Origin of the sequence: Streptomyces sp. 1222.5 (assembly GCF_900105245.1) — a bacterium.
Taxonomy (GTDB): domain Bacteria; phylum Actinomycetota; class Actinomycetes; order Streptomycetales; family Streptomycetaceae; genus Streptomyces; species Streptomyces albidocamelliae.
Genome location: NZ_FNSZ01000001.1, coordinates 5622435 through 5679219 on the forward strand (window position 1 = coordinate 5622435; position 56785 = coordinate 5679219).

Sequence of the window (56785 nt, forward strand, 5' to 3'; positions counted from 1 at the left end):
ACGTTGCCCTGGTGGTCGTAGACCTGCTCCACGATCAGCCGGCCGCTCAGCGGTTCATGGGCGAGCACCCCCCACCCCGAACCCTGGGTGGTGGCGGCGGCCTTGGACAGCTGTGCCTTGAAGGCGGCGAACGAGCCGAAGGACTCCCTGATCGCCTCGGCCAGCTCACCCACGCCGTCGGCCGCGAGGGGCTCGCCGCCGCCCTCCTTGGGACCGGTCATGTTCTGCCAGTAGATGCTGTGCAGGATGTGCCCGGAGAGGTGGAAGGCCAGGTTCTTCTCCAGCCCGTTGATCGAGCCCCACGTCTCCCTGTCCCGCGCCTCGGCGAGCTGCTCCAGCGTGTCGTTGGCGCCCTTCACATAGGCCGCGTGGTGCTTGTCGTGGTGCAGCTCGATGATCTCGGGGCTGATCACGGGCGCGAGCGCCGCGTAGTCGTAGGGCAGGTCGGGCAGCGTGTAGACGGGCATGGGGGACCCCCTCGGGAACCTTATTGCAAATAACTTGCAGGTACACGCTAGCAACAACTGCGTTGGGGCAACAGAAAGGCCCCCACGTGTCGCACGTGGGGGCCTCGCCGGCGTGGCCGGGACGCGGGGTCAGCGGACGGCGCGGGCCCGCTGCCAGCCGTAGCCGGCCGCCGCCAGCGCCAGGGTCATGGCGCCCGTGGAGTAGAGCTGCACCCGGGTGTCGGGCTGGCGGGCCATGAGGACGAAGATCGCGACCATGCCCGCGAGCGCCACCCAGGTGAGGTACGGGAACGCCCACATCCGCACGACCAGCCTCTCCGGCGCCTCCCGCTCGATCCGGCGGCGGAGCAGCAGCTGGGAGACCGCGATGAAGATCCAGACGACCAGGATCACCGCGCCGATCATGTTCAGCAGCCACTTGAAGACGTCGTCCGGCCGCCAGTAGCTGAGCAGCACACAGACGAAGCCCAGCACGCAGGAGACGAGCACCGCGATCCGCGGGACCCCGCCGGACAGCCTCCCCAGCGCCCGCGGACCCTGTCCGCGCTGCACCAGGGAGTAGGCGATGCGCGAGGAGCCGTAGATGTTGGCGTTCATCGCGGACAGCAGGGCCACCAGCACGACCACGTTCATCAGCTGGCCGGCGCCGGGAATCCCCAGGTGGTCGAGGGCGGCGACGTACGGGCCCTTCGCCACGACCTCCTCGGAGTCCCACGGGACCAGGGTCACGACGACCGCCATGGAGCCGATGTAGAACAGCGCGATGCGCCACATCGCCGTACGGACGGCGGACGCCACGCCCTTGACCGGGTCCTCGGACTCGGCCGCGGCGATGGTGACCGTCTCCAGGCCGCCGTACGCGAAGACCGACGCGAGCAGGCCGATGATCAGGCCGTTGCTGCCGTGCGGGAGGAAGTCCGTCAGGTTCGAGGCGCCCGGGGCGTCCGTGCCCGGCAGCACACCGGCGATGGCCAGCACGCCGAGGACCAGGAAGAGGCTGATCGCGCCGACCTTCAGCGCGGCGAACCAGAACTCGAACTCGCCGAAGTTCTTCACGGCGGCCAGGTTCGTCCCGCAGAACACCACCATGAACAGCGCGACCCACAGCCACTCCGGGGTGCCGGGCAGCCAGCCGGAGACGATGTGCGCGGCGCCGATGCCCTCCAGGCCGACGGCCGTGCACAGCAGGATCCAGAAGGACCAGCCGGCGGCGAAGCCGGCCCAGGGGCCGATCGCCCGCTCGGCGTGTGCCGAGAAGGACCCGGAGGACGGGTAGGCGGCCGACATCTCGCCGAGCATCCGCATCACCAGCATCACCAGGAGGCCGGAGACCGTGTAGGCGATCACGATGGACGGTCCGGCGGCGGCGATGCCCGCTCCGGATCCGACGAACAGGCCCGCGCCGATCACCCCGCCGAGGGCGATCATCGACAGATGGCGCTGCTTGAGGCCGTGGGAGAGGGAGGCGCCCTCCCGCTGCTGCGGGGGCGTCCCGGTCTTCGTACTGCTGGGCATGGGCGCGGCTCGTCCAGTGCTCTAGGAGGGCAAAAGTGCCCACAGTCTGGGCGGCCCGTCCGCTCACGCGAAGGGGCCGCCCAGTATCCGGACACCTGCCGTACGCAGCGTGGACGGCCGGTTACGCGGCGACGGCCACCGGCGTGTAGTGGGACGCGTCCCCCTCGATCGAGTAGCTCTCCTTGCCCTCGATGCCCACCGGGACGTCACCGGCGACGGTCACCCGGTGCAGACGGCGCGGCCGGCCGTCGTAGTTGTCGATGGCGTAGTGCTGGGTGATGCGGTTGTCGAAGAGGACGAGCTGGTTCTCCGACCAGCGGTGGCGCAGCACGTTCTCCGGCCGGGTGACGTACGCCTGCAACAGGTCGAGGACCTTGCGGGACTCGCCCACCGACAGGCCGGCGATCCGCTGCGCGAACCCGCCGATGAACAGTCCCCGCTCGCCGGTCAGCGGGTGGACGCGCACCACCGGGTGGGCGGTGCGGTACTTGATGGACGTGAACTGCGCCCGCTGGGCCGCCTTGTCCTCGTCGACGTCCTCGTCCGGCACCGCGTAGTCGTAGTCGTTGGTGTGCTCCGCCCACAGGGTGTCGGCGAGGCGCCGCAGCGGCTCCGGCAGGTCGCGGTAGGCGGCCGCCGCGTTCGCGATCAGGGTCTCGCCGCCGTACGGCGGGACGGTGATCGAGCGCAGGGTGCTGGCCTGCGGCGGGTTGAGGACGAAGGTGACGTCGGTGTGCCAGTGGTTGGCGCGGCCCCGCTCGCTGTCGACCGGCAGCACGTTCGGGGCGTCGTCGACCGCGCCGACCGTCGGGTGCGCGGTGGTCAGGTCGCCGAAGTGGCGGGCGAAGGCCTGCTGGCCGGCGTCGTCCAGGGTGCCGGCGTCGAAGACGAGCGCCTTGTGCACGTTCAGGGCCTCGCGGATCGCGGCGACCTCCTCCGGGGCGAGCGGCGCGGAGACGTCGACGCCGGAGACCTGCGCGCCGATGCGTGCGGTGACCTTGGTGATCTCGATTGACATGCGGGTTCCTCTCGTGCGGATCAGGCGAACGCGGGGGTCAGGTACTGGTTGGCGGGGCGGGGCAGGCCGTAGCGCTCCCGCAGGGTCCGGCGGGGGCCGTACCCGGTGCGCAGCAGGCCGCGGGCGCGCAGGAGCGGTACGACGTGCTCGACGAAGGCGTCCAGGCCGGAGGGCAGTACGGCGGGCATGATGTTGAAGCCGTCGGCGGCTCCCCGGGTGAACCAGGTCTCGATCTTGTCGGCGACCTGTTCGGGCGTCCCGGCGAAGGTGAGGTGGCCGCGTCCGCCGCCGAGCCGGCCGATCAGCTGTCGTACAGTGAGCCGCTCGCGCCGGGCCAGCTCCACGACGAGCGTGTAGCGGCTCTTGGCGCCCTCGACGGCGGACTCGGGCGGCAGGTCGGCGGGCAGCGGGGCGTCCAGCTCCAGGGAACCGGGCTCCAGTTGCAGCAGGCTCTCCAGCCGGCCCACCCCGTGGTCGTACACGATGTGGTCCTCCAGCAGCTGCTCGGCCGCCCGCGCCTCGGCCTGCGTGGACCCGAGCACGGGGACGATGCCGGGCAGCACCTTGATGTGTCCGGGGTCGCGTCCGGCCTGCGCGGTACGGGACTTGAGGTCGGCGTAGAAGGCCTGCGCGTCGGCGAGGGTCTGCTGCGCGGTGAACACCGCTTCCGCGTACCGGGCGGCGAACGCCTTGCCGTCCTCGGAGGAGCCGGCCTGCACCAGCAGCGGGTAACCCTGCGGGGAGCGGGGCACGTTGAGGGCGCCCGCGACGCTGAAGTACGTGCCCCGGTGCCGGGGCGGGTGGATCTTGCCGTCGTCGCCCCAGACACCGGCCGCCTTGTCGGCGACGATCGCGTCGTCCTCCCAGCTGTCCCACAGTTTCAGGGACACGTCCAGGAATTCGGCGGCGCGGGCGTACCGCTCGGCGTGCGCGGGCTCGGCGTCCAGACCGAAGTTGCGGGCCGCCTCGGCGCCGGCGGTGGTGACGATGTTCCAGCCGGCCCGGCCGCCGCTGATGATGTCCAGCGAGGCGAACCTGCGGGCCAGGTTGTAGGGGGAGTTGTAGGAGGTCGAGGCGGTGGCGATCAGCCCGATGTGCTCGGTGGCCGCGGCCAGCGCGGTCAGCAGGGTGAGCGGTTCCAGGGCGCCGGCCGGCCGCTGGGCGAGGTTGTTCCACAGCTGGGGGCCGTCGGCGAGGAAGAGCGAGTCGAAGGCGCCGCGCTCGGCGATCCGGGCGAGGTGCACGTAGTGCGCGAGGTCGGTGTGGGCGTACGGGTCGCTCTCCGGGAGCCGCCACGAGGCCTCGTGATGGCCGGTGTTCATCAGGAACGCGTTGAGATGGAGTTGCCGGGTCATGGGCGTCCTTCGCTACGGACGGGTGCGGGGAAGTGGTGACGGCGCCGACGTGAGCCGGCCGGCGGACCGGCACGGCCGGGTACGGGAGCCGGTGCGGAAGAGGGAGCGGGGCCGCCGGTCAGCCGGCGTCCTCCGTGACGCCCAGCGCGGCGAGCAGCCGCGACCGGTACTCGTCGCGCGAGCGCCCGTGGTCGATGGCCAGGTCGAGGCCGATCCGGCCCTTCTCCAGGACGAGGACGCGGTCGGCGAGCACGATCGCCTCGTCCACGTCGTGGGTGACGAGCAGCACGGACGGCCGGTGGCGCTTCCACAGTTCGCGCAGCAGGTGGTGCATCCGGATCCGGGTGAGCGCGTCGAGCGCGCCGAACGGCTCGTCGGCGAGCAGCAGTTCGGGCTCGCGGACCAGGGAGCGGGCGAGCGCGGCACGCTGCGCCTCGCCGCCGGACAGTTCGCCCGGCCAGGCCCGCTCACGGCCGCCCAGTCCGACCTCCGTCAGCGCCGCCCTGCCGCGTTCCTCGGCGTCCTTGCCGTCGAGCCCCAGGAGGACGTTCGCCAGCACCCGGCGCCAGGGCAGCAGCCGGGAGTCCTGGAACACCACCGACACCCGCTCGGGCGCGGTGAGCCGCCCGTCGCCGACGACCCCGTGGTCCAGGCCGGCGATCGCCCGCAGCAGGGTGGACTTGCCCGAGCCGCTGTGCCCGAGCAGGGCCGTGAACTGTCCGGCGGGCAGATCGAGGTCGATGCCGTCGAGGACGGTGCGGCCCCCGAAGGAGCGGGTCAGGCCCTGGATCCGGACGGTGGGCCGGGTCAGCTGCTCAGTGTGCGGCGCCACGACAGCACCCTCCGTTCGACGAGACGGACCGCGCTGTCGGAGATCAGGCCGAAGACGCCGTAGATCAGCAGGCCGACCAGGATGACGTCGGTCTGGCCGTAGTTCTGAGCCTGGAACATCATGTAGCCCAGGCCGCTGGTGGCGTTGATCTGCTCCAGGACCACCAGCCCCAGCCAGGAGCCGGTCACGCCGAGCCGGAGTCCCACGAAGAAGCCGGGCAGCGCGCCGGGGATCACGACCTGGCGGACGAAGGCGAGCCTCGACAGGCCCTGTGCCTCGGCGAGTTCGACGAAGCGGCTGTCGATGCCGGACAGCGCGGCATGCGTGTTCAGGTAGATCGGGATGTAGACGACGATCGCGATGATGGCGATCTTGAAGGTCTCCCCGATGCCCAGCCAGAGGATGAACAGCGGGATCAGACCGAGGGTGGGGATCGCCCGGTTGAGCTGGACGGTTCCGTCGATCAGCGCCTCACCGGTCCGGCTGAGGCCGGAGGCCAGCGCGAGCAGCACGCCCGCGGTCAGGCCGATGGCGAAGCCGTACGCGGCGCGTTCCAGGGAGGTCAGCACATCCGTGGGCAGCGTGCCGTCCGTCCACAGGTGCCCGGCGGTTCTCAGCACTGTCCAGGGCGCCGGGATCGCCCCCGTGTCCAGGGTCCCGGCGGCCGAGGCCGCGGCCCACAGGGCGAACAGCAGCAGCGGGCCGGAGAGCCGGGTGGCGGGCAGCCGCCGGCCGGGGGACAGGCGCCTGCGCCGGCGCACCTGGGGGAGTTCGGCGGCTTCGGGCGCCGCCACGGCGGTCGTCGTCGTGGTCACGGCGCTCACCTCCGGTACTCCGCCGGTACGGCCCTGGCGGCGAGGGACTCGAAGCGGTGGTCGAACAGGGAGGAGACGTCGAACTTCTTCACGAACCCGCCCTCGGCGAGCAGGTCGGCGGTCTCCTGCTCCCACTTGATCGCCTCGTCCCAGCTGGGCGGGAACAGCGGCTTGTTGGCGAGCTCGGTGATGGACTTCGCCTGCTCCGGGGTCAGGTTCTGCGTCTTGACGTAGAACTCCTCGTTCCACGCGTCCGGGTGTTCGTACTGCCACACCTGGCCCTTGGCCCACGCGGGGATGTAGGCGGCGATCGCGGCGGCCTTCGCCGGATCGTTCAGCACCGACTGCGGCGCCCACAGCAGGTTGAGCAGGTCGACGACGTCGGTCTCGATGGTGCGGGCGCCCTTGCCCCGGTACTGCTTCAGATACGCGGGCGCCTGGCTGTTGGCGAGCGGGGCCACGTCCACCTGGCCGGACTGCAGGGCGGTCAGGAACTGGTTGCTGGTCAGCGGGACCAGCTTCACCTCGTCGTACTCCAGGCCCGCCTGCTTCAGCGCCCGCAGCAGTACGACACCCTGGGCCTGCCCCTGCGAGAAGGCGAGCCTCCTGCCCTTGAAGTCCCGCACCGTGCGGATGTCGCTGCCGGGCTTGGTGGCGAAGAGGTAGTTGGGCCTGCGGGTGAGGTCGATCGCCACGATCTTCGCGTCGAAGCCCTGGTAGTGCGCCTGTATCGGCGGGATGCCCGCGTTGTTGGAGAGGTCCAGGGACTTGGCGCGGAAGGCGTTGATGACGTCGGGTCCCGCGCCGATGTTCACCCAGCTGGACACCGTGAACGGCAGTCTGGGCAACTTGGCCAGCCGGAACTGTAGTTGCTGCACGTCCTGGTACGAGGCGATCCTCAGGCTGGTGCCGGCCGGCACCTTGTCGGCCAGCGGCTCGGTCGCCGCCCCCTTGGCGGCGGCGGACGCGTCGCCCTTGGCGCATCCGCTGAGTCCCGCGGCGGCGGCGGACGCGCCGAGCAGGGAAGTGAGAAACACACGACGGTGCATGGGAGGACTCCCGGGAGGAAAAGAGCGGAAAGGCAGGAGGAATTCCGGGAAAGACGAGCCGGAAGAAGAGAACTCACGCAGCGGGAAACACGCGCTTCATGCGCGGCAATGTGTCAGCAACAGAGGGTGCGACAGCTGGTGAGAGGGCTCATGACCAGCATGTTCCTTTCCCGGTGCGAGGCCTGTCAACATTCCGAGTTTCTGAATTAAATAGCCTCAGGTGACGCGCTCAGCGGGTCCCGGAACAGCACGTCGAGCATCACTGATCCGCCTGCCGTGGCGAGCACGGAGTCCGGGAAACTCGTCGGGAGCACGGCGGCCGAACGGGCCGTACCGGCCGCGTCCCGCAGCGCGCCGAGGCAGTCCTCGAAGTGGATGACCCCGACCTCGGTGACGACGACCGTCTCCGGGTTGAGCACGTCCAGCAGCAGCCCGGCCGCCCGCCCCGTCGCACGGGCCCGGTCCACCAGCAGCCGCCGCGCCACCGCGTCCCCGCCCGCCGCCGCGGCCACCACGTGCATCGGGTTGTCCGAGCCGGTCACCCCGGCCGCCCGGGCCCGCCGGCACAGCGTCCGCTCGCTCAACTCCGCCTGGAGGCAGCCGGTACGGCCGCACGCGCAGGGCTCGTCGCCGCCCGGCACCGGCAGATGGGCGATCGCCCCGGCCGCCGAACGCGGCCCGTGGTGCACCTCGTCGTTGGTCGCGAAGGCCGCGTCGACCATGTTGCCCACGAACAGGTGCAGCACGCTGCGGCTGCCCCGGGCCCGCCCGAACAGCCGCTCCGCGTTCACCAACGCCCGTGCGTGGCCGTCCACATGGACCGGCAGGCCGGTGCGGGCGCCGAGCAGGTCCCGCACCGGCACCTCCCGCCAGCCCAGCAGCTCGTGCTCGACGACGGAGCCGGTCTCCCGGTCCACCCAGCCGCCGACCGCCACCCCGACACCCAGCGGGTGACGCCCCGGCACCCGCGCGAGCAGCTCCGCGAGCCCGTCGGCGGCCCGCGCCAGCACCGGGCCCGGATCGGTCCGTCCGTGCTGCAGCTCCCGCCGCGCCACCACCCGGCCACGCAGGTCCAGCAACGTGACCGTGGTGTACGGCACCGCCACGTGCACGCCGGCGACCAGGAACCGGGAGTCGTCCAGGTCGACGGGCACGTGGGGCCGGCCGACCCCGTTCGAGCGGCGGGGCGCGGCCGATTCCCGGATCAGGCCCAGTCCGGCGAGCCGGGCGCAGTGCTCGGTCACGGACGCCGGGGACAGCCCGGTCAGCCGGGCGACGGTGCTGCGCGCCACCGGACCGTGCTCCAGCACGGAACGCAGTACGAGGCTGGCACTGGTGCGCCGCCGGTCGGGGTCGGCGGCACGTGGAACGGGGGAATCAAGGGTGGATACGGCGCTGCTGGGCATGGAGGACCGTCCTCGGGACCGGGGCCGACACATCTCGGAGTAGCGGAGAAGGCGAGGCGTGCCGGGAAGCCCGCCCCTACCCCGGGCGGCGACAGGTGGCCGTGCCCTGGCGTCGCAGGTCGACATAGCGACGCGACGTGAAGTACCGGGCCTGGGCAACCATGCGGTCGAAGCTAGCAAAGGGCCCCCGCGCTGCCCAGACGGCGACCGACGGGCGAGACGGTTCCCGGACGGCGTTTGGTGGGATTCCACAGTCGGTGGCCGGCGCGGGGGAGTGAGCGGAACGTCGCTGCCTCAGTGACCGGTGTCACGCCCGACCGCGTGTAGGAGGCACGGTTTGTGCGAAGGTCACGAAGGCGCCGTTACTCGCTTTGTCGAGCGCCGACGGTGATCACCTCGCGGGCGCTGGGATAGCGTCACGATGTCCCGACGTGTCCACACCATCCCGCGGAGTCCCCATGAGCACCGCCACCGCCACCGCCCGTCCCGGTGCAGTCCTCGCCGACCTGCTGCCGGCGTCCCGTGTCCGCGACGCCGCCCTCGTGCTCGGCGGCGCCGTGCTCACCGGCCTCGCGGCCCAGCTCTCGCTGCCGGTGCCCGGGTCCCCGGTGCCGGTGACCGGCCAGACCTTCGCCGCGCTGCTCGTCGGCGCCTCCCTCGGCGCCCGCCGCGGCTTCCTCTCGCTCGCCCTGTACGCGGTCGCCGGTGTGGCCGGTGTGCCGTGGTTCGCCGGGGGCACCTCCGGCGGGGGCGCCGTCTCCTTCGGTTACATCCTCGGCATGCTGCTCGCCTCCGCGGTCGTCGGTGCCCTGGCCCGGCGCGGCGCCGACCGCTCCCCGCTGCGCACGGCGGGCACGATGATCCTCGGCGAGGCGATCATCTACGCCGTGGGCGTGCCCTACCTGGCCCTGGCCGCCCACCTGTCCGCTTCCCAGGCGATCGCGGCCGGCCTCACCCCGTTCCTGCTCGGTGACGCCCTCAAGGCCCTCCTGGCCATGGGCGTGCTGCCGACGGCCTGGAAGTTCGCGGACAAGCGCTGACGCGGCAGTCATCACGGAAGAGGCTCGCCGGCCCCGGCGAGCCTCTTCGGCGTTCGGGGTCCGCGCGGCCGCCCACCGAGACGGCTACGTCGTCCGGCACGGCCTGCGCCGGGGGCGCCTGTGGCGGTAGGCCGGGGCGGGCGAGCGCCTTGCCGGCGGGGCTGACCTGCACGACGTCCATCGGCTCGACTTGCGGACGCCTGGGGCCCCGGTCCGGTGCGCTCGCGGGGGCATTCCTTGGGTCGCCGTCCCGAGCGTTCCGGTCCCCGCTTCGCGGCGGGGGGCCTGTCGCGTCAGGGCGCGGGCTGGGCGAGAGTCCCGCCGCCCGGAGGGCTGAGCCGCCCGACGCGTATCGGCTCCGCGTGCGGACCGGTCGGACGCCGGAGCTGGTGCGACCCGGGGCCCTCCTTCGGTCGCCGTCCCGAGCGTTCCGTCCCCGGCGCGGGCACGCGGTCCGGCACGGCCTGCTTCCGGTCCCCGCTTCGCGGCGGGGGGCCTGTCGCGTCAGGGCGCGGGCTGGGCGAGAGTCCCGCCGCCTGGAGGGCTGAGCCGCCCGACGCGTATCGGCTCCGCGTGCGGACCGGTCGGACGCCGGAGCTGGTGCGACCCGGGGCCCTCCTTCGGTCGCCGTCCCGAGCGTTCCGTCCCCGGCGCGGGCACGCGGTCCGGCACGGCCTGCTTCCGGTCCCCGCTTCGCGGCGGGGGGCCTGTCGCGTCAGGGCGCGGGCTGGGCGAGAGTCCCGCCGCCCGGAGGGCTGAGCCGCCCGACGCGTATCGGCTCCGCTCGCGGACGCCCAGGGCGCCGCGCCGGTGCAGCCCAGGGGCACTTCTCCGGTCGCTCGCCCGAGCGGTCACCTGGGCTGGGTGCCGGCCCTTCGGCGCGACTACGGCGTCCGGCACGGCCTGCATCCGGTCCCCGTCCCGAGGGCGGACGCCCGACCCGCACGACGCGCGTCGGCTCCGCCCGCGGACGCCTGGGCTCCGGGGTCCGGTGCGACCCGGGGGCACAGGGTCCGTCGGCCCCGGGGCCGACGCGGGACGCACGAGGGCCGCATGACCCGACACTTCTGTCAGGTCATGCGGCCCGGTGCCACGGGGGAGTGGGTCAGCCGACGGACACCTTGTCGGCCGGGGCCTCGACCGCGGGGTCCGGGCGCTTCGCCGAGACCGTCTGCTTGATCACCGCGATCACCACCACGACCGCGGCGACCAGCAGGGACAGCAGCACCGTCTCGCGGCCGTCGTGCTCGGTGTCGAACAGCATGTAGACGAGGACGAACACGATCATCGCGGCCGTCGCCCAGGTCAGGTACGGGTACAGCCACATCTTCACGACGAGCTTCTCCGGCGCCTCACGCTGGATGATCTTGCGCATCCGCAGCTGCGAGAAACAGATGACCAGCCACACGAACAGGGCGACCGCACCGCTGGAGTTCAGCAGGAAGAGGAAGACGCTGTCCGGGTACTGGTAGTTGAAGAAGACCGCCACGAAGCCGAAGACCACCGAGGACAGGATCGCGGCCATCGGAACACCGCGGGAGGTGGTACGGGCGAACGCCTTCGGGGCGTCACCGCGCTGGCCGAGCGAGAAGGCCATCCGGGAGGCCGTGTAGAGGCCCGAGTTGAGGCAGGACAGCACCGAGGTCAGCACGATGACGTTCATGACCTCGCCGGCGTGGGCGATGCCGAGGGAGTTCAGCGCGGCGACGTAGGAGCCGTCCTTCGCGATGGACGGGTCGTTCCACGGCAGCAGCGTGACCACGACGAGGATCGAGCCCAGGTAGAAGACGCCGATCCGCCAGATGATGCTGTTGGTGGACTTGGTGACCGCGCGCTGCGGGTCCTCGGACTCACCGGCCGCCAGGGTGGCGATCTCGCTGCCCATGAAGGAGAAGACGACCAGCAGCACACCGGTGAGGATCGCGCCAGGCCCGTGCGGCAGGAAGCCGCCCTCGCCGGTCAGGTTGGAGAAGCTCGCCTTGTCGGCGTGGACGCCCGGCAGCACGCCGAACACCGCGAGCAGACCGATGACGACGAACGCGCCGATCGCCACGACCTTGATGCCGGCGAACCAGAACTCGAACTCGCCGTAGGAGCCGACCGAGACCAGGTTGGTGGCGGTCAGGACGATCATCACGATCAGGGCCCAGCCCCACTGCGGGACGGCCGGTACCCAGCCCTCGAGGATCTTCGCGCCGGCGGTCGCCTCGACGGCGAGCACGACGACCCAGAAGAACCAGTAGAGCCAGCCGATGGAGAAGCCTGCCCAGCGGCCGAGCGCGCGGTCGGCGTGGGCCGAGAAGGAGCCGGAGGTGGGGTTCGCGGCGGACATCTCGCCGAGCATCCGCATCACGAGGACGACGAGCGTGCCGACGAGGGCGTACGACAGGAGAATGCCGGGGCCGGCGGTGGCGATACCTGAGCTGGAGCCGACGAAGAGTCCGGCACCGATCACGCCGCCGATGGCGATCATCGTCAGGTGACGGTTCTTGAGACCTGCTTGAAGTCCGGAACCAGGGGTCATGGGACGGATTTCCTTTGCGCCGGTGGAGCGATTCCCGTCCGAGGGGGGTGCCGTTGTGCGGCTGCGAACGGGACCTCGCACGAGCGGTGTACGAGGCGGTCCAGTGAATCCGAGGTATATGGATTCGGGAACCTCTGAATCCAGATTGTTACTTGAGGTTCCCTTGAGCTTCTATGGTTTGGCTCACATCCGTCGGCGCCGACACCCGGAGCTGCTGCCCGGATAGGGGCGTGTCACACTCGTCCCATGCGCGTGTATCTCGGCTCCGACCATGCGGGCTACGAACTCAAGAACCACCTCGTCGAGTGGCTCAAGGCGGCGGGGCACGAGCCCGTCGACTGCGGGCCCCACATCTACGACGCCCAGGACGACTACCCGCCCTTCTGCCTGCGTGCCGCGGAGCAGGCGGCCGCGGACGCGGACGGCCTCGGCATCGTGATCGGCGGCTCGGGCAACGGCGAGCAGATCGCCGCCAACAAGGTGAAGGGCGTGCGGGCGGCCCTGGCCTGGAGCGAGGAGACCGCGGCGCTCGGCCGTCAGCACAACAACGCCAACGTGGTGGCCGTGGGTGCGCGTATGCACAGCACGGAGGAGGCGACCAAGTTCATCGAGGTCTTCCTCAACACCCCGTTCTCGGGTGACGAGCGCCACATCCGCCGGATCGACATGCTGTCGGCCTACGAGACGACCGGTGACCTGCCCCCGGTCCCGGCTCACCACCCGCAGCAGGACTGAGCCTTCCCTCGGGGTCCGGCGACACCGGGCCCCGAGGAGCGGAAAGGAACGGGCGACCGTGCCAGAGGGGCACACGATCCACCGGCTGGCGCACGACTACGCCGCCCGGTTCTCGGGCACGGCCCCGCGCGTCACCAGCCCCCAGGGCAAGTTCTCCGACGCAGCCGACCTGCTGGACGGGGCCGAGCTCACCGCCACCGAGGCGCACGGCAAGCACCTGTTCCTGCGGTTCCGGGACGCCGACTGGGTCCACATCCACCTCGGCCTCTTCGGCAAGGTCGGCTTCGGCGACGCCCCGGCGCCCCCGCCGGCCGACACCGTCCGGCTCCGCCTCGCGAACGACACCGCGTACGTCGACCTGCGCGGCCCCACGACCTGCGCGCTGATCACGGACGCCGAGAAGCGGGCCGTGCACGACCGGCTCGGCCCCGACCCGCTGCGCGAGGACGCCGACCCGGGCGCCGCCTACCGCAGGATCTCCCGCAGCCGTACCACCATCGCCGCGCTGCTCATGGACCAGAAGGTCGTCGCCGGCGTCGGCAACGTCTACCGCGCCGAGGTCCTCTTCCGGCACGGCGTGGACCCCTACCGCGCCGGCCGGGACATCACCCCGGCCGAGTGGGACGCCCTGTGGGCCGACCTCGTCGAGCTGATGCGCGAGGGCGTGCGGAACAACCGGATCGACACCGTCCGCCCGGAGCACACGCCGCAGGCCATGGGCCGCCCGCCCCGCGTGGACGACCACGGCGGCGAGGTGTACGTCTACCGCCGCGCCAGCCGGCCCTGCCACATCTGCGCCACCGAGGTCCGCACCGCCGGCCTCGCCGCCCGCAATCTCTTCTGGTGCCCCACCTGCCAGAAACCGTGACCGCACCCCGGCGGCCCGCCGGGCGCGGAGACGGGCTGCCGAAGACCCCGACCGTACGCCGGCAGCACCGGCCGCCGGCCTCGCCGGGTCAGAAGCCGTGGGAGATCCAGGGGGCCACCGGTGAGCCGAAGGCCACCGACGCCTCCGTCAGCGCCCCCGGGCGCAGCTCCCGCACCCGTCCGGCCGCCGCCAGCGACAGCAGCGTCACCCCGCCGAGATAGGCCGCGCCCAACTCCCGTACGGACAGGGCGAGATCGGCGGCGTCGTCCGTACGCTCGCAGGACGCGCCCTTGGCGTCCCCGGTCAGCCGCCAACGCCCCGTGTTCCAGGGGCAGAAGGCGTCCTCCACCTCGAGGACGACGTCGACCGGAGCCTGGTAGGTCCGCACCGCCAGGGCCGCGTCCACGTCCACGAGGCGGACGTATCCCGCGTCCCGCAGCCGCGGCAGGCAGCGGCGGATGTCGGAGACCAGGTGCTGCCAGGCCTCGTCGACCGGCCGGCCCCGCACCGCCAGCGTCGTCATCAGGTCGATGCCGAACAGGAACCGCCACAGCGCGGCCTCGCTCGCCGGGTCGAGCGCGGCCAGCTCCTCCAGCGTCACCGTGCCGTCGTGCCCGCTCGGGCCCCAGCCCAACTTGGTGCGGAAGCGGGCGTACCCGGTGACCTCGCCGTCCCGTTCGGCCACCACGCACTGCAGTGCCGACGCCCCCTCGCGCTCGCTCTCCGGGTCGAGCAGCCCGGCGCGCTCCCAGCCGGGCATGCGGGCCAGCATGCCGGGGCGCCGGGGCACCAGTGCCGCGTACACCGCCTCGCACTCCGGCAGCACGTCGGCGGGCGGCGCGTAGCGCACCCGCACCTCGTCGGTGCCCTCGGGCAGCGCCAGGGTGACCCGGCCGGTGTCGATCTCCGCGCCGACCTGACAGGTCGCCGCGCCGTACCCGAAGCGGCCGTAGATCGCGGGCTCGGAGGCGAACAGGGCGGCCAGCGGCTCGCCCTTGGCGCGCGCGTCGTCCAGCAGCCGCCGCATCATCGACGTCAGCACCCCGCGCCGCCGGTGCGTCGCGGCCACGCTCACCATGGTCACGCCGGCGGTCGGCACCGCCGCCCCGCCCGGCACCGTCATCCGGAAGCTGAAGGCCCCTGACGTGCCGACGATCGCGTCCCCGTCCCGGACGACCAGCGAGCGGTCGAACTCGGTGAGCGATTTGTCCAGCTCGCGCTCCTCGGCCGAGGAAGGCCCGCCGCCGAACGCACGGACCAGGTGCTCCCACCACTGGTCGAAGTCCTCGGGGCGCAGCGTCGTCAACTCGGTCCCACGGTCATTCCCCATGAGCCATGCCTACCAGGGCATTGCGGGACGAGCCAGCGAATTTCTCCCGGTCGGCGCCGCGAGGGCCGCGCGTGCCGTTCACTGTGAGGACGCACCACGAAACAGGGCCTCGCGCGGGGGACAAGTGGGACCTCCCGTGCCAAGCAGCCGGTCCGATGGATAGGGTCCCGAACTAATGGCAGCAGGACGAGAGCGGCGCGCTAAGGCCGAGACGTTCACGGCCCGGTGGCGTATGCAGTGGCACCGGGCCCGGGTCGGCCTGCGCAGAAGCGCCGTGGACTACTTCCGCGGCGACGGTTCCGACTGGATCGCGTTCGCCGGACTGCTGCTCGCCGTGCCCGTCCTCGCGGCCATGACCCTCGCCGACTCGGTGTGGTGCTCCCCGGCCACGCTGGTCCTGCCGATCGTCGCGGGCGGCCTGCTGCTGCGCCCGGCGAGCCTGCTCGGCCTGTACGCGGCGGCGGCCTCCGCCCTGATCGTGGAGTCGGTACGGCTCGGCCCCTACACCGAGGGGCCCTCCCGGGTCACTCCCGGTGTGGTCCTGGTGGTCGCCGCGTGCGGCTTCTTCGGGCTGCTGACCGCGCAGTTCCGCAGCCGGGTCGGCGTGCCGTGGCGGCGCGGCGGCACCATGCTGTTCGACCTGCGCGAGCGGATCCGGGTGCAGAGCAAGCTGCCGAAGCTGCCGCAGGGCTGGCACCACGAGATGGCGCTGCGTCCGGCTGGCGGCCAGTCCTTCTCGGGCGACTTCGTCGTCGCGGCCCGTACGAACGGCGGCCGCACCCTGGAGGTCGTGCTGACGGACGTGTCCGGCAAGGGCATGGACGCCGCCTCGCGCTCCCTGCTGCTGTCCGGCGCCTTCGGCGGCCTCCTCGGCTCCCTCCCGCCGCACGCCTTCCTGCCGGCCGCCAACGGCTACCTGCTCCGCCAGGAGTGGGACGAGGGCTTCGCCACCTCCATCCACCTGGTCCTCGACCTCGACTCCGGGGACTACGAGTTGTACTCCGCGGGCCATCCACCGGGCCTCCAGCTGAGCGCGGGCAGCGGCCGCTGGGAGGAGAAGGCGGCCGAGGGACCCCTGCTGGGGGTGTACGACGGCGCCCAGTTCGACCCCGTGAAGGGCTCGCTGCGCCCGGGTGACGTGCTGATGCTGTTCACGGACGGCCTGGTGGAGACGTCCGACCGCGACATCGTGGAGGGCATCGACCGGCTCACCGGCGAGGCCGACCGCTATGTCGCCGGCGGCTTCCACGGCGCCGCCTGGCACCTCATCGAGGCGGTGGCCAAGGACGTCAACGACGATCGCGCCCTGCTGCTGATCTGCCGCCAGCACGCGACGAACGGCCGCTGAGCGCCGGGGGAGACACTGGGGCCATGACACAGCTCTCCCCGGCCGAGGTCGAGGCCGTCGCGCGTGCCGCCCACGAGGGACAGACCGACAAGGCGGGACGGCCGTACGCCGAACACCTCGCGGCCGTCGCGGAGGGCGTCCGGGCCCGCGGCGGCGACCGGGACCAGATCGCGGCGGCCTGGCTGCACGACTCCGTCGAGGACGACGCGCTCAGCCGCCAGTGGCTGGCGGAGGCGGCCCTCACCCCGCGCACCAAGGCCATCGTGGACGCCCTGACCAAGCGGCCGGGCGAGGAGCCGGAGGAGTACGCCCGCCGCATCCTCGCCACCCCGGGCGCGCTGCTGGTGAAGGAGTCCGACCTGGCGCACAACGCCGACCCGGAGCGGCTGGCCGTGCTGCCGGAGCCGACCCGGAGACGACTGACCGGGAAGTACACGCGGATGCGTGCGCTTCTCGGTCTCGTTCAGGGGTGAGCCGGTGAGCAGCCGGGCGGCCCCGGGGCGGCTGCCCGGCGGAGGTCGGTCCGGGCGCGGCCCGTCCGGGCGCTAGGCGCCGACCTTCTCCCGCTCCCGCCCGCGCTCCTTCTCCTTCTTGTGCCGCTCACGGGCCAGTTCCGCCGCGTCCTGCTTGAACGCCCACTCCATCTTCGGCTCCATCGCGAACCGGAAGGCGCGCTGCACCGGCTTGGTGCACAGCAGGGTGACGGCGGTGCCGGCGAGGAGGGTCACCAGGATCTCCCCGGCCGGGTGGTGCAGCCAGGGGTGTTCGAACAGGCCCCGGTAGTCCGCGAACTTCGTCAGGAAGCCGTGCAGCAGGTAGCCGTAGAGGGTGCCCGCGCCGAGGGCGGTGAACCACATCCTCCGGCCCGGCACCCAGGAGAAGAAGCAGGCCGTCAGCAGCAGCGAGCAGCCCATCAGCGCCAGCGTCATCACCGGGCCGCACCACCACGGGGCACCGAGTTCCTGCGCGGCGTCACGGTGGTAGAACCACGAGGCGTTCATGCGCGGTGCCGCCCACCAGCCGACCACGAGCGCCACCGCGAGCACCGGCACCGAGGCGATGCGCACGGAGCGGCGGCGCACCAGCTTGAAGTGCTCGGGCTTCATGCACAGGCCCAGCACGAAGTACGGCAGGAACTGCAGGACGCGCTGGAGGTCGAGGTCGTCGCCGATGTCCGGGCTGACGCTCGCCAGCATGGCGAGGCCGACGGCGAGGGGCAGCGGCCAGCGGACCAGCTTCCAGATGGGTGTGGTCAGCCGCCACACGAACAGGGCGACCAGGAACCAGGTGAGATACCAGGGGTCGAGCAGGGTGATGGGCTCGTGGGAGCCCTCGTCGACGAGGTTCTTGAAGAGCGGGTACGCCGTCTCGAAGAGGATGTAGGGCACCGCGACACCGGTGATCAGCCGCTTCAGCCGGTCCGGCCGCATGTCGAAACTGCGCGAGAAGAAGCCGGAGATGATGATGAACGCCGGCATGTGGACCGTGTACACGATGGTGTACAGCGTCTCCACGACCCGGCTGTCGCCCTTGAGCGGTTCCCACGAGTGCCCCATCGCGACGAGCACGATGGCCAGATACTTGGCGTTGTCGAAGAACGCGTCGCGTTGTTTGCCGGGTCTGTCCGCCTTCGCCTGCCCTTTCTGCGCACTCATCGGGGTGCGCGGTCCGGGCACTCCGTCCACCGGCGACTGTGCCGGGGGGAGCGGCCTGCGGTTCTGGCCGGGGGACGAGGCGGCTTCAAACATCTCAGGCACCCTAGCGTCGGCTGTGGGATTTCGTAAAACTCCCGCAGTCATTCCTGGTTATCGCCTTCGGGTACCCCCTGATTTACAGAACTTGCCACCCCTGTCGACGTGATGGTGCCCACACGGGGGTCGCCAGTTCACCCTCGATGTCCCGATTCATCCAGACTAAATGGGGCATACGGCGTCTCGGCATCATCAATTCGAATTACCTGCGCACGAGATGTGTGGAGACGGAAACGAAGTCACGCAATTCCCGGGGCGGTCATCTGCGGGAGCTCCGTCGAATTACTGCGCGGCGCACGGTGTGTGCCGGGTCGTCAGCCGACGTTGTGTCACGGGTCGCATACGGACGCCTGGTTGGTGGCACGATGGTTCTGGCGGGGGTGCGGCGGCCGTACCTCCGGGCCGGGAGAGCGGACCGACCGAGGGTGTGATCAGTGTGGCCATTTCACTGTCCGTGGTGCTGCTGTTGGCGATCATCCTGGTGGTGCTGATCCGAGGGGGGAACATCAAGGCCGGCCCCGCGATCGTCGCGATCCTCTTCGGCTTCTTCCTCGCGTCGACCGGCATGGCGCCGTCCATCAGCCGGTTCCTGAATTCGATAGCGGACTCCATCAACTTGATCAAGTTCTGAGTCGGCCCGGGGTGCCCGCGGGAGCGCGGGGCGCGGGGCCGGGCGCTCAGGGCGGCGAGGGGGCGCGGGCGTCGACCCGTCGCGCCCCGGGGCGGCCGCGTTCCCGGCCCGGGGCGGGTGCGCACGGAGCGTGACCGCACGGGTACGGAAAACACTCAGGGCCGGGCCGAGGAGAAATCCTCGGCCCGGCCCTGAGTCGTACAGAGCGGGCGACGGGAATCGAACCCGCGTAGCTAGTTTGGAAGACTAGGGCTCTACCATTGAGCTACGCCCGCAGGAGCGCGCCGCAGGTCCGTGACCGCGGCACTGCAGGCATCGTAGCGGGTCGTCCGGCGTCGAGGCCAACGAGTAGCGACACGCGGATCCCGCGCGCGCCGCCTGGAAGAATGCGGCGGCCCCGGCGGGCCCGGGCATGTACCCTACGTCTCGCACCAGACGGGGTGTGGCGCAGCTTGGTAGCGCGTCCGCTTTGGGAGCGGAAGGCCGTGGGTTCAAATCCCGCCACCCCGACCATTGCCTCGCGTACGTCGCGAAGATCGCCTTTTGGGGTGCTGACCGGCTGCGGTTACTATGCAAGCTGCGCGCCCGTGTGTCCCGGCCCACTCGGCCTACGAACTCCTCCGGGCGGCGAAATCCGCCGGACCAGTCTGGCTCCGGCAGAAACCAAGAAGTCAGCCACAAGGAGACCGAACCGTGAAGAGCGCCGTGGAGACCCTGAACCCGACCCGGGTTCGGCTCACTGTCGAGGTGCCCTTCGAGGAGCTCAAGGACAGCCTCGACGCGGCGTACAAGAAGATCAACCAGCAGGTCACGGTGAAGGGCTTCCGCAAGGGCAAGATCCCGGCCCGCGTCATCGACCAGCGGTTCGGCCGCGGTGCGGTCCTGGAGGAGGCGGTCAACGACGCGCTTCCGAAGTTCTACACCGAGGCGGTCAACGAGGCCGAGCTGAGCCCGCTGGGCCAGCCCGAGGTCGACATCACGGAGCTGAAGGACGGCGAGACGCTGAACTTCACCGCCGAGGTCGACGTGCGCCCCGCCCTGGAGATCCCGGACTACTCGGGCATCGAGGTCGAGGTCGACGCCGTCGAGGTCACCGACGAGGACGTGGAGAAGTCGGTCGAGCAGCTGCGCGAGCGCTTCGCCTCCACCTCCCCGGTCGAGCGTGCGGCCGAGGACGGCGACGTCGTCACCATCGACCTGCAGGCCAAGGTCGACGGCGAGGTCCTGGAGGACGGCATCGCCGAGGGTGTCTCGTACACCATCGGTTCCGGTGAGCTGCTCGACGGCATCGACGACGCCGTGAAGGGCCTGGAGGCCGGTGGCGAGGCCACCTTCACCTCCGAGCTCAAGGGCGGCTCCGCCGCGGGCAAGGAGGCCGAGGTCGCCGTCAAGGTGTCCCAGGTCGCCGCCCGCGAACTGCCCGCGCTGGACGACGAGTTCGCGCAGCTCGCCTCCGAGTTCGACACGCTGGACGAGCTCCGTGCCGACAGCCGCAAGCGCCTCGCGAACATGAAGCAGTTCGACCAGGCCACCCAGGCCCAGGAGCGCGTCCTGGAGAAGCTCCTCGAGCTGGTCGAGGTCCCGGTCCCCGAGAAGCTGCTCGAGGACGAGGTCAACACCCGCAAGCACAACCTGGAGCACCACCAGCTCGGCCAGATGGGTCTGGACCTCGACAAGTACCTGGAGATCCAGGGCAAGACCGCCGAGGAGTTCGAGACCGAGACCCGCGAGGCCGCGGTCAAGGGCATCAAGACCCAGTTCGTCCTCGACGAGCTGGTCAAGAAGGAGAACCTCAACGTCAACCAGGAGGAGCTCACCGAGCACCTCATGCGGCGTGCGGCCTCCTCCGGCATGTCCCCCGACCAGTTCGCCCAGGCCGTCGTCGAGGGTGGCCAGGTGCCGCTCCTCGTCGGCGAGGTCGCCCGCGGCAAGGCCCTGGCCGTCGTGGTCGAGGCCGCCACGGTGAAGGACACCAACGGCGAGATCGTCGACCTGGACGACGAGGAGGAGGAGACCGAGGCCGCCGAGGCGTCGGAGACCTCCGAGGAGACGACCGAGGCCTGACCGGCCCCACGGCGTTCCTGACGGCGTAACCGGGCCCCCGCGGAGTGTGTCTCCCGGGGGCCCGTGCCGTACCCGCCGCGGACGGCCCCAGGCCCGCGCAGACCCCGCGACGAGCCGCATCCGGCCCCGGGGCCCGGCGGAGATCCGCGCCGGCTCCCCCGATCCGCGTCCGGCCCCCGGCGGAGCCCTCCGCTACGCCCCCGGCGAACACTCCCATCTCCGGGATTCCCCGAAGGGACCCGCGCGTTAGGGTCCATGAGTACGGGGGCAGGGGAGTCTCCTGAGACCCCCAGCCAAGCCTCCGGCAGGACGACGTGAGACGGCCCGGCGCCGTCGTAAGACGAGCAGGTGGATACGTGACGAATCTGATGCCTTCAGCCGCCGGCGAGCCTTCCATCGGTGGTGGCCTCGGCGACCAGGTCTACAACCGGCTGCTCAACGAGCGGATCATCTTCCTCGGCCAGCAGGTTGACGACGACATCGCCAACAAGATCACCGCACAGCTGCTGCTCCTTGCCGCCGACCCGGACAAGGACATCTACCTCTACATCAACAGCCCCGGTGGCTCGGTGACGGCCGGCATGGCGATCTACGACACCATGCAGTACATCCCGAACGACGTGGTCACCATCGCCATGGGCATGGCAGCCTCGATGGGCCAGTTCCTGCTCACCGGTGGCGCCGCGGGCAAGCGCTTCGCGCTGCCGCACGCGGACATCATGATGCACCAGGGCTCCGCGGGCCTCGGCGGTACCGTCTCGGACATCAAGATCCAGGCCGAGTACCTGCTGCGCACCAAGAAGCGCATGTCCGAGCTGACCGCGCAGCACTCCGGCCAGACGGTCGAGGCGATCGTCCGCGACGGCGACCGCGACCGCTGGTTCACCCCGGAAGAGGCCAAGGAGTACGGTCTCATTGACGAGATCATCACGCACGCCTCGGGTGTTCCGGGAGGCGGCGGCACCGGTGCCTGACCGGCCAGGCCACGCCACGCACCGCCGAGACCCCAGCCCCCAGAACGCCACCAGGACGGTGAACACCCCATGAGCAACTTCCACGGCGCCGCCAGCGGCATGTACGAAGGGCCCCGCCCGGACAGCCGCTACGTCATCCCGCGCTTCGTCGAGCGCACCTCGCAGGGCATCCGCGAGTACGACCCGTACGCGAAGCTCTTCGAGGAGCGCGTGATCTTCCTGGGCGTCCAGATCGACGACGCCTCGGCCAACGACGTCATGGCGCAGCTGCTGTGCCTGGAGTCGATGGACCCGGACCGGGACATCTCGATCTACATCAACAGCCCCGGTGGCGACATGACCGCCCTCACGGCGATCTACGACACGATGCAGTTCGTGAAGCCGGACATCCAGACGGTCTGCATGGGCCAGGCGGCCTCCGCGGCGGCCATCCTGCTGGCCGCCGGCACCCCCGGCAAGCGCATGGCGCTGCCGAACTCCCGCGTCCTGATCCACCAGCCGGCGGGCTCCACCGGCCGCGGTCAGCTCTCCGACCTGGAGATCATCGCGAAGGAGTTCACCCGGATGCGTGACCAGCTGGAGCAGATGCTGGCCAAGCACTCGAACCAGCCGCTCGAGAAGATCCGCGAGGACATCGAGCGCGACAAGATCCTCACGGCCGAGGAGGCGCTGCAGTACGGCCTCGTCGACCAGATCATCTCCACCCGCAAGCTGAACAACTCCGAGGTCCGCTGACCCGGAAAGGTCCGCTCTCTGCCCCTCTTGGCACCGTGCACGTCAAAGTGAACCCTGCCAAGGGGGGCCCGAACACCGGGCCCGGCAAGGTACCGTCGGACATAAGGCAGCACCAGGAGCCGCTGGACTCGTAACGTCCAGGCGTCTCCCAGGCGAAGGGGAAGCACACCGTGGCACGCATCGGTGACGGCGGCGATCTGCTCAAGTGCTCGTTCTGCGGCAAGAGCCAGAAGCAGGTCAAGAAGCTCATCGCAGGGCCCGGTGTGTACATCTGCGACGAGTGCATCGATCTCTGCAACGAGATCATCGAGGAAGAACTCGCGGAGACCAGCGAGGTCCGCTGGGAGGAGCTGCCCAAGCCTCGCGAGATCTACGAGTTCCTCGAGGGCTACGTGGTCGGCCAGGAAGCGGCCAAGAAGGCGCTTTCCGTCGCGGTGTACAACCACTACAAGAGGGTCCAGGCAGGCGAGAACGGCGGCGGGAGCGGCCGGGACGACGCCATCGAGTTGGCGAAGTCGAATATTCTTCTGCTGGGCCCGACGGGCTCCGGAAAGACCCTCCTCGCGCAGACGCTGGCGCGCATGCTGAACGTCCCGTTCGCGATCGCCGACGCCACGGCGCTCACCGAGGCGGGCTACGTCGGCGAGGACGTCGAGAACATCCTCCTGAAGCTGATCCAGGCCGCGGACTACGACGTCAAGAAGGCCGAGACCGGGATCATCTACATCGACGAGATCGACAAGGTCGCCCGCAAGAGCGAGAACCCGTCGATCACCCGTGACGTCAGCGGCGAGGGCGTGCAGCAGGCCCTGCTGAAGATCCTGGAGGGCACCACGGCCTCGGTGCCGCCCCAGGGCGGACGCAAGCACCCGCACCAGGAGTTCATCCAGATCGACACGACGAACGTCCTGTTCATCGTGGGCGGTGCCTTCGCGGGCCTGGAGAAGATCATCGAGGCGCGGGCCGGCGCCAAGGGCATCGGCTTCGGCGCGACGATCCTCTCCAAGCGCGAGCTGGAGGCCAAGGACGTCTTCGAGGACGTCATGCCGGAGGACCTGGTCAAGTTCGGCATGATCCCCGAGTTCATCGGCCGGCTCCCGGTCATCACCTCGGTCCACAACCTGGACCGCGAGGCCCTGCTCAAGATCCTGGTGGAGCCGCGCAACGCCCTGGTCAAGCAGTACCAGCGCCTCTTCGAACTCGACGGCGTGGAGCTGGACTTCGAGCGTGAGGCCCTGGAGGCCATCGCCGACCAGGCGATCCTGCGCCAGACCGGCGCCCGCGGACTGCGCGCCATCATGGAGGAGGTCCTCCAGGGTGTGATGTACGAGGTCCCGTCCCGCAAGGACGTGGCCCGCGTGGTCATCACGGCCGACGTGGTCCTCTCCAACGTCAACCCCACCCTGATCCCCCGCGACGCCCGAGGCCGGGGCTCGGGGGAGCAGAAGACGGCGTAACGCCGAACCATGCGAAGGGGCCCCGGTCACCGACCGGGGCCCCTTCGCATGTCCTACGGCAAGGTCAGGACTTGACGCGGACCTCGTTGCGGAACTTGGCGACGAGCGCGGCGTCGGCCGCCGGGTCGCTGCTCCTGCCGGCCACCAGGCTCGCGATGTCCATCGGCATGACGAACCCGAGAGTGCTGTGGTCACCCCAGATGCAGATGGTCATCGTCACGTCCTTCGGGCCGCCGCTGCTGCTGCCGGTGGGCGCCGAGGCCTGCTGGCACTTGAGGACCGCACCGTCGAGCCCGTCCGGCGTGTACACGGTCGGCTCGCCCTTCAGAGAGGCCCCGCTGTCGCTGTCCTTCTGGGACTCGCTCTTCATGTACGCGAACATCGCGTCCACGGTCTTCCCGGGGTCGTCGATCGTGCCGTAGACCCCGGCGAAGTTGATCGCCTTCTTGCTCAGCGGGTTGTCGGCGTCGCCGGACTCGTAGCCGGCGCTGACGTCGTGCGGGTCCTGCACGCCCCACTTCGCGGCGTCCTTCAGGTCCTTGTCCGTCATGGAGCCGCTGTCGCTCTTCGACTTCTTGTACTCCGTCAGCACCGTCGCCGGAGTCGTCAGCTTGTGGGGGCCGTCGTCCGCGACGTCGCTGCTGCCACTCCCGCCGAGCACGAAGTACGCGCCCACCGCCACGGCCGCCACCACGGCCACCGCGCCGATGATCAGGCCCGTCTTCTTCTTCCCGCCGGCCGGCTGCGGCGCCTGGGGCATGCCGTACGGCCCCGGCTGCTGCGGCACACCCTGCTGGGGGTAGCCGTAACCCGGCTGCGGCGGCGCCGCGGGTGCCTGCTGGGGGTAGCCGTAGCCGGGCTGCGGAGCCTGCGGCTGCTGGCCGTACGGTCCAGGCTGCCCCGGCTGGCCGTACGGACCCGGCTGCTGGGGCTGCTGGCCGTACGGGCCCGGCTGGTTGCTGCTCATTACGGGGTTCCCCTCCAGATGCTTATGTGTTCCTGACATCCTGGCCCAGGCCCGGGAAACGCACGGCACCGGGGGCCGCACCGTTACAGAACAAACGTGTTTCGGGACCACGCCGTGACACCTCTAAACTGACCCCCGTGACCGAGAACGCTCATCAGCAGCCACCCGCGCCCGACTCCGAACTGCCGACCCAGTACGCGCCGGCCGATGTAGAGGGGCCGCTGTACGAGCGCTGGGTAGAGCGCGGTTACTTCGAGGCGGACGCGAAGAGCGACAAGCCGCCGTACACGGTCGTCATCCCGCCGCCGAACGTCACCGGCAGCCTGCACCTCGGGCACGCCTTCGAGCACACGCTCATCGACGCCCTGACCCGCCGCAAGCGGATGCAGGGCCACGAGACGCTGTGGCAGCCGGGCATGGACCACGCCGGCATCGCCACGCAGAACGTCGTCGAACGCGAGCTGGGCAAGGAGGGCAAGTCCCGGCACGACCTCGGCCGTGAGGCGTTCGTCGAGCGCGTCTGGCAGTGGAAGGCCGAGTCCGGCGGCCAGATCAGCGGCCAGATGCGCCGCCTGGGCGACGGCGTCGCCTGGTCCCGCGAGCGCTTCACCATGGACGAGGGCCTCTCCCAGGCGGTCCAGACCATCTTCAAGCGCCTCTACGACGACGAGCTGATCTACCGCGCCGAGCGCATCATCAACTGGTGCCCGCGCTGTCTGACGGCCATCTCGGACATCGAGGTCGAGTACCAGGACGACGACGGCGAGCTCGTCTCCATGAAGTACGGCGACGGGGACGACGCGATCGTCGTCGCCACCACCCGCGCCGAGACGATGCTCGGCGACACCGCCGTCGCCGTCCACCCCGACGACGAGCGCTACAAGCACCTGGTCGGCAAGCTCATCACGCTCCCGCTGACCGACCGCTCCATCCCGGTCGTCGCCGACACCCACGTCGACCCCGAGTTCGGCACCGGCGCCGTCAAGGTGACCCCGGCCCACGACCCGAACGACTTCGAGATCGGCCAGCGGCACGACCTGCCGTCCATCACCGTGATGGACGAGCACGCCGTCATCACCGTCCACGGCCCCTTCCAGGGCATGGACCGCCTGGAGGCCCGCTCCGCCATCGTCGCCGCGCTGCGCGCCGAGGGCCGGATCGTCGCCGAGAAGCGGCCCTACGTCCACTCCGTCGGCCACTGCTCGCGCTGCAAGACCACCATCGAGCCGCGCCTGTCCATGCAGTGGTGGGTCAAGGTCGGCCCGCTGGCGAAGGCGGCCGGCGACGCCGTCCGCGACGGCAAGGTCAAGATCCATCCGCAGGAGATGGAGAAGCGGTACTTCGACTGGGTCGACAACCTCCACGACTGGTGCATCTCGAGGCAGTTGTGGTGGGGCCACCGCATCCCGGTCTGGTACGGCCCGAACGGCGAGGTCGTCTGCGTCGGCCCCGACGAGGAGCCCCCCGGCACCGAGGCGGACGGCTGGAAGCAGGACACGGACGTCCTCGACACCTGGTTCTCCTCGGGCCTGTGGCCGTTCTCCACCCTCGGCTGGCCCGAACAGACCGAGTCGCTCGCGAAGTTCTACCCGAACTCCGTCCTGGTCACCGGCTACGACATCCTCTTCTTCTGGGTCGCCCGGATGATGATGTTCGGCCTGTACGCGATGGACGGCACCCCGCCGTTCCACACCATCGCCCTGCACGGCATGGTCCGCGACCAGTTCGGCAAGAAGATGTCGAAGTCCTTCGGCAACGCGGTCAACCCGCTGGACTGGATGGACAAGTACGGCTCCGACGCCCTCCGGTTCACGCTGGCCCGCGGCGCCAACCCCGGTGTCGACGTGCCGATCGGCGAGGACTGGGTCCAGGGCTCCCGCAACTTCGCCAACAAGATCTGGAACGCCACCCGCTTCGCGCTGATGAACGGCGCCACGGTCGAGGGACCGCTGCCGGAGCCGTCGAAGATGTCGGCGACGGACCGCTGGATCCTGTCCCGGCTGAACTCGGTGGTCGCCGAGGTCGACGCCCTGTACGAGGACTTCCAGTTCGCGAAGCTGTCCGACGCCCTCTTCCACTTCGCGTGGGACGAGGTCTTCGACTGGTACGTCGAGCTGTCCAAGACCGTCTTCCAGGCGGGCGGCGAGCCGGCCGAGGTCAGCAAGCGGGTCCTCGGTGAGGTCCTGGACGTCACCCTCAAGCTGCTGCACCCGGTCGTGCCGTTCGTCACGGAGACGCTCTGGACGACGCTGACCGGCGGCGAGTCGGTCGTCATCGCCGAGTGGCCGGCCGACAGCGGCTTCCGTGACAGCGGCGCCGAGCGCGAGATCGAGACCCTCCAGTCGGTCATCACCGAGGTCCGCCGCTTCCGTGCCGACCAGGGCCTGCAGCCCGGCCAGCGGGTCCCGGCCCGACTGACGCTGGACGGCACCGCCCTCGCCCCGCACGAGGCCGCCATCCGCCAGCTGCTGCGCCTGCAGCCGGAGGGCGAGTCGTTCACGGCCACGGCGACGCTGCCGGTCGCCGGTGCGGAGGTCGCCCTCGACCTCTCCGGCACCATCGACGTGGCTGCCGAGCGCAAGCGGCTCGCGAAGGACCTGGCCGCCGCCGAGAAGGAGAAGGCCCAGGCCACGGCCAAACTCGGCAACGAGGCGTTCCTCGCGAAGGCCCCGGAGAACGTGGTCGACAAGATCCGCACCCGCCTGGCCAAGGCGGAGGAGGACATCGCCCGCATCCAGGCCCAGCTGGACAAGCTGCCGCAGGCGTAATCCGCGATACGGCCCGGAGGGCCCCGGCACCTTGAAGGCGCCGGGGCCTCGGCCGACCGCAAAGGCTCCGGTGCGTGTCGGACTCCGGGGCCGTGACCGACTCGGGGGCGCGGGGAACTGCGCGACGAGCCACCACGCACCCGCACCCCGCAGCCGGTCCCGGCCACCCCGAACCGCCGCCGCCCACCCCGCACCCGTCCGCGAAGACAAGCCACCCCATACCGGCGCCGCGAAGCGCCCCTCCGCTCCGTAGACTGGCCTCGTGAGCGACCACCCCGGCAACAGCGACACTCCCGACCCCCTCGACAGCTTCGAGGAGATGATCGAGGCCGAGACCGACCGCGACCCCGACCTGGCGGTGATCGAGGCCGGCAGCCGCACCCTGCGCACCCAGGGCGGCCCGCCGCAGGCCGACGTACCCGCGCGGCCGGCGGACCCGGAGGTCGACAGGGCCCTGCGCGAGGTCGAGGCGGACCTGGCCACCCGCTGGGGCGAGACCAAGCTGGAGCCCTCGGTCAGCAGGATCGCCGCGCTGATGGACGTCCTCGGCGAGCCGCAGCGCTCGTACCCCTCGATCCACATCACGGGCACGAACGGCAAGACCTCCACCGCCCGCATGATCGAGGCCCTGCTCGGCGCCTTCGACCTGCGCACCGGCCGGTACACCAGCCCCCACGTGCAGTCGATCACCGAGCGGATCAGCCTGGACGGCGCCCCGATCTCGGCCGAGCGGTTCATCGAGACGTACCAGGACATCAAGCCGTACGTCGAGATGGTGGACGGGCAGCAGGAGTACCGGCTGTCCTTCTTCGAGGTGCTCACCGGCATGGCGTACGCGGCCTTCGCGGACGCGCCCGTGGACGTCGCCGTCGTCGAGGTCGGCATGGGCGGCTCCTGGGACGCCACCAACGTGATCGACGGCGACGTCGCCGTGGTCACCCCGATCGACCTGGACCACACCGACCGCCTCGGTGAGACGCCCGCGGAGATCGCCACCGAGAAGAGCGGCATCATCAAGCAGGACGCGACCGTCATCCTGGCCCAGCAGCCGGTGGACGCGGCGCAGGTGCTGCTGAAGAAGGCCGTCGAGGTGGACGCCACCGTGGCCCGCGAGGGGCTGGAGTTCGGGGTCGTCGCCCGGCAGGTCGCCGTCGGCGGGCAGCTGCTCACCCTGCGCGGTCTCGGCGGCGAGTACCCCGAGGTGTACCTCCCGCTGCACGGCGGACACCAGGCGCACAACGCGGCCGTCGCCCTCGCCGCCGTGGAGGCGTTCTTCGGCGTCGGCGCGCAGCGCGCGGAGCCGCTGGACACCGACACGGTCCGCAAGGCCTTCGCCGCCGTGTCCTCCCCGGGCCGCCTGGAGGTCGTACGACGGTCGCCGACGGTCGTCCTGGACGCCGCGCACAACCCGGCGGGTGCCGCGGCCACCGCGGAGGCCGTGCGGGAGGCGTTCGACTTCACCCGGCTGATCGGGGTCGTCGGCGCGAGCGGCGACAAGAACGTGCGGGGGCTGCTGGAGGCCTTCGAGCCGATCTTCGCCGAGGTCGTCGTCACGCAGAACTCCAGCCACCGCGCCATGGACTCGGACGAGCTCGCCGCCATCGCCGTCGAGGTGTTCGGCGAGGAGCGGGTGCAGGTCGAGCCGCGGCTGCCCGACGCCCTGGAGGCCGCGATCACGCTGGCCGAGGAGGAGGGCGAGTTCGCGGGCGGTGGCGTCCTGGTCACCGGTTCGGTCATCACGGTCGGCGAGGCCCGGCTGCTGCTGGGGAAGGGCTGAGGTCTCCCGTGCGTACGCTCTGTTCATCGACTCTCATCGGCGAGTTCTTCGTCATCGGCTTCGCCGGGCTCGTCGCCATGAAGCAACCGGACCTGTCCACCTCGACGGTGTGGCTGGTCAGCGGCATCGCCATGCTGCTGTGCGTGCTGCTGTGCGGCATGGTGACCCGGCCCGGCGGGATCGCCCTCGGCTGGGTCCTGCAGATCGCCCTGGTCGCCTCCGGCGTCTTCGTCCCGACCATGTACTTCATGGGCGTGATCTTCGCGGCCCTGTGGTGGGCCTCGGTCCACTACGGCAGGAAGATCGACGAGGCGAAGGCCCGCTTCGCGGCCCAGGCCGCCGAGAACACCCCCTCCGGCGCCTGACGGCATCCGCCGGCCGGGTCCCCGGCCGGCGACGGCAGCTCTCGGTCACGACGGCGGCGGCCCGCGAGGTCCCGCACCGGCGGCCTCCGGGTTCACCGCCCCGCTCAAGTTGACACTGCGTGACGGAGACGCGGGGCGGCCCTGTAGCCTCATCCCACCGCACACGCTGAAAAGGAGCACGTCGTGACGCAGCGCACCCTCGTCCTGCTCAAGCCCGACGCCGTCCGTCGAGGCCTGACCGGCGAGATCATCGGCCGGATCGAGCGCAAGGCCGGCTGGCAGATCACCGCGCTGGAACTGCGCACCCTGGACCGCGCCACGCTGGAGCAGCACTACGCCGAGCACGTCGGCAAGCCGTTCTACGAGCCGCTGGTCGAGTTCATGTCCTCCGGCCCGGTCGTCGCCCTGATCGCCGAGGGCGAGCGGGTCATCGAAGGGGTCCGCCAGCTGGCCGGCCCGACCGACCCGATCGCCGCCGCCCCCGGCTCCATCCGCGGCGACTTCGGTGTGATCGTCCGCGAGAACCTGATCCACGCCTCCGACTCCGAGGAGTCCGCCGAGCGCGAGGTGAAGATCTTCTTCCCCGGCCGCGTCTGAGCCGCGTGGCGAATTCTCGCTAAATTTTCTGACCGGGCGTCAGCTCGGTCCGCGTTCCTGACCAGGGGCGGTCGTGCGTTTTCGGCCGTCCTTTGGCATATGCCTTGCCGATCGGGGGAACGCCTTCCTCCGATGGACCGTCTCCACAAGCGGGGCGGCCCGCCATCTGGTGACAATGGCGGAGACCCTCGCGCAGTGTTCGTGCAGGCGCGTTTACGATGGAAGCCTTCACGTCACAGCACCCGCCTCGCCGACCTGACATGCCCTCAAAAGCTCGGGAAGGCCCGATGAATCCGGATGGGGAACTCAATGTCGTTCATCGGCCGTGACATGGCTGTCGACCTCGGGACCGCCAACACGCTGGTGTACGTCAGGGGTCGCGGGATCGTGCTCAACGAGCCGTCCGTCGTGGCGATCAACACCAACACGGGCGGCATCCTCGCGGTCGGCGCCGAAGCGAAGAAGATGATCGGCCGGACGCCGGGCAACATCGTCGCCGTCCGCCCGCTGAAGGACGGTGTGATCGCCGACTTCGAGATCACCGAGCGGATGCTCCGCTACTTCATCCTGAAGATCCACAAGCGGCGGTATCTCGCCAGGCCCCGCGTCGTCGTCTGCGTGCCCTCGGGTATCACCGGCGTCGAGCGCCGCGCCGTCATCGAAGCGTCCTCCCAGGCCGGTGCCCGCCAGGTGCACATCATCGAGGAGCCGATGGCGGCCGCCATCGGCTCGGGCCTGCCGGTGCACGAGGCCACCGGCAACATGGTGGTGGACATCGGCGGCGGCACCACGGAGGTCGCGGTCATCTCGCTCGGCGGCATCGTCACCGCCCAGTCGATCCGCGTCGCCGGCGACGAACTCGACAACGCGATCATCCAGTACATCAAGAAGGAGTACAGCCTTCTCCTGGGTGAGCGCACCGCGGAGCAGATCAAGATCACGATCGGTTCGGCGTACGACCTCGACAGCGACGAGCACACCGAGGTCCGCGGCCGGGACCTGGTCTCCGGACTGCCCAAGACCGTCGTCATCTCGGCCGCCGAGGTCCGCAAGGCGATCGAGGAGCCGGTCAACGCGATCGTCGACGCCGTCAAGACCACCCTCGACAAGTGTCCGCCGGAGCTGTCAGGCGACATCATGGACCGAGGAATCGTTCTGACCGGCGGTGGAGCACTGCTGCGCGGGCTCGACGAGCGGCTGCGGCGGGAGACCGGCATGCCGATCCACATCGCCGAGGACCCGCTGGACAGCGTCGCGCTCGGCTCGGGCAAGTGCGTCGAGGAGTTCGAGGCGCTGCAGCAGGTCCTGGACGCCCAGCCGCGCAGATGACGTAACTCTTCGATTCCGCCGCACGAGACGTTCTCCTCTCGTGCGGCGGATCGTTGGTATAGAGGCATAAGCTCCCCCAATTGGGCCGCTTCGGTTTGCGCCGCACCATTCGCGTTCTCCAAGGCCCGCACAATTCCGACTTGAGGAAGGGCACGGCCGCCGCACGTGAGGGACACGAAAGAGAGCCGGCTGCTCCTGGTCCTGCTGATCGCCATCGCGTTCGCGCTGATCACGGTGGACATCCGCGGGGGCCGCAACTCCCCGGTGGACGGAGCCCGGCAGGCCGCGGCAGCGGTGTTCGGCCCCGTCGAGAACGGACTGTCCTCGGCGGTCGACCCGGTGGGCAACGCCGTCTCGGCCATCCGTGACTCCGGCAGCCGGCACGACCGGCTCGCCGCCCTGGAGAAGGAGAACGCGGCCCTCAAGGCGAAGCTCGGCAGCGACGACCGCAACCGCAGCCGCCTGGCACAGCTCGACAAGATGCTGAAGATCGCCGGCGAGGGCCAGTACGGCATCAAGGGCGCCCAGGTCATCGCCATCGGCTCGGCACAGGGCTTCTCCTGGACCATCACCATCGACGCGGGCGCCAACGACGGCATCAAACGGGACATGACCGTGCTGAACGGCGACGGGCTGGTCGGCCGCGTCACCACCGTCGGCCCGGACACCTCCACGGTGCTCCTCGCCAACGACCCCGACTTCACCGTCGGCACCCGTATGGAGGGCAGCGACGAACTCGGCTTCGCCTCCGGCCAGGGCGACCGCCCGCTGCGCGTGGAACTGCTCAACGGCAAGGCGGAGGTGAAGAAGGGCGACCGGCTCATCACCTTCGGCTCGCAGGCCGACAAGCCGTTCGTGCCGGGCGTCCCGGTCGGCGTGATCTCCCGCGTCGACCCCTCCGGCGGTGGCCTCACCCGCACCCTCTACGTCACGCCGTACGTCAGCTTCACCAAGCTGGACGTCGTCGGCGTGGTCGTCGAGGCCCCGAAGAAGGACCCGCGGGACACGGTGCTCCCGGCCCACCCCAAGCCCACGCCGACCCCGACGGTGACCGTCACGGTGACCCCGTCGGCCGACGCCAACACGACCGACCAGCAGCAGTAGGAGCTGAATCCCCATGCGTGTCAACCGGATCCTGCTCTCCTCAGCGCTGGTCGTCGTCGCCCTGGTCATCCAGGTCAGCGTCCTCGCCCGCCTGCACCTGCCGGGCGCCGTCCCCGACCTGCTGCTGCTCACCGTCCTCGGACTCGCGATGGTGTACGGCCATGTCGGCGGCGCTCTCGTCGGCTTCGGCGCGGGACTGCTCGCCGACCTGGCCCCGCCCGCCGACCACGCCGCCGGCCGCTACGCCCTCGTGCTGTGCGTCATCGGTTACTTCGCCGGGCTCGTCAAACCGGAGAGCGGCCGGCTGAAGTCGGCGACCGGGCCCATGGCCGTCGTGGTCGCCGCCGCCGTCGGTTCCACCCTGCTGTACGCCGGTGTCGGCGCCCTGGTCGGCGACACCGCCGCCCGCCACGTCGGCCTGACCGGCCTGCTGATCTCCGCCGCCCTGTACGACCTGCTGCTCGCCCCGTTCGTGGTCCCCGGGATCATGTGGCTCGCCCGCAAGGCCGACAACGACCCGCTCACCGAGAGCAGCCCCGCGGCCAAGGCCGGTGACATCTCCTCCGGCTGGCTCTCCTCCGGCACCGGCCTGCGCATCGGCAGCCAGCGCGGCGGTCTCGGCGCCCTGAAGGCCAAGGCGCGCACCCGCTCCACCCGGGTCGGCCGCATCAAGGGGGTCAAGCGGCTGTGACGGCGGGGGAGTTCACCCGAACGAGTCGGATGCCGCGGAACCGGGGCTCACAGACCGGTCGTTCATCATGCGTACACACGCAGGCGGCTCGCACACACGCAGGACAAGCACAGGCAGGGCAAGCAGAGGCAGTGCACGCACAGGCATTCCGCGCGCAGACATCCGCGCACTGAGAGGGGGAGACAGCCGCAGTGACCAACATCCCCGAGACCGGCCGGACCCCACGGGTCCAGATCCGGCTCGTCGTGATCCAGATTCTCGTCCTCTCCCTCCTCGGCACGCTCGGCGGCCGGTTGTGGTACCTCCAGATCCGTGAGGGCGCCTCGTACCAGAAGGAGGCGTCCGGCAACCACGTCCAGCAGGTCGTCGACCCCGCCGTGCGCGGCGACATCCTGGACGCCCGGGGCGTCCCCCTCGCCGACAACGAGACCCGTCTGGTCGTCTCGGCCTCCCGCACCGACCTGCTCAAGCAGAAGGACGACGGCAAGGCCGTCCTGGCCAAGCTGGCCGGCGTCCTCGGCATGAAGCCGCAGGACGTCATGCAGAAGGTCCGGCTGTGCGACTCCAAGACCCCCCAGCCCTGCTGGAACGGCTCGCCCTACCAGCCGATCCCGATCACCGACGAGGCGACGGCCCGGCAGGCCCTGCAGATCCGCGAGCGCTCCGAGGACTTCCCCGGCATCACCGCCGAGCCCGAGGCCGTGCGCCGTTACGCCGGCCCCGGCAAGTCCAACTCCGCCCAGGTGCTGGGCTACCTCTCGCCCGTCACCGACTCCGAGATCCAGAAGGCCAAGGACACCGACTCGCCCTACCTGCGCTCCGACATGGTCGGCCGCTCCGGCATCGAGCGCACCTACGACAAGGTGCTGCGCGGCAAGGCAGGCGTGACCCGCTACGAGGTGGACAACCTCGGCCGGGTCATCGGCAAGGCCAAGTCGGATGCCGCCGAGGCCGGTTCCAACCTGGTCACCAGCATCGACTCCCGGGTGCAGCGCGTCGCAGAGTACGAACTGGACAAGGCGATGAAGGTCGCCCGCCAGCAGTACGACAAGATCACCGGTGAGAACTACAAGGCCGACTCCGGCGCCGTCGTGGTCATGGAGGCCAAGACCGGCCGGATCGTCGCCATGGCCTCCGCGCCCACCTACGACCCGAACGTCTGGGTCGGCGGCATCTCCGCCAAGGACTACAAGGCCCTCACCGGCAAGAACTCCGACTACCCGCTGCTCAACAGGGCCATACAGGGTCAGGCGGCCCCGGGCTCGACGTTCAAGGTGGTCTCCACGGCCGCCGCGGTCCAGGCGGGCTACGCCTGGGACGGCGGCTACCCCTGCACCAGCTCCTACTCCGTCGGCGGCCAGGTCTTCAAGAACTTCGAGGGGGAGAGCTTCGGCCCGATCTCGCTCGGCCGGGCGCTGGAGGTCTCCTGCGACACCGTCTTCTACGGCCTCGCCGACCGGGAGTGGAAGAGGGACGGCGGCATCAACCCCAAGAAGGGCCAGCCCAAGGACTGGTTCTTCAAGACCGCCCACCAGTTCGGCCTCGGCAAGGAGACCGGCGTCGACCTGCCCAACGAGGTCACCGGCCGCGTCCCCGACCGCCAGTGGAAGCTCGACTACTGGAAGGCCAACAAGGACGCCTGGTGCAAGTCCGGCAAGAAGGACGGCACCTACGTCGAGAAGATCGCGTACGAGAACTGCCTCGAAGGCAACAAGATGCGCGAGGGTGACGAGATCAACTACTCCATCGGCCAGGGCGACACCCTCGTCACGCCGATCCAGGAGGCCGTGATCTACGGCGCCGTCGCCAACGGCGGCACGATGTACCAGCCGACGATCGGCAAGGCGATCATCAGCGCCGACGGCCGGACCGTCACGCCGATCAAGCCGAAGAAGAACGGGAAGCTGCCGGTCAGCCAGGCCACCCTCAAGGGCATGAACGACGCCTTCGCGGGCGTCATCACCCGCGGTACGGCCGCCTGGAAGTTCGGCGGCTGGCCGCAGGACAAGATCGCCCTGCACGGCAAGACCGGTACGGCCGAGGTCTACGGCAAGCAGACCACCTCCTGGCTGGCCACGTACTCCAAGGACTACACGGTGATCATGACGATCGCCCAGGCGGGTACCGGTTCCGGCGCCTCCGGTGAGGCCGTGCGCAACATCTACAGCGCGCTCTACGGTGTCAAGGGCGACGGCTCCGTCGACAACAAGAAGGCGCTGCTGCCCGAGCCGCAGAAGGGCCTGCCCAAGGTCCGCCCGGACGGGACCATCGTCAACCCGAAGGTCAAGGGCGATCCGGCCAAGGACGTCGAGGCCGCCCAGAAGGACAACACGACCAACGGCGACGACCAGCAGCCGGCCACCACGCCCTCGCCCACCACGCGCAACCGTGACACCCGCAGGCGGCCTCGCCGGAGGGGAAGCCGGAGGATGCCCTCATGACCGGCGCGAACGGCTTCTCCGTCTCCGGGTACGGCCCCGAGCGGGCCGGCTGGACCAGGATCTTCGCCCGCGACTCGCTCGCCCGCCGCCTGGACTGGCCGATCCTGTTCGCGGCCACCGCCCTGTCCCTCATGGGCTCGCTGCTCGTCTACTCCGCGACCCGCAACCGCACCGAGCTCAACCAGGGCGACCCGTACTTCTTCCTGGTCCGCCACCTGATGAACCTCGGCATCGGCATCGCCCTGATGATCGGCACGCTCTGGCTCGGCCACCGCGCCCTGCGCAACGCCGTGCCGATCCTCTACGGCCTGTCCGTGGCCCTCGCCCTGGTGGTCCTCACCCCGCTCGGCGCCACGATCAACGGCCAGCGCAACTGGCTCGTCATCGGCGGCTTCTCGCTCCAGCCCGCCGAGTTCCTCAAGGTGACGATCATCCTGGGCATGGCGATGCTGCTCGCCGCGCGGGTGGACGCCGGCGACAAGCCGTACCCCGATCACCGGACCGTGTTCCAGGCCCTGTGCCTGGCCGCCGTCCCGATCCTCATCCTGCTGCTCATGCCCGACCTCGGGTCGGTGCTGGCCATGGTGGCGATCATCCTCGGGGTGCTGCTCGCCTCCGGCTCCTCCAACCGCTGGGTCTTCGGCCTGCTCATCGCCGGTGTGATCGGCTGCATCGCCATCTGGCAGCTGCACATCCTGGACGAGTACCAGATCAACCGCTTCGCGGCCTTCGCCAACCCCGACCTGGACCCGGCCGGCGTCGGCTACAACACCAACCAGGCCCGTATCGCCATCGGCTCCGGCGGCCTGACCGGAGCGGGCCTCTTCCACGGCTCGCAGACCACCGGCCAGTTCGTGCCCGAGCAGCAGACGGACTTCGTCTTCACGGTCGCGGGGGAGGAACTGGGCTTCCTCGGCGCGGGCCTGATCATCTTCCTGCTCGGGGTCGTCCTCTGGCGCGCCTGCCGGATAGCACGTGACTCGACCGAGCTGTACGGGACGACCGTCGCCGCCGGAATCGTCGCCTGGTTCGCCTTCCAGTCCTTCGAGAACATCGGCATGACCCTCGGCATCATGCCGGTCACCGGTCTCCCCCTGCCGTTCGTGTCGTACGGCGGCTCATCGATGTTCGCGGTATGGGTGGCGATCGGACTGCTGCAGTCGATCAAGGTGCAGCGGCCGATGTCGGCGTAGGCCCCGGGCCGCCCGGCGCCGGCCGGATGAGGACGGCCGCGGGTACCCGTCCCCGGGACGGGTACCCGGGCCTGACCGGCGCCGGTGCCCACTGCCGAAACGGCGCCCCGGACATTAGATTCGATCCATGGCGGACGAGAAACGCGAGATCGAGCGCAAGTACGAATCCGACGACAGCGGGCTGCCCGACCTGACAGGCGTCGGCGGGGTGGCGTCCGTCCTGGACAAGGGCGTGGTCGAGCTCGACGCCACCTACTACGACACCGTCGACGAACGCCTGGCCACCGCCTCACTCACCCTGCGCCGCCGCACCGGAGGCGCCGACGCCGGCTGGCACCTGAAGTTCCCGGTCGCACCCGGGGTCCGCGACGAGATCCGGGCCCCCCTCTCCGACACCGTCCCCGACGAGATCGCCGCCCTCGTCCGCTCCCGCGTCCGCGACGACGAGCTGATCCCCCTCGTCCGGCTGCGCTCCGCCCGCGACGTGCGCCACCTGGTCGACGCCGACGGCACCCTGCTCGCCGAGGCGAGCGTCGACACCGTCACCGCCGAGCGGCTCAACGGCAAGGGCGGAGCCGCCCAGTGGACCGAGATCGAGGTGGAACTCGCCGACGACGGCGACCCCGCCTTCCTCGACCGGGTGGAGAAACGACTGCGCAAGTCGGGCGTGCGCCCCTCCAAGTCACCGTCGAAACTGGCCCGCGCCCTGGAACAGACCGCCCCCCGCCGCCGCAGGAGGACGAAGCCCGCACAGCCGGTCACCGCCGGCGACCATGTCCTCGCCTACCTCCGCGCCCAGCGGGACGTGCTGGTCGAGCTCGACCCCGCCGTCCGCCGGGACGTGCCCGACTCCGTGCACCGTATGCGGGTCGCCACCCGCCGCGCCCGCAGCACCCTGCGCACCTTCCGCAACGTCCTCGACCGCGGCGCCACCGATCCCCTCGTCGCCGAGCTGAAGTGGCTCGCCGGCGAGCTGGGCATCGACCGCGACCAGGAGGTGCTCGCCGACCGCCTCACCAAGGCCCTCGACGACGTCCCCCCGGCCCTGGTCACCGGGCCGGTCCGCGAGCGGATCACCGGCTGGGCGGAAGCCCGCCACCGCGGTGCCCACAGCCACCTGACCGGGGTCCTCGACTCCCGCCGCTACCTCACCCTGCTGGACGCCCTGGACCGGCTCCTCGCCGACCCGCCCCTGCGGAAGGCGGCCGGCAAGAAGCCGCGCAAGGCGCTCGACAAGGCCGTACGCAAGGATCTGGCGAAGGTTTCCGCCCTGGTGGAGCAGTCGATGGAGCTGTCGCCCGGCGAGGACCGCGACCACGCCCTGCACGAGGCCCGCAAGAAGGCCAAGCGCACCCGCTACGCGGCCGAGGCCGCCACCCCCGCGCTCGGCGGCCCCGCGGGCTCCCTGGCCAAGTCCATGAAGTCGCTGACCAGCCTCCTCGGGGAGCACCAGGACAGCGTCATGGCCCGCCACACCCTCCGCGAGCTGTCCGCGGTGGCCCACGCGGCGGGGGAGAACACGTTCACGTACGGCCTGCTGTACGGCAGGCAGGAGGCCCGGGCGACGAGGACGGAGGAGGACCTGCCCGGCCTGTGGAAGAAGATCGGTTCGTCGGTGTCCGGCTGAGCGTACGGGGGAGTCCGTCGGGCGGGTTACGCTGAATGGTCACCCCTGTCAGCTCATGAAGGTTCGCGAGATGCCTGTCGAGTCGGTTTTTCCGCAGCTCGAAGCTCTGCTCCCGCACGTGCAGAAGCCGATCCAGTACGTCGGCGGTGAGCTCAACTCCACCGTCAAGCGCTGGGACGAGTGCGACGTCCGCTGGGCGCTCATGTACCCGGACGCCTACGAGGTGGGACTGCCCAACCAGGGCGTCATGATCCTCTACGAGGTCCTCAACGAGCAGGAGGGCGTCCTCGCCGAGCGCACGTACAGCGTGTGGCCGGACCTCGAGGCGCTGATGCGTGAGCACGGCGTCCCCCAGTTCACGGTGGACAGCCACCGCCCGGTGAAGGCCTTCGACGTGTTCGGCCTCAGCTTCTCCACGGAGCTGGGCTACACCAACATGCTCACCGCCCTCGACCTGGCGGGCATCCCGCTGGAGTCCAAGGACCGCACCGTCGACGACCCGATCGTCCTGGCCGGCGGCCACGCGGCCTTCAACCCGGAGCCGATCGCCGACTTCATCGACGCGGCCGTGATCGGCGACGGCGAGCAGGCCGTCCTCGACATGACCCGGATCGTGCGCGAGTGGAAGGCGGAGGGCCGCCCCGGCGGCCGCGAGGAGGTCCTGCTCCGCCTGGCGAAGACGGGCGCGGTGTACATCCCGGCGTTCTACGACGTCGAGTACCTCCCGGACGGCCGCATCGGCCGGGTCGTCCCCAACAGGTCCGGTGTCCCGTGGCGCGTCTCCAAGCACACGGTGATGGACCTGGACGAGTGGCCGTACCCGAAGCAGCCGCTGGTGCCGCTGGCGGAGACGGTCCACGAGCGGATGTCGGTCGAGATCTTCCGCGGCTGCACCCGCGGCTGCCGCTTCTGCCAGGCAGGCATGATCACGCGCCCGGTGCGCGAGCGCTCGATCACCGGCATCGGCGACATGGTCGACAAGGGCCTGAAGGCGACCGGGTTCGAGGAAGTGGGCCTGCTCTCCCTGTCCTCCGCGGACCACTCGGAGATCGGCGACATCGCCAAGGGCCTGGCGGACCGCTACACGGACGACAAGATCGGCCTCTCGCTGCCGTCCACCCGCGTCGACGCCTTCAACGTCGACCTGGCGAACGAGCTGACCAGGAACGGCCGCCGTTCCGGCCTGACCTTCGCCCCCGAGGGCGGCTCGGAGCGCATGCGGAAGGTCATCAACAAGATGGTCTCCGAGGAGGACCTGATCCGGACCGTCGCCACCGCCTACGGCAACGGCTGGCGCCAGGTGAAGCTGTACTTCATGTGCGGCCTGCCGACGGAGACCGACGACGACGTCCTGCAGATCGCCGACATGGCGACGCACGTCATCCAGAAGGGCCGTGAGGTCTCGGGCTCGAACGACATCCGCTGCACGGTCTCGATCGGCGGCTTCGTCCCCAAGCCGCACACCCCGTTCCAGTGGGCGCCGCAGCTGTCGGCGGAGGAGACGGACTCCCGTCTCGAGAAGCTGCGCGACAAGATCCGCGGCGACAAGAAGTACGGCCGCTCGATCGGCTTCCGCTACCACGACGGCAAACCCGGCATCGTCGAGGGCCTGCTCTCCCGCGGTGACCGCCGCATCGGCGCGGTCATCCGCGCGGTGTACGACGACGGCGGCCGCTTCGACGGCTGGCGCGAGCACTTCTCGTACGACCGCTGGATGGCCTGCGCCGACAAGGCCCTGGAGCCCTTCGGCGTCGACGTCGACTGGTACACCACCCGCGAGCGCACCTACGAGGAGGTCCTGCCCTGGGACCACCTCGACTCCGGCCTCGACAAGGACTGGCTCTGGGAGGACTGGCAGGACTCCCTCGACGAGACCGAGGTCGAGGACTGCCGCTGGACCCCGTGCTTCGACTGCGGCGTCTGCCCGCAGATGGACACCCACATCCAGATCGGCCCGACGGGCAAGAAGCTGCTGCCCCTGACGGTGAAGAACACGGGCCCGACACCGGCATCGAGCGGTCACTCGCACTGAGGCGTACGCGGCTGCCGGCTCCTGGAGAGCTTTCACAGCCGAGCCCCCTCCCCGGCAGGGAGGGGGCTTTGTGCTGGTCGGAGTAGCTTCGCGGCGAGTTGTCTTGCTCGGGCGAGGGGGCTGTTGCTAAGCCTGGGGCACTCGACTCCAGGGAGCCCGCTGTGCCGCAAGAGCCCCCTCTGCCCGTCCCTCCGCGTTCGCGCGTCCGGGCATTCGCCTGTGCCGTCGTGGCCGTCGCCCTCGTGACGCTCACCGCCGCGACGAGTCCCCCCGACACGGAAACCCGGACCACGGCGGACCCGGCCGCCGTGGTCCGTGAGTGGAACGCCGTCGCCACCGACACGATCAAGACCAGCCTCGGCCCACGCCCCTCCGGCCAGGCGGCGATCTGGGAGGGGTTCGTCTCGGTCGCCGTGTACAACGCCGTGGTGGGGATCGAAGGCGGCTACGCCCTGTACCAGTGGCGCGAGCGCGGTCCGGCCAAGGCGTCCTCCGCGGCGGCCGCCGCCACCGCCGCCCATGACGTGCTGCTCACCTACTTCCCCGCCTTCAAGGAGCGGCTCGACACGGCCTACGCGGACTCGCTCGCCGCTCTTCCGGCCGGCCGGGCCAGGGACCTGGGCGTCGGCTACGGCAAGCGCGCCGCCGCCCGCATCGTCGAACTCCGCGAGGGGGACGGCCGGTTCGCGGACGTTCCGTTCACCGCTGCCCCGGCACCGGGGGTCTGGCGGCCCACCCCGCCCGCGTTCCAGCCCTTCATCGACACCTGGCTCGCCAGGCTCCGCCCGCTCGTGCTCGCCTCTCCCCAGCAGTTCCGCCCCGGCGGACCGCCCGCCCTTTCCTCGGCCGCCTACGCCGCGGATGTCCAGGAGCTGAAGGCCATGGGCGCGAAGACCGGCTCGGGCCGGAACGCGCAGCAGACCGAGACCGCCCTCTTCTTCAGCGGCAACCTCGTGGAACAGGTGCAGACGGCCGTCCGGGACCATGCCGCCCGGCATCGGCTCGGCATCGCCGAGACGGCCCGGCTGTTCGCCGCGGTGAACGCGTCCGCGACCGACGCCGTCATCACCGCGTGGGACGCCAAGCTCCACTACGGCTCCTGGCGGCCGATCACCGCCATCCGCCTCGCCGATACCGACGGCAACCCCGCGACGACGGCGGACCCGGCCTGGGAGCCGCTGCTCGTCACACCACCCCACCCGGACTACGTCGCCGGCCATACGACCGTCGCCGCTGCCGTGGCACGCGCCCTGACCGGCGTCCTCGGCACCTCGCGCATCGACCTCCACGTGCCCTCCGACGTCACCGGCACCACGCGGTTCTACGGCTCCGCCGACGACTTCAACCGGGACGTCGTCGACGCCCGGGTGTGGGGCGGCGTCCACTCCCGTACGGCGGACGTGGCTGGCCGCCGGGCCGGCACCCGGGTGGCCGACTGGGCGCTGGACCACTACTTCCAGCCGGTCGCCGGGGACCGCACCGCCGGCGACCGATCCGCGTGAAGCCCCGGATCGGGAGCTGTCGGTAGCGCTGTTGCCCGGGTGGTGGGCGGAGTGCGGGTGTCCGCCCCCTCGGGGTCCTCTTGTCGTGCCGGGCCGTCCAGTACAGATTTCGGCTGGCCCGACGCGCACGCCGGACCGAGCCGGCCGACACGACGGGCGCCCGACTCCTGACATCACCGGCCGGCGCGCCCGCCCGCACCGTGCGAGCGGTGTCCGTCCAGCGAAGAATGATCACGCCGTGAGCCGATCGCCGCGCGCGGGTGGATCCCGCGAACGCTGCTACCGGGTGACCGGCTTCATGACGCGGTCGGTCTCGTCCTGCACGAGCAGGGAGAGCAAGGAGGCCACCGGGAGGCCCGCTTCTGCCGGATGGCGCAGCACCTTGTCCGGCTCGATGCGGTAGGTGTTCGCGCGTCCGTCGCGGGTGTGGGAGAGGTAACCGTCCTGCTCCAGATCAGAGATGATCCGCTGAACAGCACGTTCGGTCAGCCGGCAGTGGGCGGCGATGTCACGGATCCGGACGTTCGGGTTGTCGGCGATGGCTGCCAGTACCCGCGCGTGGTTGGTGATGAACGTCCATCCCGTGTGAGATTCAGGCACTCCAACCATGCTCCGCATTCTAGAGGGCAGCCTTGCCAGACCTTCATTACATGACATACTTTTCAGGTAATCGCTGACCTGTTCCCGTGAGGGAGTGCACAGAGGGGGCTCGAGAGTGTCCTGGGACGAAGCCGTCACGCCAAGGCTCACGAGCAGCGACGACCGGGAGCCGTTGCCGAGACGGGCCTACGAGGACGTCCGGGACACGGCTGCGGTGAGCCAGTACGAGTTGCGCGGTGCCGGGGTCGTCGTGGCGCACGGCTCCTACGACCTGCAGTCGATCGAGCCCCTGGCAGACGTGATGGCCGCCGCGGCCAAGAAGCACGGGAAGATCGTTTTCGACGCCTCCGGTGTTGTCTTCGCGGACTCCTCACTGCTGAATCTGCTGATCCGTACCCACCAGCGAGCCGCCCTGCGTGTCGCCGCGCCGACTCAGCAGATGCAGCGGCTCTGCGCGCTCGCCGGAGTCGACACTCTCCTGGAGATACGCGAGACCGTGGAAGCTGCCGCCGTCTCCTGAACGCGTCGGGTGAGCGAGGAGTCGGGGGCTGCGGCGCCGGCTGCGGGCCCCGTTTCGCCACCTCGCCCATCGGCGCGGCCGGCATCCTCCTGGACGCCTGCGCGTCACGCCGGGGTGTCGGCGTCCTGCTCGGAGGCCGTGAACGCCTCGGGGTCCTGCTGTACGGCCGCCGGGTCCATCCACATGACCTGCCAGCCGTGGCCGTCGAGGTCGAAGAAGCTGCGCGCGTACATGAAGCCGTGGTCCTCGGCGCCGTCCGCCTCCACCCCGCCCGCCGCGAGCGCGGCGGCGCTGACCGCGTCGACCTCCTCGCGGGACGACACGCTGAAGCAGTACAGCGTCAGCGCGTGCGTGGTGGGATCGGCCATCGGCAGCTTCGAGAGCTCCGCGAACTTCTCGCGGCTGAGCAGCATGACGAAGGCCTGCTCGCCGACCAGCATGCAGGCGGCGGTCTCGTCGGTGAACATCGGGTTGAAGCCGAACCCGAGCTTGGCGAAGAACGCCTTGCTGCGCTCGAGGTCCGCCACGGGGATGTTCACGAACAGCATGCGGCCGGGGTGTGCGGGGTTGGTCATGGTGGGTCTCCAGTCGGTGGCTCGATGGCGTACGTCCTGGTAGACCGGCCCGGTCGGGGAAACTCATCGGTGGTCGCATGCTCGACGGTCATTTCGGGCACCTTCCCCGGTGGCGTCAGCCGGTGCCCTGTTCCACGGTCAGGTGGATCGGGCCGCGGAGGATGGGGCTGCGGCGGTAGGGCGGAGGGTCGGTGACCAGTCGGGGGTGGTCGAGGCGGCGGACCAGCTCGGTGAGGGCGATCTGGGTCTCCCGGCGGGCCAGCGGGCCGCCGAAGCACAGATGGATGCCGCTGCCGAACCCCAGGTGCTCGTTGTCCTGCCGGTCGGGGTCGAAGCGGTCGGGCTCGTGGAAGTGGCTCGGATCGCGGCTGCCCGAGGCGAGCATGAGCATGATCTGCGAACCCTTGGGGATGACGGTGTCGGCGACGGTGACGTCGCTGTACGCCGCCCGCCAGGGAATGATGTGCACGGGCGGCTCGTAGCGCAGCAGTTCCTCGACCAGCGGTACGACCAGGTCCGGGTCGTCGCGCAGCCGCTGGAGCACCTCCGGGTGGCGCAGCAGCGTCAGCATGCCGTTGGTGATGAGGTTGACGGTGGTCTCGTGGCCGGCGATCAGCAGCAGGTTGGCGGTGGCGACGATCTCCTCGTCGGTCATCCGCCCTTCCGGCCCGTCGTCGTTGGCCATCCCCGTCAACAGGTCGTCACCCGGCTTGCCGTGGCGCTGCTCCAGCAGCCCGCCGAGGTAGTCGCGCAGGTCCTTTCGGGCCTGCGTGCCCTTCTCCAGTATTTCCTTCGGGTCGGTCTTCGGGTCGTAGGCGATCGCGTCGATGAGGTCGTTCACCCACAGGCGGAACTTCGGTTCGTCCTCGCGCGGTACACCGAGCAGGTGGCAGATCACGGTGACGGGGAACGGGTAGGCGAAGTCGTCGACGACGTCGATCCGTTCCTTGCCCGCGAAGTCGTCGATCAGGCTGCCGACCGTGGCGGTCAGGTCGGGTTCCAGTCCGGTCACCAGTCCCGGGGTGTGCGGGGGGCCGAAGTGGCGCATCGCCAACCGGCGCAGGCGGTCGTGCTCGGGCGGGTCGACGTTGATGAACGACGGCGTGCCGCGATCTGCCGCCCCGGGCATCGGGTGCGACAAGTTGCGCACGTCGGAGCTGAGATGGGGATCGTGCAGCAGGTCCGCGATCTCCCGGTAGGTGCTGACGACGTAGCTGCCGTCCTCCTGCCGCGCCACCGGTGTCCTGCGCAGCTCGGCGTACAGCGGGTACGGGTCGGACCTGGAGGAGTAGTCGAGGATCCGGTGGAGGGTGTCGGGCATCTCGGTCGTGGTCATCTCGCCTTCCCTCCTACCGGTGGTGCTGCTGCGCGGCCGTGACCCGTCGTTCGCCCGGGTCGTGACCGGTGACGACCACCGTGGCGCCCTGGGCGAGCAGTTGGGGTCCGGGGAAGTCGACGGGCACCGGCTTCATGTCGGCGGGCTGGTCGGGGGTGGGGTTGGGCGGCGGGAAGGGGGCGGCCGTCTCGATCAGCCCCCGGTAGTGGTCGAGCCACTTCGCGTTGTTGAAGCAGACCGCCGCGGTGACCCGGCCCCGGTAGCCGTACGCGGCGACGAAGCGGCGGTCGGTCACCGATCCCTGGGTGACGGCCACCTCGTCGGCGAACGTCGGTACGCCGACGGACTTGATGTTGACGCCGAACTGGATCGACCAGAACACCGGGAGGGTCAGGTGGGGCCAGCGGTCGGCCTGGCCGCTGACCATGTTGTGCGCCGCTACCTCCGCCTGCTCCACGGCGTTGGCCCAGTGCTCCAGCGAGATGAGCCGGTACTCGTAGACCGGGTTCGGGCAGCGTGCCACGTCTCCCGCGGCGAAGATGTCGTCGGTGATCAGGCCGTCGAGGGTGAGGGCCCGGCAGCCCGTGTCGCAGGCGATGCCCCAGACCCCGGCCGCCAGTCCCGAGTCGCGCAGCCACTCGGTGTTGCGGATGCCTCCGAGCGCCACCACGGCCACGTCGGCGTCGACGGTGCTGCCGTCGTCGAAGTGCGCGCGGCGGAAGTGTCCTTGGGCGTCGCCCTCCAGCCGGGTGACCTTGACCCCGCAGCGCAGGTCGACCCCGTGGGCGCGCTGCATGTCGGAGGCGACCTCACCGATCATGGCACCCAGCGCGCCGACCAGCGGGGCCGGCGCCAGTTCGGCGACGGTGACCGCGATGTCGCGTTCGCGGCAGATGGAGGCGATCTCGGAGCCGGTGAACCCGGCACCGATGACCAGTACCCGGGAGGGGCCGGCGGCGATGGCCCGTTGCAGGCCCTCGGCGTGCTCCCGCGTACGCAGCACGAACACGCCGTCCAGGGCCGCCTCGCTCTCCACGAACCAGGGCCGGGCCCGCACCCCGGTGGAGATCAGCACCCGGTCGAAGGGGATCTCGCGTCCGTCGGCGAGCCGCACCTGGTTGCCGGCCAGGTCCAGCCCACTGGCGGGAACACCCAGCAGCCATTCCGCGTCGATGTCCCGGCGCCTGGGCAGGGTCGTGCCGTCGGCCGGCACCCAGCCGGTCAGGACCTGCTTGGACAGGGGCGGCCGGTCGTAGGGTTCGCCCAGCTCGTCGCCGATCATGGTCAGTGATCCGGTGAACCCTTCCTCGCGCAGGGTCTCCGCGGCGCGGAGCCCCGCCAGCGACGCCCCGACGATCACGATGCGGCCGTCGCGCTTGAACGCCTGGAGGTTGTCGGCGCTGGTCATGATCGCGATGCCTCCGCCGGTACGTCCCGCCCGTCCAACCGGTCGACCAGGATGGCCTGGACCGGACAGGCCGCCGCGGCGCGCAGGATCTGGTCGCGCCGGGCGTCGTCCGGGGCCGGGTCGTACATCAGCGCTTCCTCGCCGTGCATCCGGAACGCGTCCGGAGCCAGGAACGCACACTGCGCGTACCCCTGACACCGGGAAAGATCAACGACAATTCTCATCCCGACCTCCACCTGCACTGCGAGTCGTGGGCCCTGGAGCCGACGCGGCGCGCACGGCGCGCGGCGAGCCTCGGTGAGAAGATGAAGCGGAAGGCCACCCGGCCGCGGTGAGAGAGAGTGCACCGCCTTCGCCGGGTCTCCGCGGAGGAGATCGATCGCCGCGTACGAGCGACCGGCGTCCGCGGAACCGCCCAGGGAACCTGAGCCCGGAGAACCCAGGCCCGGAAGACGTGAGCCCGGAGAACCAGACCTTGTTGTGAGAAAGCGTATCCCTCGCCCATATCGCCTGCACTCCAGGCGAGGGAGGCTCTCGTCCCGGCCGCGTGCGCACGCGGCCGGGACGACGTCCGGTCGTCGGTCCTCCACGACGGCTGCGATCGGCGCGGCTCCTCGATGTGCCGGAGGTTCGCATGGGACAAGTGCTGGGTGATGTGCTGGGCCTGGCGGCCGGTGTCGCCGTCAGCCCCCTCCCGATCATCGCCCTCATCATCGTGCTGGCGACGCCCCACGGACGCGTGAACGGGCTGGTGTTCACCGCGGGCTGGGTGGTGGGGCTCTCGGTGCTGGGCGGGGTGATGCTGGCCATCGGCGGTCAGGGGGACGCCGAGAGCGACGGGCAGCCGGCCGTGTGGGTGGGGGCTCTCAAACTCGCGCTGGGTCTGGCGCTGGCCCTGTTCGGCGTGAAGCTGTGGCGTCACCGCCCTGCCGACGCCACGCAGGCGCGGTTGCCCGCGTGGATGGCCACGATCGACCGCTTCACCCCGGTGAAGATCTTCCTCCTCGCCCTCCTGCTGTCGGCCGGGAACCTGAAGAACGCCCCGCTGACCATCGCCGCGGCGGCGTCCATCAGTTCGTCCGGGCTGCCCGTGGGACAGCAGATCGCCGCACTGGCGATCTTCGTGGTCATCGCCTCCCTGGGGCTGCTGGCCCCCCTCGTGGTCTACCTGGTCATGCGGGAGCGGGCGAGGGGCACGCTGGGCAACTGGAAGGAGTGGGCCGCGCGGCACAACACGGCTGTCATGGCCGTCCTGTTCTTCGTGTTCGGGCTGAAGCTGCTGGGCGACGGCATCGACGTGCTGGTCTCCTGACCGGTGCCGGGCCGGCGGGGCCCGTTCGGCCGGCCGGCACGCAGCGCGGGGCCCCGGTCCTACGGAGTCCCGTAGCGCGCGGCGATGTCCTCGGAGGCCGGCCACCTGCTGTACGTCGGCGACTGGGGCCAGCCCTCGGGGGAGTCCTGCCACTGCTCCTGGCGTCCGTACGGCAGAAGGTCGATCAGCGCGAAGGTGTGGCTGAGCTGCTCGGTGCCCCGGCCGTCGGTGTGCCAGGTGCGGTAGACCGTGTCGCCGTCCCGGAGGAACACGTTGACCGCGAATCCTCCGTCGGGCGGCGCGCCGACATCGGCACCGAAGGAGCTGTCGGCGGTCGAGTACCAGGTCATCCGGTTGCCCACCCGCTGCTTGTAGGCGAGCGCCTCCTTGATCGGGCCCTGCGTGACGACGACGAATCGCGCGTCGTAGTTGTCCAGGAACTCCAGGCGGGTGAACTGCGAGGTGAACCCCGTGCAGCCGGGGCACTGCCATTCCTTGCCGGCGAACCACATGTGGTGGTAGACGATCAGCTGCCGCTTGCCCTCGAAGACGTCCGCCAGCCGGACGGGGCCGTGCTCGCCCTCGAGGAGGTGGTCGGGCATCTCGACCATCGGCAGGCGGCGGCGCTCGGCGGCGATGGCGTCGAGTTCCCGTGTCGCCGCCTTCTCCCGGGCACGCAGTGCCTGCAGCTCGCGGTTCCAGGTCGCGGTGTCGACGACGGGCGGCAGTGCTCGGTCGGTCATGGTTCCTCACAGAGCTCGTGCGCGGGCTTCGCTTGCACAGGGTGGACCCCGCCGGGCTCCGGAACTCATCGGTCGCCGGCCGAGGGGACGCGAAGCCCGGGTGCCGAGGCCGGAGAGCTGTGTCTTCCTGATGCTGCCCGGGTGCGGTACGACCGGACCGAGACCGCCGCCTGTCCCAACGGCCGTACGCTCACCGACGACGTCACCTCCGCGCGGCCGGCGATGGTCTCGGGCGGGAAGGTCACCGACGACCACATCGGCCTGCACACCGACCTGCTGGCGGAGTTCCCGTACCTCGGGCACCCGCACCCCGTCTCCTGACCCGGGCCGTCTCCGACACGACTGCGGCTAACGGGAGTTCGGCCGCTCTCCGTCGGCCCGCCGGTCGGCGAGGATCATCGCCACGTCGTCCGCGAGGCCGCCCTCGGTGTGCCGGACCAGCGCTCGGTGCAACTGCTCCAGGAACGCCTGCGGGGCGGTGCCGCCGCCGATCGCTTCCATGGCCCGCGGCAGGGCGAAGAACTCCCCCTGCCCGTCGCGCGCCTCGATGACGCCGTCGGTGTACAGCAGCAGCCGGTCGCCCGGGGCGAACGGATAGCAGTCGGGCTTGTCGGGGAAGTCGGCGACCAGGTCCTCGAGACCGAGCGGCGGCAGCGGCGAGGGCGGCAGCAGTGGCGTCGTCCTGCCCTCGTGGAGCAGCAGCGGCGGCGGGTGGCCCCGGTTGACCACCTGCACCACGGGCTCGTTCGGCACCTGTGCGACGAGCGCCGTGATGAACCCCTCCAGCAGCACCTCCTCGTCGTACGCGCCCGGCTTGGCGACTTCCCGGCGCAGCGCGGCCGAGCAGCGGTTCATGACCTCCACGAGCTCGTCCTCGTAGTGCACGGCTTCCCGGAACGCGCCCAGCACCACGGCCACGGCCCGGATCGCGGACAGTCCCTTGCCCCGGACGTCGCCCACGATCATCCGGACACCGAACGGGGTCTCCACGGCCTCGTACAGATCCCCGCCGACCCGCGCCCCCGTCCCCGCCGCCAGGCACAGGCTGCCCGCCGCCACCGGGCCCAGCCGCGCGGGCACGGGCCGCAGTACGACGTCCTGGGCCGCCACGGCGATCCGGCGGACCTGGTCGAGCTCCCGCTGTCTGCGCGCCTGCACGGCGCTGCTCGTGATGAAGCCGGCCGTGGTGACCAGGCCCAGGGCGAGGAAATTGGTGTAGACCTGCAAGGTGCCCCAGGCGCTGTTGTAGGCGGCGGTGGCCACACTGATGGCCAGCGCGAGCGCCGCGGCGGCGGCCGTGCCCCTCGGCCCGAGCGTCACGGCCGCCAGCGCCGGCACGGCGGTGAGCAGCGGGCCGGTGTAGATGAAGTGCGCGGGTGTGAGCTCGATGACCAGCACGGCCAGCGCGATCGCGAAGGGCACGCACTGCATCAGCGTGAACAGGATCCGGCCCCGGCCGCCTGCTCCCGGGCCGGGCGGCGCGCGCAGGAGCGACTTCATGCCCCCCAGCCTGCCTCGCCCGGCCTCGCAGCTCCACTCGCGCCCCGCGCCATGGGGGGCCCGAACCACCCCCCGGGGGTGAGGCGGTCACCGCCTGGCCGGGCGATTCTGCGGGTGCACGGTGACGGGGCACGAGGTGCGGCCGGTGGGCCGCGCGTGGGAAGGGGAGCGACGGATGGCCGACGACAGAGCTGCCCGCATGGCGGAGTTCATCCAGCCGCTTCGGGTCGAGCCCGGCCGGAGCGTCGACCTGACGACGGACTTCGACCCCGGCTACCGGGCCGGCGTCCACAAGAAGAAGGACGGCGTCGAGCTGCTGCGGACGGGCACCGAGCTGCTCGCCGACTACCAGGGGCGGCTGGCCGCCCAGAACACCTACGGGGTGCTCGTGTGCCTCCAGGCGCTGGACGCCGGCGGCAAGGACGGGACGATCCGGCACGTGATGAGCGGGGTCAATCCCCAGGGCGTGACCGTGTCCTCGTTCAAGGTCCCCTCGTCCGAGGAACTCGATCACGACTACCTGTGGCGCTACGCCTGCCGCCTGCCCCGGCGCGGCGAGATCGGCATCTTCAACCGCTCCCACTACGAAGAGGTCCTGGTGGTCCGGGTGCACCCGGAGAACCTGACCCGGCAGAACCTGCCCGAGTCGGCGCGCGGGCCGGACGTGTGGGCGCGGCGCTACCGCGAGATCAACGACTGGGAGCGGTACCTCAGCGACAACGGCTTCAGGATCGTCAAGCTGTTCCTGAACCTGTCGAAGGAGGAGCAGCGCCTGCGGTTCCTCAAGCGCATCGACGTGCCCGAGCGGAACTGGAAGTTCTCGCCGGCGGACGTCCGTGAACGCGCCCGCTGGGACGACTACCAGCGCGCCTTCTCGCAGATGCTGTCGGCCACCAGCACCGAATGGGCGCCCTGGTACGTCCTTCCGGCCGACCACAAGTGGTTCGCGCGGCTGTGCGCCTCCTCGGTGCTGGTGCACACCCTGATGGGCATCGATCCCCAGTACCCGCGCGTCAGCGAGCAGACCCGCCGGGAACTGGCCGGGGTCCGGCAGGAGCTGGAGGCCGAGGCGCCCGAGGGGGCGGTGCCCGACCCGTACGCGGCCCCGGGCACGAAGGCCAGGAGGAAGAGCGGGCGTCCCGGCGGGAAGGGGTAGCGGCCGGGGTGCCGAGCGGGTGGCCGCGGACCGGAAGGACGTGTCATGACCGTGCAGAAGGATGCCCTGGAGGGGAAGGCCGAGCAGGGCCGGGAGTGGTACGGACTTCCGGCGCGGGACGTCGCCGCCGCGTTCGCAGTGGACACGGCCGAGGGGCTGTCGTCGGCGCGGGCGGCGGAACTCCTGCGCGCCCACGGCGCGAACGCCCTGCCGGAGGAGAAGCCGCTGCCCGGCTGGCGCCGCTACCTGGCGCAGTACCGCAGCTACATGCAACTGGTCCTGGTGAGCGCGGCCGTGGTGTCGCTGGTGATCGCGGAGTGGGCCACCGGGGTGCTGCTGCTGGTGCTGACGGTCCTCAACGCCGTGGTGGGCATGCGCCAGGAGGGCAAGGCGGAGAGCGCCATGAACGCGCTCAAGTCGATGATGAAGGCGACCGCCCGGGTGCGCAGGGACGGTGCGGAGTCGCGGATCCCGGCGGAGGAGGTCGTCGTCGGCGACGTCGTGCTGATCGCCGCCGGGGACGAGGTGCCGGCCGACGGCCGCATCGTCGAGGCCCACGCGCTGCAGATCGACGAGTCGGCGCTGACCGGCGAGAGCGTGCCGGTCGCCAAGGGGCCCGGCGTACTGGCCGGGACCGGCCTCGGCCTCGGGGACCGGACGAACATGGCGTTCATGAACACCCCGGTCACCCACGGCAGCGGGACGGTGGTGGTCACGGGGACGGGGGCGGACACCGAACTCGGCCGGATATCCGGGATGCTCTCGGCGACGCCGCGCGAGCCCTCGCCGCTGACCCGGGAACTGGACCGGCTCACCCTGTGGATCACGGGTGCGGCCGGAGCGACGATGATCGTGATGTTCGTCCTGGGGCGGAGCCGCGGCGAGGCGTGGGACACCCTGTTCGTGAGTGCGGTCTCCCTGGCCATCGCCGCCATCCCGGAGGCCCTGCCCACGGTGACCCAGACCATCCTCTCGCTGGGCGGGGTCGATCTGGCCCGGCGCGAGGCGATCGTGAAGGACCTGCCGTCGGTGGAGTCGCTGGGGTTCACCTCGGCGATCAACTCCGACAAGACCGGCACGCTCACCATGAACCAGATGACGGCCGTGGAGGTCGTCGATCCGGGCGACCGCTACACCGTCTCCGGCACCGGGTACGGCCTGGAGGGCAAGGTCCACCACGCGGTGGGCAGCTCGCCCGGCATCGAGGACGCGATCCTGCCGTATCTGATCGCCAACGACGCCCGGCTCGTGGACGGCAAGGTGGTCGGGGACCCCACCGAGGGCGCCCTGCTGGTGCTGGGCCACAAGGCCGGACTGGACATGGACGCCACCAGGGAGCGGTTCCCGAGGCTGGCCACCCTGCCGTTCGACCCCGCGTACAAGCTGATGGCGACGTTCACCCCGGCCACGGACGAGGCCGGCCGGCCCGTGGTGCGGTGCTTCGTGAAGGGGGCGGCGCCCGCGGTGACGGCCCGGGCCGCCACCGCGCTCGCCAAGGGGGCGGCCGTGCCGTGGGACGCCGAGGCGCGCCGCCGGGCCCAAGGGCACATCGAGCGCATGGGCGGCGCGGGCCTGCGGGTGATGGCCGCCGCGCGGCGCGACCTCGACCCCGCGGACTTCGACCCCGAGGGCGACCTGCTCGGGTACGTCACCGGGCTGCAGATGACGAGCCTGGTGGGAATGGTCGACCCGCCGCGCAGGGAGTCGCGGGCGGCGGTGGCCGACGCGCAGGCGGCCCACATCCGGGTCCGGATGGTCACCGGGGACGACGTCGTCACGGGGGCCGCCATCGCCCGGCAGCTCGGGATCGAGGGCGAGGCCATGCTCGGCGCGGACTTCGCGGCCCTGCCGGAGAGCGAGCGGCTCGCCCGTATCGACGGCATCGGCGTGGTCGGCCGGGTCGCCCCCGAGCACAAGGTGCTGCTCGCCGACACCTTGAAGCAGCGGGGCCATGTGGTGGCCATGACCGGCGACGGCGTCAACGACGCCCCGGCCATCAAGGCCGCGGACATCGGGATCGCCATGGGCTCCGGCACGGAGGTCGCCAAGAACGCCGGGCGCATGGTGCTCTCCGACGACAACTTCGCCACCATCGTCTTCGCTGTCGAGCAGGGCCGGAAGATCTACGACAACCTCACCAAGTACATCCGCTTCGTGCTGGTGCTGCTCGTCGTCTTCGTCCTGACGTTCCTGGGCGCCTCGGTGTTCAACATCGCCGCGGGGGAGCCCTTCACCCCGGCGCAGGTGCTGTGGATCCACTTCTTCGTCAACGCGGCCTTCGGCTTCGCGCTCGGCTTCGACCGGCAGAGCCCGGGCCTGATGCGGCGTCGGCCCCGCCCCCGCGGCATGCCCGTGCTGACCAGGAGCGTGATGGTCACGGTCGGACTCTCCGGCCTGGTGATCACCATCGCCCTGCTGTCCCTGATCAAGCTCGGCGAGGGCCGCTTCGGCAGCGTCGCGGTGGGCCAGTCGATGGCGTTCACCTCTTTCGCGCTGTGCCTCGTCGTGGCCGCGCTGGAGTGCCGCAGCGAGACGGAGACCGTGCTCACGACGGCCAGTTTCGACAGCAAGCAGATGAACTGGGCCATGTTCGTCGAGTTCGTCCTCGCCGTCCTGGTGACCCAGCTGGACGCCTTCCGCCGGCTGCTCGGCACGACCCGGCTGGACCTCCCGGAGTTCGCCTGGACCCTGGTGCCGCCGCTGGTCCTGCTGGTCCTGTGGGAGCTCGGCAAGTGGCTCGTGCGGTGGACCGGCGGGCCGAGCGTACGGAAGTGAGCCGGTCGTGGCGTGCCCTGTGGCGGCAGGCGGACCGGCGGTGGCGGGAGGCGGGCCGCCGGTTCGACGAGAGCGGTCCGGGCCGGCTGTGGGGGCGCCTCGCCGCGGTCGACTTCTTCGGGCACTCCTTCCAGCTGGCCGCCCTGGCACTCCTGTGCTTCTTCCCGTTCCTGATCATCATCACGGCGGCGTCGGGCCGTGAGGCGGCCGAGGTGGTCGCCGGCTGGCTGGGACTGGACCAGCAGGCCGCCGAGGCCGTGTCGACCCTGTTCGCGCCCACGACGAACTCGTACACCCTCACCGCGACCAGCGCCGTCCTGCTGCTGCTCGGCGTCATGGCCGTGGCCGGCACCCTCCAGAGCTGGTACCTGATGCTGTTCGACGCTCCCGGGAGCGTCACGCGGGACACCGTGGCCCGACTCGCCTGGCTCATCGGCCTGTTCGTCTACGTCGCCGTGCAGGCCGCGCTCGGCAGGGTGCTCGGCGGATGGCTCCTGCCCGGCCTGGCCGGCTTCCTGTGGGCGGTCGCCTTCTGGTGGGGCAGCATGTACGTCCTGCTCGCCGGGGCGGTGCGTTGGCGCGTCCTCTTCCCTCCGGCGCTGGTCACCAGCGTGTGCTGGACCGGCCTGGGGGTCTTCTCCGCCCACTACTTCTCGGCGGCCGTCGTGGCGAACGAGGAGAAGTACGGCCCCATCGGCGTCGTCATGGTCATCCTGTCGTGGCTGGTCGCCGTCGGCGTGGTCATCCACCTGGGCGCGATCGTGGGGCGCGCCTGGCGGTGAGGAGCCGAGCGCCCGACTCCCGGCTCAGGGGTGAGTTCGTGCCGGCGGCCGCCGCGCCACTCGGCCGGCAGGACGGTGGCGTCGTCGACGAGGCGGCGGCTTGTCATCTGGCCTCGCTTCCTGCGCTGCGGCCGGGCGTATCCGGGTACGCCCGCCGGGTGTCCGGACGGGCGGGAAGCCTCCGCCCGGCGGAGGTGGCGGCCCGGCGCTCCTGGGACCGGCGCTCGGGGGTGCTGGACGCGCTCGCATACCTCCACCAGCACCGCCCGGCCGCCCGCCCGTGACTCCCGGCGGGGCCCGTCCCGGCGGTCACGCCGCGGTCCGCCACCCGGGTTCCAGGCTGTCGAGGAGGGCGTGGAAGGCCTTGTCGGCGCGGTCCCAGTGGCCGTCCGCGAGCGGGGCGGCCAGCAGGCCGAAACAGGCGTCGGTCAGGAGGGTGGCCTGGGTGCGGGCCCGGTCCTGATCCATCCCGAGGTCGCGGAAGAAGGAGGTCAGCAGGTCCGTCCACGCGACGACGACATCGCGCACGAGCGGCCCGTAGCGGTCCGGGTGCAGGACACCGGCGCTCATGATCTCGAGGTGGAGGGGGAGCGCGGCCCGCACCTCGGGGTCGCGGAACTGCTGCCACACCTCCTCCATGAAGCGCCGCAGCTCCGCGGGGGTGGTGGGCGAGCCGGTGGTCTCCAGGAGTTCGCGGGTGCGCAGCAGGGGGCGCCGCTCGTAGACGGCGAGCGCCTCGGCGACCATGCGCTCCTTGGTGCCGAAGTAGTAGAGGAGCATGCGGTCGCTGGTGCCGAGGTCCCTGGCCAGCGGTCGCAGGGAAAGGTCCGCCAGGCCGTTGCGCAGCACGTACGCGCGGACCCGGTCGAGAAGATCGCGCCGCTTGGCCGGGTCGGGCGGGCGAGGCATGAAAGCTCCTGTCGGCGAACGGAGGGGCTCCGGATCTGTCCGGTACGAGAAACTTTGGGCAGGTATTTACTGTAGCAAGCGCTACGTGTATATTTTTTTCGTGTAGCGACCGCTACGTGTACTGACCCTGGTGCTTACCCGGCGCACTTACCGGCAAACCGTCCATGTATGAGAGGACTGATTCCCATGGCCGCTCTGGCCATCGGTCGCCGCCCCGTCGTCGCTCTGCGCGGAGGCCGGCCGAAGCGTGCCGCCGCGGACTCCTGGGCCGTCAGGCAGTGGGCCCTGTGGTCCCGCATGCTCTCGCCGTTGCGGCCGCTGGACGCGCCGCGCGGCCGTGCCACCGACTGGGACGCCTCCTGGCCCCTGGCCCAGGAGCCGGTCTCGGTGCGTCGCGCCAGGCGCCTGGTGACCGCCCAGCTGGCGGAGTGGGCCGTGGCCGACCTGGCCGACACCGCCGAACTCCTCGTCAGCGAACTGGTCACCAACGCCCTGCGGCACACGCGCGGCCCGCTCCGGCTCAACCTGCGGCTGCGCGACGCCCGCCTGATGTGCGAGGTCGAGGACACCGAGTCCGCGGGCCCCGTGCGCAATGTCGTCGGCCCGGACGCGGAGGGCGGACGCGGGACCGAACTGCTGGACGTGCTCGCCGGCGCCTGGGGCACCGAGCGGACCGCCACCGGCAAGAGCGTCTGGTTCGAACTGCACTGCGAGGACGGCTCCGCCGGCGCGGCGGGTCCCGCCCGCTGATCCGCGCGCGGGGCTGCTCCGGCCGGAAGACTCCCGCTGGTCCGATTTACTGATCTACAAGCGTGTCTGCCCCACGGTGCACCGGCGCTCCGGCCTCCCGGGTCACGCTCGC

50 protein-coding genes and 2 tRNA genes (2 of these 52 only partly in view) are annotated in these 56785 nt (G+C 70.8%); 31 read left to right on the forward strand and 21 right to left on the reverse strand.

Annotated elements, in window-relative coordinates:
* From BLW57_RS25350 to BLW57_RS25385, 8 genes are all read right to left on the reverse strand, one after another.
* Positions 1-467 carry the 5' portion of a superoxide dismutase gene (locus BLW57_RS25350; protein ID WP_093477638.1) on the reverse strand. Its footprint begins 181 nt before the window's first position, so the window shows 467 of its 648 coding nt (coding positions 1-467); its start codon is at positions 465-467; its stop codon lies off the left edge, out of view.
* A 129-nt stretch (positions 468-596) separates the two neighbouring features.
* Positions 597-1982 carry an amino acid permease gene (locus BLW57_RS25355; RefSeq protein ID WP_093477639.1) on the reverse strand — a complete coding sequence of 462 codons (1386 nt, stop codon included), beginning with the start codon at positions 1980-1982 and terminating at the stop codon, positions 597-599.
* Positions 1983-2103: 121 nt separating this feature from the next.
* Positions 2104-3000 carry a TauD/TfdA dioxygenase family protein gene (locus tag BLW57_RS25360; RefSeq protein WP_093477640.1) on the reverse strand — a complete coding sequence of 299 codons (897 nt, stop codon included), beginning with the start codon at positions 2998-3000 and terminating at the stop codon, positions 2104-2106.
* Between the two features lie 20 nt (positions 3001-3020).
* The gene (locus tag BLW57_RS25365; protein ID WP_093477642.1) at positions 3021-4355 is read right to left on the reverse strand and encodes an LLM class flavin-dependent oxidoreductase; all 1335 of its coding nucleotides are present in this window, start codon (positions 4353-4355) and stop codon (positions 3021-3023) included.
* A 118-nt stretch (positions 4356-4473) separates the two neighbouring features.
* The gene (locus tag BLW57_RS25370) at positions 4474-5187 is read right to left on the reverse strand and encodes an ABC transporter ATP-binding protein (protein WP_093477643.1); all 714 of its coding nucleotides are present in this window, start codon (positions 5185-5187) and stop codon (positions 4474-4476) included.
* Entirely contained in the window at positions 5163-6011 is an 849-nt protein-coding gene (locus BLW57_RS25375; protein ID WP_093477645.1) for an ABC transporter permease, read from the reverse strand. The genes BLW57_RS25370 and BLW57_RS25375 overlap by 25 nt, the downstream gene beginning before the upstream one ends.
* Complete coding sequence (locus tag BLW57_RS25380; RefSeq protein ID WP_093477646.1) at positions 6008-7051, reverse strand: ABC transporter substrate-binding protein; 1044 nt, start codon at positions 7049-7051, stop codon at positions 6008-6010. The genes BLW57_RS25375 and BLW57_RS25380 overlap by 4 nt, the downstream gene beginning before the upstream one ends.
* 206 nt (positions 7052-7257) lie before the next feature.
* A complete protein-coding gene (locus tag BLW57_RS25385; protein WP_093477648.1) occupies positions 7258-8457 on the reverse strand; it encodes an ROK family transcriptional regulator in 1200 nt (399 codons plus the stop codon).
* 458 nt (positions 8458-8915) lie between these two features.
* On the opposite strand from BLW57_RS25385, the gene BLW57_RS25390 reads away from it, so the two are divergent.
* Complete coding sequence (locus BLW57_RS25390) at positions 8916-9497, forward strand: biotin transporter BioY (RefSeq protein ID WP_093477649.1); 582 nt, start codon at positions 8916-8918, stop codon at positions 9495-9497.
* Between the two features lie 1105 nt (positions 9498-10602).
* Here BLW57_RS25390 and BLW57_RS25395 read toward each other — a convergent pair.
* Positions 10603-12021, reverse strand: a complete 1419-nt coding sequence (locus tag BLW57_RS25395) for an amino acid permease (RefSeq protein WP_093477651.1) — start codon at positions 12019-12021, stop codon at positions 10603-10605.
* Positions 12022-12267: 246 nt separating this feature from the next.
* Between BLW57_RS25395 and BLW57_RS25400 the strand changes: the two genes are divergently transcribed.
* Both BLW57_RS25400 and BLW57_RS25405 read left to right on the forward strand, forming a co-directional pair.
* Positions 12268-12756 (forward strand): ribose-5-phosphate isomerase, encoded by a 489-nt coding sequence (locus tag BLW57_RS25400; RefSeq protein ID WP_093477653.1) that lies wholly within the window; start codon positions 12268-12270, stop codon positions 12754-12756.
* A gap of 58 nt (positions 12757-12814) precedes the next feature.
* Positions 12815-13624: an Fpg/Nei family DNA glycosylase gene (locus BLW57_RS25405; protein ID WP_093477654.1), complete on the forward strand. Its 810-nt coding sequence runs from the start codon at positions 12815-12817 to the stop codon at positions 13622-13624.
* 88 nt (positions 13625-13712) lie between these two features.
* Here the strand turns inward: BLW57_RS25405 and BLW57_RS25410 are convergent, their stop codons facing one another.
* On the reverse strand, positions 13713-14954 hold the full coding sequence (locus tag BLW57_RS25410) for a GNAT family N-acetyltransferase (RefSeq protein ID WP_093477656.1): 1242 nt from the start codon (positions 14952-14954) through the stop codon (positions 13713-13715).
* A gap of 175 nt (positions 14955-15129) precedes the next feature.
* Between BLW57_RS25410 and BLW57_RS25415 the strand changes: the two genes are divergently transcribed.
* The gene (locus tag BLW57_RS25415) at positions 15130-16302 is read left to right on the forward strand and encodes a PP2C family protein-serine/threonine phosphatase (protein ID WP_093477658.1); all 1173 of its coding nucleotides are present in this window, start codon (positions 15130-15132) and stop codon (positions 16300-16302) included.
* A gap of 23 nt (positions 16303-16325) precedes the next feature.
* A complete protein-coding gene (locus tag BLW57_RS25420) occupies positions 16326-16775 on the forward strand; it encodes an HD domain-containing protein (protein ID WP_093477659.1) in 450 nt (149 codons plus the stop codon).
* 72 nt (positions 16776-16847) lie between these two features.
* On the opposite strand, the gene BLW57_RS25425 is transcribed toward BLW57_RS25420, so the two are convergent.
* Positions 16848-17957 (reverse strand): acyltransferase family protein, encoded by a 1110-nt coding sequence (locus BLW57_RS25425; protein WP_256339585.1) that lies wholly within the window; start codon positions 17955-17957, stop codon positions 16848-16850.
* Between the two features lie 532 nt (positions 17958-18489).
* Between BLW57_RS25425 and BLW57_RS25430 the strand changes: the two genes are divergently transcribed.
* Complete coding sequence (locus tag BLW57_RS25430) at positions 18490-18684, forward strand: hypothetical protein (RefSeq protein ID WP_093480878.1); 195 nt, start codon at positions 18490-18492, stop codon at positions 18682-18684.
* A 204-nt stretch (positions 18685-18888) separates the two neighbouring features.
* Here the strand turns inward: BLW57_RS25430 and BLW57_RS25435 are convergent.
* Positions 18889-18959: transfer RNA gene (locus tag BLW57_RS25435), tRNA-Gly, on the reverse strand.
* 161 nt (positions 18960-19120) lie between these two features.
* Between BLW57_RS25435 and BLW57_RS25440 the strand changes: the two genes are divergently transcribed.
* The 5 genes from BLW57_RS25440 (at position 19121) to clpX (ending at position 23914) form a co-directional block, all read left to right on the forward strand.
* A tRNA-Pro gene (locus tag BLW57_RS25440) sits at positions 19121-19197 on the forward strand.
* A 180-nt stretch (positions 19198-19377) separates the two neighbouring features.
* Entirely contained in the window at positions 19378-20748 is a 1371-nt protein-coding gene (gene tig / locus BLW57_RS25445) for a trigger factor (RefSeq protein WP_093477662.1), read from the forward strand.
* 368 nt (positions 20749-21116) lie between these two features.
* The gene (locus tag BLW57_RS25450) at positions 21117-21722 is read left to right on the forward strand and encodes an ATP-dependent Clp protease proteolytic subunit (RefSeq protein ID WP_093477664.1); all 606 of its coding nucleotides are present in this window, start codon (positions 21117-21119) and stop codon (positions 21720-21722) included.
* Positions 21723-21791: 69 nt separating this feature from the next.
* Positions 21792-22457, forward strand: coding sequence for an ATP-dependent Clp protease proteolytic subunit (locus tag BLW57_RS25455; protein WP_073893953.1), 666 nt, complete (start codon positions 21792-21794; stop codon positions 22455-22457).
* A gap of 170 nt (positions 22458-22627) precedes the next feature.
* Positions 22628-23914, forward strand: coding sequence for an ATP-dependent Clp protease ATP-binding subunit ClpX (gene clpX / locus BLW57_RS25460; RefSeq protein ID WP_093477665.1), 1287 nt, complete (start codon positions 22628-22630; stop codon positions 23912-23914).
* Between the two features lie 64 nt (positions 23915-23978).
* Here clpX and BLW57_RS25465 read toward each other — a convergent pair whose 3' ends face one another.
* On the reverse strand, positions 23979-24881 hold the full coding sequence (locus tag BLW57_RS25465; RefSeq protein WP_093477667.1) for a hypothetical protein: 903 nt from the start codon (positions 24879-24881) through the stop codon (positions 23979-23981).
* 137 nt (positions 24882-25018) lie between these two features.
* On the opposite strand from BLW57_RS25465, the gene BLW57_RS25470 reads away from it, so the two are divergent.
* The 12 genes from BLW57_RS25470 (at position 25019) to BLW57_RS25530 (ending at position 42307) form a co-directional block, all read left to right on the forward strand.
* Positions 25019-27649, forward strand: coding sequence for a valine--tRNA ligase (locus tag BLW57_RS25470; RefSeq protein WP_093477668.1), 2631 nt, complete (start codon positions 25019-25021; stop codon positions 27647-27649).
* A 319-nt stretch (positions 27650-27968) separates the two neighbouring features.
* Positions 27969-29426, forward strand: a complete 1458-nt coding sequence (locus tag BLW57_RS25475; RefSeq protein WP_371127865.1) for a bifunctional tetrahydrofolate synthase/dihydrofolate synthase — start codon at positions 27969-27971, stop codon at positions 29424-29426.
* An 8-nt stretch (positions 29427-29434) separates the two neighbouring features.
* Positions 29435-29791 carry a DUF4233 domain-containing protein gene (locus BLW57_RS25480; protein WP_093477673.1) on the forward strand — a complete coding sequence of 119 codons (357 nt, stop codon included), beginning with the start codon at positions 29435-29437 and terminating at the stop codon, positions 29789-29791.
* Between the two features lie 183 nt (positions 29792-29974).
* Positions 29975-30388 carry a nucleoside-diphosphate kinase gene (gene ndk / locus BLW57_RS25485; protein ID WP_093477675.1) on the forward strand — a complete coding sequence of 138 codons (414 nt, stop codon included), beginning with the start codon at positions 29975-29977 and terminating at the stop codon, positions 30386-30388.
* 309 nt (positions 30389-30697) lie between these two features.
* Entirely contained in the window at positions 30698-31717 is a 1020-nt protein-coding gene (locus BLW57_RS25490; RefSeq protein WP_020940056.1) for a rod shape-determining protein, read from the forward strand.
* Between the two features lie 165 nt (positions 31718-31882).
* A complete protein-coding gene (gene mreC / locus BLW57_RS25495; protein WP_093477676.1) occupies positions 31883-32821 on the forward strand; it encodes a rod shape-determining protein MreC in 939 nt (312 codons plus the stop codon).
* Between the two features lie 13 nt (positions 32822-32834).
* Positions 32835-33512, forward strand: a complete 678-nt coding sequence (gene mreD, locus BLW57_RS25500) for a rod shape-determining protein MreD (protein WP_093477678.1) — start codon at positions 32835-32837, stop codon at positions 33510-33512.
* Between the two features lie 191 nt (positions 33513-33703).
* A complete protein-coding gene (gene mrdA, locus BLW57_RS25505) occupies positions 33704-35953 on the forward strand; it encodes a penicillin-binding protein 2 (RefSeq protein ID WP_093477679.1) in 2250 nt (749 codons plus the stop codon).
* The gene (gene rodA / locus BLW57_RS25510; protein ID WP_093477681.1) at positions 35950-37146 is read left to right on the forward strand and encodes a rod shape-determining protein RodA; all 1197 of its coding nucleotides are present in this window, start codon (positions 35950-35952) and stop codon (positions 37144-37146) included. The genes mrdA and rodA overlap by 4 nt, the downstream gene beginning before the upstream one ends.
* Before the next feature lie 127 nt (positions 37147-37273).
* Entirely contained in the window at positions 37274-38773 is a 1500-nt protein-coding gene (locus BLW57_RS25515; RefSeq protein ID WP_093477683.1) for a CYTH and CHAD domain-containing protein, read from the forward strand.
* A 70-nt stretch (positions 38774-38843) separates the two neighbouring features.
* Complete coding sequence (locus BLW57_RS25525) at positions 38844-40805, forward strand: TIGR03960 family B12-binding radical SAM protein (protein WP_093477686.1); 1962 nt, start codon at positions 38844-38846, stop codon at positions 40803-40805.
* A gap of 227 nt (positions 40806-41032) precedes the next feature.
* The gene (locus BLW57_RS25530; protein ID WP_176985712.1) at positions 41033-42307 is read left to right on the forward strand and encodes a vanadium-dependent haloperoxidase; all 1275 of its coding nucleotides are present in this window, start codon (positions 41033-41035) and stop codon (positions 42305-42307) included.
* A gap of 279 nt (positions 42308-42586) precedes the next feature.
* Here the strand turns inward: BLW57_RS25530 and BLW57_RS25535 are convergent, their stop codons facing one another.
* A complete protein-coding gene (locus tag BLW57_RS25535; protein WP_093477687.1) occupies positions 42587-42916 on the reverse strand; it encodes a helix-turn-helix transcriptional regulator in 330 nt (109 codons plus the stop codon).
* Between the two features lie 106 nt (positions 42917-43022).
* Here BLW57_RS25535 and BLW57_RS25540 point away from each other — a divergent pair, with 106 nt between their 5' ends.
* Complete coding sequence (locus BLW57_RS25540) at positions 43023-43427, forward strand: STAS domain-containing protein (RefSeq protein WP_093477688.1); 405 nt, start codon at positions 43023-43025, stop codon at positions 43425-43427.
* A gap of 104 nt (positions 43428-43531) precedes the next feature.
* Here BLW57_RS25540 and BLW57_RS25545 read toward each other — a convergent pair whose 3' ends face one another.
* The 4 genes from BLW57_RS25545 to BLW57_RS25560 all read right to left on the reverse strand — a co-directional run bounded on the left by BLW57_RS25545 (position 43532) and on the right by BLW57_RS25560 (position 46970).
* Positions 43532-44002, reverse strand: a complete 471-nt coding sequence (locus BLW57_RS25545; protein WP_176985713.1) for a VOC family protein — start codon at positions 44000-44002, stop codon at positions 43532-43534.
* A gap of 115 nt (positions 44003-44117) precedes the next feature.
* Positions 44118-45338: a cytochrome P450 gene (locus BLW57_RS25550; RefSeq protein ID WP_093477689.1), complete on the reverse strand. Its 1221-nt coding sequence runs from the start codon at positions 45336-45338 to the stop codon at positions 44118-44120.
* Between the two features lie 13 nt (positions 45339-45351).
* A complete protein-coding gene (locus BLW57_RS25555) occupies positions 45352-46746 on the reverse strand; it encodes an NAD(P)/FAD-dependent oxidoreductase (protein WP_093477690.1) in 1395 nt (464 codons plus the stop codon).
* Positions 46743-46970, reverse strand: coding sequence for a ferredoxin (locus BLW57_RS25560; RefSeq protein WP_093480880.1), 228 nt, complete (start codon positions 46968-46970; stop codon positions 46743-46745). Before BLW57_RS25560 ends, BLW57_RS25555 begins: the two co-directional genes overlap by 4 nt.
* Positions 46971-47380: 410 nt before the next feature.
* On the opposite strand from BLW57_RS25560, the gene BLW57_RS25565 reads away from it, so the two are divergent.
* Positions 47381-48058 carry a GAP family protein gene (locus BLW57_RS25565; RefSeq protein WP_093477691.1) on the forward strand — a complete coding sequence of 226 codons (678 nt, stop codon included), beginning with the start codon at positions 47381-47383 and terminating at the stop codon, positions 48056-48058.
* Between the two features lie 59 nt (positions 48059-48117).
* Here BLW57_RS25565 and BLW57_RS25570 read toward each other — a convergent pair whose 3' ends face one another.
* On the reverse strand, positions 48118-48801 hold the full coding sequence (locus BLW57_RS25570; protein WP_093477692.1) for a DUF899 domain-containing protein: 684 nt from the start codon (positions 48799-48801) through the stop codon (positions 48118-48120).
* A 141-nt stretch (positions 48802-48942) separates the two neighbouring features.
* On the opposite strand from BLW57_RS25570, the gene BLW57_RS25575 reads away from it, so the two are divergent.
* A complete protein-coding gene (locus tag BLW57_RS25575; protein ID WP_176985714.1) occupies positions 48943-49122 on the forward strand; it encodes a hypothetical protein in 180 nt (59 codons plus the stop codon).
* A 27-nt stretch (positions 49123-49149) separates the two neighbouring features.
* Here BLW57_RS25575 and BLW57_RS25580 read toward each other — a convergent pair whose 3' ends face one another.
* Complete coding sequence (locus BLW57_RS25580; RefSeq protein WP_093477693.1) at positions 49150-50301, reverse strand: PP2C family protein-serine/threonine phosphatase; 1152 nt, start codon at positions 50299-50301, stop codon at positions 49150-49152.
* A gap of 175 nt (positions 50302-50476) precedes the next feature.
* Between BLW57_RS25580 and BLW57_RS25585 the strand changes: the two genes are divergently transcribed.
* Genes BLW57_RS25585 through BLW57_RS25595 form a run of 3 tightly spaced genes read left to right on the forward strand, consistent with a single transcriptional unit; the run spans position 50477 to position 55014 of the window.
* Positions 50477-51457 (forward strand): polyphosphate kinase 2 family protein, encoded by a 981-nt coding sequence (locus BLW57_RS25585; protein ID WP_093477694.1) that lies wholly within the window; start codon positions 50477-50479, stop codon positions 51455-51457.
* Positions 51458-51502: 45 nt separating this feature from the next.
* Positions 51503-54232 carry a cation-translocating P-type ATPase gene (locus BLW57_RS25590; RefSeq protein WP_093477695.1) on the forward strand — a complete coding sequence of 910 codons (2730 nt, stop codon included), beginning with the start codon at positions 51503-51505 and terminating at the stop codon, positions 54230-54232.
* On the forward strand, positions 54229-55014 hold the full coding sequence (locus tag BLW57_RS25595) for a YihY/virulence factor BrkB family protein (RefSeq protein WP_093480881.1): 786 nt from the start codon (positions 54229-54231) through the stop codon (positions 55012-55014). The genes BLW57_RS25590 and BLW57_RS25595 overlap by 4 nt, the downstream gene beginning before the upstream one ends.
* A 309-nt stretch (positions 55015-55323) precedes the next feature.
* Here BLW57_RS25595 and BLW57_RS25605 read toward each other — a convergent pair whose 3' ends face one another.
* Positions 55324-55923, reverse strand: coding sequence for a TetR/AcrR family transcriptional regulator (locus BLW57_RS25605; RefSeq protein WP_093477699.1), 600 nt, complete (start codon positions 55921-55923; stop codon positions 55324-55326).
* A gap of 186 nt (positions 55924-56109) precedes the next feature.
* Between BLW57_RS25605 and BLW57_RS25610 the strand changes: the two genes are divergently transcribed.
* Both BLW57_RS25610 and BLW57_RS41505 read left to right on the forward strand, forming a co-directional pair.
* Positions 56110-56673 carry an ATP-binding protein gene (locus BLW57_RS25610; protein WP_371127866.1) on the forward strand — a complete coding sequence of 188 codons (564 nt, stop codon included), beginning with the start codon at positions 56110-56112 and terminating at the stop codon, positions 56671-56673.
* Between the two features lie 62 nt (positions 56674-56735).
* Positions 56736-56785, forward strand: partial view of a hypothetical protein gene (locus tag BLW57_RS41505; protein ID WP_176985715.1) — the start only. 115 nt of this gene lie beyond the right edge of the window; 50 of the gene's 165 nt are visible here — the first part of the coding sequence; the start codon lies at positions 56736-56738; the stop codon falls past the right edge of the window.

Bases quoted from the DNA above. Each gene is read 5' to 3' on its own strand.
- BLW57_RS25355 (WP_093477639.1), bottom strand. From the start codon at position 1,982: ATGCCCAGCAGTACGAAGACCGGGACGCCCCCGCAGCAGCGGGAGGGC.
- BLW57_RS25360 (WP_093477640.1), bottom strand. From the start codon at position 3,000: ATGTCAATCGAGATCACCAAGGTCACCGCACGCATCGGCGCGCAGGTC.
- BLW57_RS25365 (WP_093477642.1), bottom strand. From the start codon at position 4,355: ATGACCCGGCAACTCCATCTCAACGCGTTCCTGATGAACACCGGCCAT.
- BLW57_RS25380 (WP_093477646.1), bottom strand. From the start codon at position 7,051: ATGCACCGTCGTGTGTTTCTCACTTCCCTGCTCGGCGCGTCCGCCGCC.
- BLW57_RS25385 (WP_093477648.1), bottom strand. From the start codon at position 8,457: ATGCCCAGCAGCGCCGTATCCACCCTTGATTCCCCCGTTCCACGTGCC.
- BLW57_RS25390 (WP_093477649.1), top strand. From the start codon at position 8,916: ATGAGCACCGCCACCGCCACCGCCCGTCCCGGTGCAGTCCTCGCCGAC.
- BLW57_RS25395 (WP_093477651.1), bottom strand. From the start codon at position 12,021: ATGACCCCTGGTTCCGGACTTCAAGCAGGTCTCAAGAACCGTCACCTG.
- BLW57_RS25400 (WP_093477653.1), top strand. From the start codon at position 12,268: ATGCGCGTGTATCTCGGCTCCGACCATGCGGGCTACGAACTCAAGAAC.
- BLW57_RS25410 (WP_093477656.1), bottom strand. From the start codon at position 14,954: ATGGGGAATGACCGTGGGACCGAGTTGACGACGCTGCGCCCCGAGGAC.
- BLW57_RS25415 (WP_093477658.1), top strand. From the start codon at position 15,130: ATGGCAGCAGGACGAGAGCGGCGCGCTAAGGCCGAGACGTTCACGGCC.
- BLW57_RS25420 (WP_093477659.1), top strand. From the start codon at position 16,326: ATGACACAGCTCTCCCCGGCCGAGGTCGAGGCCGTCGCGCGTGCCGCC.
- BLW57_RS25425 (WP_256339585.1), bottom strand. From the start codon at position 17,957: ATGAGTGCGCAGAAAGGGCAGGCGAAGGCGGACAGACCCGGCAAACAA.
- BLW57_RS25450 (WP_093477664.1), top strand. From the start codon at position 21,117: ATGCCTTCAGCCGCCGGCGAGCCTTCCATCGGTGGTGGCCTCGGCGAC.
- BLW57_RS25455 (WP_073893953.1), top strand. From the start codon at position 21,792: ATGAGCAACTTCCACGGCGCCGCCAGCGGCATGTACGAAGGGCCCCGC.
- BLW57_RS25465 (WP_093477667.1), bottom strand. From the start codon at position 24,881: ATGAGCAGCAACCAGCCGGGCCCGTACGGCCAGCAGCCCCAGCAGCCG.
- BLW57_RS25475 (WP_371127865.1), top strand. From the start codon at position 27,969: ATGATCGAGGCCGAGACCGACCGCGACCCCGACCTGGCGGTGATCGAG.
- BLW57_RS25490 (WP_020940056.1), top strand. From the start codon at position 30,698: ATGTCGTTCATCGGCCGTGACATGGCTGTCGACCTCGGGACCGCCAAC.
- mreD (WP_093477678.1), top strand. From the start codon at position 32,835: ATGCGTGTCAACCGGATCCTGCTCTCCTCAGCGCTGGTCGTCGTCGCC.
- rodA (WP_093477681.1), top strand. From the start codon at position 35,950: ATGACCGGCGCGAACGGCTTCTCCGTCTCCGGGTACGGCCCCGAGCGG.
- BLW57_RS25515 (WP_093477683.1), top strand. From the start codon at position 37,274: ATGGCGGACGAGAAACGCGAGATCGAGCGCAAGTACGAATCCGACGAC.
- BLW57_RS25525 (WP_093477686.1), top strand. From the start codon at position 38,844: ATGCCTGTCGAGTCGGTTTTTCCGCAGCTCGAAGCTCTGCTCCCGCAC.
- BLW57_RS25535 (WP_093477687.1), bottom strand. From the start codon at position 42,916: ATGGTTGGAGTGCCTGAATCTCACACGGGATGGACGTTCATCACCAAC.
- BLW57_RS25545 (WP_176985713.1), bottom strand. From the start codon at position 44,002: ATGACCAACCCCGCACACCCCGGCCGCATGCTGTTCGTGAACATCCCC.
- BLW57_RS25550 (WP_093477689.1), bottom strand. From the start codon at position 45,338: ATGACCACGACCGAGATGCCCGACACCCTCCACCGGATCCTCGACTAC.
- BLW57_RS25555 (WP_093477690.1), bottom strand. From the start codon at position 46,746: ATGACCAGCGCCGACAACCTCCAGGCGTTCAAGCGCGACGGCCGCATC.
- BLW57_RS25560 (WP_093480880.1), bottom strand. From the start codon at position 46,970: ATGAGAATTGTCGTTGATCTTTCCCGGTGTCAGGGGTACGCGCAGTGT.
- BLW57_RS25565 (WP_093477691.1), top strand. From the start codon at position 47,381: ATGGGACAAGTGCTGGGTGATGTGCTGGGCCTGGCGGCCGGTGTCGCC.
- BLW57_RS25570 (WP_093477692.1), bottom strand. From the start codon at position 48,801: ATGACCGACCGAGCACTGCCGCCCGTCGTCGACACCGCGACCTGGAAC.
- BLW57_RS25580 (WP_093477693.1), bottom strand. From the start codon at position 50,301: ATGAAGTCGCTCCTGCGCGCGCCGCCCGGCCCGGGAGCAGGCGGCCGG.
- BLW57_RS25585 (WP_093477694.1), top strand. From the start codon at position 50,477: ATGGCCGACGACAGAGCTGCCCGCATGGCGGAGTTCATCCAGCCGCTT.
- BLW57_RS25590 (WP_093477695.1), top strand. From the start codon at position 51,503: ATGACCGTGCAGAAGGATGCCCTGGAGGGGAAGGCCGAGCAGGGCCGG.
- BLW57_RS25605 (WP_093477699.1), bottom strand. From the start codon at position 55,923: ATGCCTCGCCCGCCCGACCCGGCCAAGCGGCGCGATCTTCTCGACCGG.
- BLW57_RS25610 (WP_371127866.1), top strand. From the start codon at position 56,110: ATGGCCGCTCTGGCCATCGGTCGCCGCCCCGTCGTCGCTCTGCGCGGA.